Origin of the sequence: Peribacillus deserti, assembly GCF_002863585.1 — a bacterium.
Lineage (GTDB): Bacteria > Bacillota > Bacilli > Bacillales > DSM-1321 > Paraperibacillus > Paraperibacillus deserti_A.
Window position 1 is genome coordinate 57672 of sequence record NZ_PGUY01000002.1, and the last position, 57671, is coordinate 115342.

The 57671-nt window shown below is 43.4% G+C and carries 51 protein-coding genes, 3 pseudogenes and 1 riboswitch (2 of these 55 cut by a window edge); of the genes and pseudogenes, 42 read left to right on the top strand and 12 right to left on the bottom strand.

Annotated elements, in window-relative coordinates; genetic code table 11:
- The 19 genes from atpA to spoIID form a co-directional block, all read left to right on the top strand.
- Positions 1 to 654, top strand: partial view of a F0F1 ATP synthase subunit alpha gene (gene atpA, locus CUU66_RS00620; protein WP_101639750.1) — the end only. It extends 855 nt beyond the left edge of the window; only the last 654 of its 1509 coding nucleotides appear in the window; the start codon falls outside the window, past its left edge; its stop codon occupies positions 652 to 654.
- Between the two features lie 39 nt (positions 655 to 693).
- Complete coding sequence (atpG, locus tag CUU66_RS00625; RefSeq protein ID WP_101639751.1) at positions 694 to 1551, top strand: ATP synthase F1 subunit gamma; 858 nt, start codon at positions 694 to 696, stop codon at positions 1549 to 1551.
- An 89-nt stretch (positions 1552 to 1640) separates the two neighbouring features.
- Positions 1641 to 3050 carry a F0F1 ATP synthase subunit beta gene (gene atpD, locus CUU66_RS00630; RefSeq protein ID WP_101639752.1) on the top strand — a complete coding sequence of 470 codons (1410 nt, stop codon included), beginning with the start codon at positions 1641 to 1643 and terminating at the stop codon, positions 3048 to 3050.
- A gap of 24 nt (positions 3051 to 3074) precedes the next feature.
- Positions 3075 to 3479, top strand: a complete 405-nt coding sequence (locus CUU66_RS00635; protein WP_101639753.1) for a F0F1 ATP synthase subunit epsilon — start codon at positions 3075 to 3077, stop codon at positions 3477 to 3479.
- A 627-nt stretch (positions 3480 to 4106) separates the two neighbouring features.
- The gene (locus CUU66_RS00640; protein WP_101639754.1) at positions 4107 to 4481 is read left to right on the top strand and encodes an NADH-quinone oxidoreductase subunit A; all 375 of its coding nucleotides are present in this window, start codon (positions 4107 to 4109) and stop codon (positions 4479 to 4481) included.
- Complete coding sequence (locus CUU66_RS00645) at positions 4472 to 4987, top strand: NuoB/complex I 20 kDa subunit family protein (RefSeq protein WP_101639755.1); 516 nt, start codon at positions 4472 to 4474, stop codon at positions 4985 to 4987. The genes CUU66_RS00640 and CUU66_RS00645 overlap by 10 nt, the downstream gene beginning before the upstream one ends.
- A gap of 74 nt (positions 4988 to 5061) precedes the next feature.
- Complete coding sequence (locus CUU66_RS00650) at positions 5062 to 6465, top strand: NADH-quinone oxidoreductase subunit C (RefSeq protein ID WP_180955116.1); 1404 nt, start codon at positions 5062 to 5064, stop codon at positions 6463 to 6465.
- Positions 6466 to 6468: 3 nt separating this feature from the next.
- Positions 6469 to 7569, top strand: coding sequence for an NADH-quinone oxidoreductase subunit D (locus tag CUU66_RS00655; protein WP_101639757.1), 1101 nt, complete (start codon positions 6469 to 6471; stop codon positions 7567 to 7569).
- Entirely contained in the window at positions 7569 to 8576 is a 1008-nt protein-coding gene (gene nuoH / locus CUU66_RS00660) for an NADH-quinone oxidoreductase subunit NuoH (RefSeq protein ID WP_101639758.1), read from the top strand. The genes CUU66_RS00655 and nuoH overlap by 1 nt, the downstream gene beginning before the upstream one ends.
- A gap of 79 nt (positions 8577 to 8655) precedes the next feature.
- The gene (nuoI, locus tag CUU66_RS00665; protein ID WP_101639759.1) at positions 8656 to 9075 is read left to right on the top strand and encodes an NADH-quinone oxidoreductase subunit NuoI; all 420 of its coding nucleotides are present in this window, start codon (positions 8656 to 8658) and stop codon (positions 9073 to 9075) included.
- Positions 9072 to 9593 (top strand): NADH-quinone oxidoreductase subunit J, encoded by a 522-nt coding sequence (locus CUU66_RS00670; protein ID WP_101639760.1) that lies wholly within the window; start codon positions 9072 to 9074, stop codon positions 9591 to 9593. The genes nuoI and CUU66_RS00670 overlap by 4 nt, the downstream gene beginning before the upstream one ends.
- The gene (gene nuoK / locus CUU66_RS00675) at positions 9593 to 9907 is read left to right on the top strand and encodes an NADH-quinone oxidoreductase subunit NuoK (protein ID WP_101639761.1); all 315 of its coding nucleotides are present in this window, start codon (positions 9593 to 9595) and stop codon (positions 9905 to 9907) included. Before CUU66_RS00670 ends, nuoK begins: the two co-directional genes overlap by 1 nt.
- A 75-nt stretch (positions 9908 to 9982) precedes the next feature.
- Positions 9983 to 11851, top strand: coding sequence for an NADH-quinone oxidoreductase subunit L (gene nuoL / locus CUU66_RS00680; RefSeq protein WP_101639762.1), 1869 nt, complete (start codon positions 9983 to 9985; stop codon positions 11849 to 11851).
- Complete coding sequence (locus CUU66_RS00685) at positions 11848 to 13380, top strand: NADH-quinone oxidoreductase subunit M (protein WP_101639763.1); 1533 nt, start codon at positions 11848 to 11850, stop codon at positions 13378 to 13380. Before nuoL ends, CUU66_RS00685 begins: the two co-directional genes overlap by 4 nt.
- Positions 13377 to 14894: an NADH-quinone oxidoreductase subunit NuoN gene (nuoN, locus tag CUU66_RS00690; protein ID WP_101639764.1), complete on the top strand. Its 1518-nt coding sequence runs from the start codon at positions 13377 to 13379 to the stop codon at positions 14892 to 14894. The genes CUU66_RS00685 and nuoN overlap by 4 nt, the downstream gene beginning before the upstream one ends.
- Before the next feature lie 1039 nt (positions 14895 to 15933).
- Positions 15934 to 16170 carry a DUF1146 family protein gene (locus CUU66_RS00695; protein ID WP_101639765.1) on the top strand — a complete coding sequence of 79 codons (237 nt, stop codon included), beginning with the start codon at positions 15934 to 15936 and terminating at the stop codon, positions 16168 to 16170.
- A gap of 134 nt (positions 16171 to 16304) precedes the next feature.
- The gene (locus CUU66_RS00700) at positions 16305 to 17054 is read left to right on the top strand and encodes a YwmB family TATA-box binding protein (protein ID WP_180955096.1); all 750 of its coding nucleotides are present in this window, start codon (positions 16305 to 16307) and stop codon (positions 17052 to 17054) included.
- A gap of 32 nt (positions 17055 to 17086) precedes the next feature.
- On the top strand, positions 17087 to 18385 hold the full coding sequence (gene murA / locus CUU66_RS00705) for a UDP-N-acetylglucosamine 1-carboxyvinyltransferase (protein ID WP_101639767.1): 1299 nt from the start codon (positions 17087 to 17089) through the stop codon (positions 18383 to 18385).
- Positions 18386 to 18601: 216 nt separating this feature from the next.
- Positions 18602 to 19630, top strand: coding sequence for a stage II sporulation protein D (gene spoIID / locus CUU66_RS00710; RefSeq protein ID WP_101639768.1), 1029 nt, complete (start codon positions 18602 to 18604; stop codon positions 19628 to 19630).
- A 237-nt stretch (positions 19631 to 19867) separates the two neighbouring features.
- Here the strand turns inward: spoIID and CUU66_RS00715 are convergent, their stop codons facing one another.
- Complete coding sequence (locus CUU66_RS00715) at positions 19868 to 20251, bottom strand: VanZ family protein (protein ID WP_257967858.1); 384 nt, start codon at positions 20249 to 20251, stop codon at positions 19868 to 19870.
- 231 nt (positions 20252 to 20482) lie between these two features.
- Between CUU66_RS00715 and CUU66_RS00720 the strand changes: the two genes are divergently transcribed.
- Positions 20483 to 21364, top strand: a complete 882-nt coding sequence (locus CUU66_RS00720) for a M23 family metallopeptidase (RefSeq protein ID WP_101639769.1) — start codon at positions 20483 to 20485, stop codon at positions 21362 to 21364.
- Positions 21365 to 21441: 77 nt separating this feature from the next.
- Here the strand turns inward: CUU66_RS00720 and CUU66_RS00725 are convergent, their stop codons facing one another.
- Positions 21442 to 21747, bottom strand: a complete 306-nt coding sequence (locus CUU66_RS00725; protein WP_101639770.1) for a hypothetical protein — start codon at positions 21745 to 21747, stop codon at positions 21442 to 21444.
- Between the two features lie 377 nt (positions 21748 to 22124).
- Here CUU66_RS00725 and spoIIID point away from each other — a divergent pair, with 377 nt between their 5' ends.
- The 7 genes from spoIIID to fabZ all read left to right on the top strand — a co-directional run bounded on the left by spoIIID (position 22125) and on the right by fabZ (position 27364).
- Entirely contained in the window at positions 22125 to 22397 is a 273-nt protein-coding gene (gene spoIIID / locus CUU66_RS00730) for a sporulation transcriptional regulator SpoIIID (protein WP_101639771.1), read from the top strand.
- Positions 22398 to 22661: 264 nt separating this feature from the next.
- Entirely contained in the window at positions 22662 to 23666 is a 1005-nt protein-coding gene (locus tag CUU66_RS00735; protein ID WP_101639772.1) for a rod shape-determining protein, read from the top strand.
- Between the two features lie 206 nt (positions 23667 to 23872).
- Positions 23873 to 24712, top strand: coding sequence for a flagellar hook-basal body protein (locus CUU66_RS00740; protein WP_101639773.1), 840 nt, complete (start codon positions 23873 to 23875; stop codon positions 24710 to 24712).
- Between the two features lie 72 nt (positions 24713 to 24784).
- Positions 24785 to 25624 carry a flagellar hook-basal body protein gene (locus tag CUU66_RS00745; RefSeq protein WP_101639774.1) on the top strand — a complete coding sequence of 280 codons (840 nt, stop codon included), beginning with the start codon at positions 24785 to 24787 and terminating at the stop codon, positions 25622 to 25624.
- Positions 25625 to 25746: 122 nt separating this feature from the next.
- A complete protein-coding gene (locus CUU66_RS00750; RefSeq protein WP_257967859.1) occupies positions 25747 to 26001 on the top strand; it encodes a DNA-directed RNA polymerase subunit beta in 255 nt (84 codons plus the stop codon).
- 176 nt (positions 26002 to 26177) lie between these two features.
- Complete coding sequence (locus CUU66_RS00755; protein ID WP_101639776.1) at positions 26178 to 26741, top strand: hypothetical protein; 564 nt, start codon at positions 26178 to 26180, stop codon at positions 26739 to 26741.
- 188 nt (positions 26742 to 26929) lie between these two features.
- Positions 26930 to 27364: a 3-hydroxyacyl-ACP dehydratase FabZ gene (gene fabZ / locus CUU66_RS00760; protein WP_101639777.1), complete on the top strand. Its 435-nt coding sequence runs from the start codon at positions 26930 to 26932 to the stop codon at positions 27362 to 27364.
- Positions 27365 to 27583: 219 nt separating this feature from the next.
- Here fabZ and CUU66_RS00765 read toward each other — a convergent pair whose 3' ends face one another.
- On the bottom strand, positions 27584 to 31105 hold the full coding sequence (locus tag CUU66_RS00765) for a S8 family serine peptidase (RefSeq protein WP_180955097.1): 3522 nt from the start codon (positions 31103 to 31105) through the stop codon (positions 27584 to 27586).
- Positions 31106 to 31376: 271 nt separating this feature from the next.
- Between CUU66_RS00765 and CUU66_RS00770 the strand changes: the two genes are divergently transcribed.
- Positions 31377 to 31745, top strand: a complete 369-nt coding sequence (locus CUU66_RS00770) for a hypothetical protein (protein WP_101639779.1) — start codon at positions 31377 to 31379, stop codon at positions 31743 to 31745.
- Positions 31746 to 31930: 185 nt separating this feature from the next.
- A pseudogene (locus tag CUU66_RS00775) lies at positions 31931 to 33263 on the top strand (IS3 family transposase).
- Positions 33264 to 33384: 121 nt separating this feature from the next.
- On the opposite strand, the gene CUU66_RS00780 reads toward CUU66_RS00775, so the two are convergent.
- Complete coding sequence (locus tag CUU66_RS00780) at positions 33385 to 33819, bottom strand: YwpF family protein (RefSeq protein WP_180955098.1); 435 nt, start codon at positions 33817 to 33819, stop codon at positions 33385 to 33387.
- 309 nt (positions 33820 to 34128) lie between these two features.
- On the opposite strand from CUU66_RS00780, the gene ssb reads away from it, so the two are divergent.
- From ssb to CUU66_RS00795, 4 genes and pseudogenes are all read left to right on the top strand, one after another.
- Positions 34129 to 34455 (top strand): single-stranded DNA-binding protein, encoded by a 327-nt coding sequence (gene ssb / locus CUU66_RS00785; protein ID WP_101639781.1) that lies wholly within the window; start codon positions 34129 to 34131, stop codon positions 34453 to 34455.
- A gap of 97 nt (positions 34456 to 34552) precedes the next feature.
- The gene (locus CUU66_RS00790) at positions 34553 to 34864 is read left to right on the top strand and encodes a hypothetical protein (RefSeq protein ID WP_101639782.1); all 312 of its coding nucleotides are present in this window, start codon (positions 34553 to 34555) and stop codon (positions 34862 to 34864) included.
- Positions 34865 to 35176: 312 nt separating this feature from the next.
- Positions 35177 to 35287 carry a hypothetical protein gene (locus CUU66_RS24645; protein WP_257967860.1) on the top strand — a complete coding sequence of 37 codons (111 nt, stop codon included), beginning with the start codon at positions 35177 to 35179 and terminating at the stop codon, positions 35285 to 35287.
- A gap of 150 nt (positions 35288 to 35437) precedes the next feature.
- Positions 35438 to 35908, top strand: a pseudogene (locus CUU66_RS00795) (helix-turn-helix domain-containing protein); the annotation flags it as partial.
- Positions 35909 to 35966: 58 nt separating this feature from the next.
- On the opposite strand, the gene CUU66_RS00800 reads toward CUU66_RS00795, so the two are convergent.
- From CUU66_RS00800 to CUU66_RS00810, 3 genes are all read right to left on the bottom strand, one after another.
- Positions 35967 to 36299 carry a ribonuclease E inhibitor RraB gene (locus tag CUU66_RS00800; protein ID WP_101639784.1) on the bottom strand — a complete coding sequence of 111 codons (333 nt, stop codon included), beginning with the start codon at positions 36297 to 36299 and terminating at the stop codon, positions 35967 to 35969.
- 785 nt (positions 36300 to 37084) lie between these two features.
- Positions 37085 to 39994, bottom strand: a complete 2910-nt coding sequence (locus CUU66_RS00805) for a DEAD/DEAH box helicase (protein ID WP_101639785.1) — start codon at positions 39992 to 39994, stop codon at positions 37085 to 37087.
- Positions 39984 to 41600, bottom strand: a complete 1617-nt coding sequence (locus CUU66_RS00810) for an SWIM zinc finger family protein (protein WP_101639786.1) — start codon at positions 41598 to 41600, stop codon at positions 39984 to 39986. Before CUU66_RS00810 ends, CUU66_RS00805 begins: the two co-directional genes overlap by 11 nt.
- A 106-nt stretch (positions 41601 to 41706) precedes the next feature.
- Here CUU66_RS00810 and CUU66_RS00815 point away from each other — a divergent pair, with 106 nt between their 5' ends.
- The gene (locus CUU66_RS00815) at positions 41707 to 42285 is read left to right on the top strand and encodes an REP-associated tyrosine transposase (RefSeq protein WP_257967861.1); all 579 of its coding nucleotides are present in this window, start codon (positions 41707 to 41709) and stop codon (positions 42283 to 42285) included.
- A 585-nt stretch (positions 42286 to 42870) separates the two neighbouring features.
- Positions 42871 to 44084: pseudogene (locus CUU66_RS00820) on the top strand (ISL3 family transposase).
- Between the two features lie 48 nt (positions 44085 to 44132).
- Here CUU66_RS00820 and CUU66_RS00825 read toward each other — a convergent pair.
- The 3 genes from CUU66_RS00825 to CUU66_RS00835 are packed head-to-tail and all read right to left on the bottom strand — an operon-like array spanning position 44133 to position 46982.
- Positions 44133 to 45380 carry an efflux RND transporter periplasmic adaptor subunit gene (locus CUU66_RS00825; protein WP_101639787.1) on the bottom strand — a complete coding sequence of 416 codons (1248 nt, stop codon included), beginning with the start codon at positions 45378 to 45380 and terminating at the stop codon, positions 44133 to 44135.
- Between the two features lie 15 nt (positions 45381 to 45395).
- Positions 45396 to 46058, bottom strand: a complete 663-nt coding sequence (locus CUU66_RS00830) for a hypothetical protein (RefSeq protein ID WP_101639788.1) — start codon at positions 46056 to 46058, stop codon at positions 45396 to 45398.
- A 42-nt stretch (positions 46059 to 46100) separates the two neighbouring features.
- A complete protein-coding gene (locus tag CUU66_RS00835) occupies positions 46101 to 46982 on the bottom strand; it encodes a helix-turn-helix domain-containing protein (protein ID WP_180955099.1) in 882 nt (293 codons plus the stop codon).
- Between the two features lie 963 nt (positions 46983 to 47945).
- Between CUU66_RS00835 and CUU66_RS00840 the strand changes: the two genes are divergently transcribed.
- Positions 47946 to 49400 carry a hypothetical protein gene (locus CUU66_RS00840; RefSeq protein WP_101639790.1) on the top strand — a complete coding sequence of 485 codons (1455 nt, stop codon included), beginning with the start codon at positions 47946 to 47948 and terminating at the stop codon, positions 49398 to 49400.
- 359 nt (positions 49401 to 49759) lie between these two features.
- Here the strand turns inward: CUU66_RS00840 and CUU66_RS23855 are convergent, their stop codons facing one another.
- A complete protein-coding gene (locus CUU66_RS23855; protein WP_180955100.1) occupies positions 49760 to 49906 on the bottom strand; it encodes a hypothetical protein in 147 nt (48 codons plus the stop codon).
- Between the two features lie 166 nt (positions 49907 to 50072).
- On the opposite strand from CUU66_RS23855, the gene CUU66_RS23860 reads away from it, so the two are divergent.
- A complete protein-coding gene (locus CUU66_RS23860) occupies positions 50073 to 50186 on the top strand; it encodes a YuiA family protein (RefSeq protein ID WP_180955101.1) in 114 nt (37 codons plus the stop codon).
- A 258-nt stretch (positions 50187 to 50444) separates the two neighbouring features.
- On the opposite strand, the gene CUU66_RS00845 is transcribed toward CUU66_RS23860, so the two are convergent.
- Entirely contained in the window at positions 50445 to 52073 is a 1629-nt protein-coding gene (locus CUU66_RS00845) for an alkaline phosphatase (RefSeq protein ID WP_101639791.1), read from the bottom strand.
- A gap of 591 nt (positions 52074 to 52664) precedes the next feature.
- A riboswitch (cyclic di-GMP riboswitch) is annotated at positions 52665 to 52751 on the top strand.
- A gap of 17 nt (positions 52752 to 52768) precedes the next feature.
- Here CUU66_RS00845 and CUU66_RS00850 point away from each other — a divergent pair.
- From CUU66_RS00850 to CUU66_RS00870, 5 genes are all read left to right on the top strand, one after another.
- The gene (locus tag CUU66_RS00850; RefSeq protein ID WP_101639792.1) at positions 52769 to 52945 is read left to right on the top strand and encodes an anti-repressor SinI family protein; all 177 of its coding nucleotides are present in this window, start codon (positions 52769 to 52771) and stop codon (positions 52943 to 52945) included.
- Between the two features lie 320 nt (positions 52946 to 53265).
- Positions 53266 to 54279: a UDP-glucose 4-epimerase GalE gene (gene galE, locus CUU66_RS00855; protein WP_101639793.1), complete on the top strand. Its 1014-nt coding sequence runs from the start codon at positions 53266 to 53268 to the stop codon at positions 54277 to 54279.
- 303 nt (positions 54280 to 54582) lie between these two features.
- The gene (gene galE, locus CUU66_RS00860; protein WP_101639794.1) at positions 54583 to 55596 is read left to right on the top strand and encodes a UDP-glucose 4-epimerase GalE; all 1014 of its coding nucleotides are present in this window, start codon (positions 54583 to 54585) and stop codon (positions 55594 to 55596) included.
- A gap of 42 nt (positions 55597 to 55638) precedes the next feature.
- Positions 55639 to 56430, top strand: a complete 792-nt coding sequence (locus CUU66_RS00865; protein WP_101639795.1) for an ABC transporter permease — start codon at positions 55639 to 55641, stop codon at positions 56428 to 56430.
- 27 nt (positions 56431 to 56457) lie between these two features.
- Positions 56458 to 57671: the 5' portion of an ABC transporter ATP-binding protein gene (locus CUU66_RS00870; protein ID WP_101639796.1), read on the top strand. It continues 427 nt past the right edge of the window; only the first 1214 of its 1641 coding nucleotides appear in the window; it begins with the start codon at positions 56458 to 56460; the stop codon falls past the right edge of the window.

The window sequence follows — 57671 nt, forward strand, 5'->3', positions numbered from 1 at the left end:
TTCCCTGGTGACGTATTCTACTTGCACTCACGTTTACTAGAGCGTGCTGCAAAACTAAATGATACTCTTGGTGCTGGTTCCATCACAGCTCTTCCATTCGTTGAGACACAAGCTGGAGATATCTCAGCTTATATTCCAACAAACGTAATTTCGATTACAGACGGACAGATTTTCCTTCAGTCTGACCTGTTCTTCTCTGGTGTACGCCCGGCTATCAACGCTGGTCTTTCAGTATCACGTGTAGGTGGTTCTGCACAGATCAAAGCGATGAAAAAGGTTGCTGGTACACTTCGTCTTGACCTTGCTTCTTTCCGTGAGCTTGAAGCATTTGCACAATTCGGTTCTGACCTAGATAAAGCAACTCAGGCTAAGCTTAACCGCGGTGCCCGCACAGTTGAAGTTCTTAAGCAGGATCTGAACAAGCCGCTTAAAGTTGAAAAGCAGGTTGCGATTCTTTATGCATTGACACGCGGACATTTAGATGAAATCCCAGTTTCGGATATTCGCCGCTTTGAAGGGGAATTCCACAGCTGGTTAGATCAAAACCGCCAAAACTTGTTAGATCATATTCGTACAACCGGCGATCTGCCTAAGGATGAAGAAATGAACTCTGCTGTTGCTGAATTCAAGAAAACATTCGTTGTTTCTGAATAATAGATCTTAACAAACTTTTTAAATAGGTGGTGAGAACTAATGGCATCTTTACGCGATATAAAAACTCGTATTACATCAACAAAAAAGACGAGCCAGATTACAAAAGCGATGGAAATGGTTTCTGCTGCAAAGTGGAACCGCGCTGTGCAAAATGCAAAGGCGTTTCAGCCTTACATGGATAAAATCCAGGAGGTGGCAGCGAGTGTTGCAGCAGGCAGCAAAGGTGTGAACCATCCCATGCTGGTATCCCGTCCTATAAAAAAGACCGGTTACCTGGTAATCACTTCTGACCGTGGATTGGCTGGGGCATATAACAGCAGTGTGCTGCGACATGTGTTCCAAACCATTAAGCAGCGCCATAAATCTCAAGATGAGTACGCCATCATAGCCGCCGGCCGTGTGGGCCGCGATTTCTTCGTGAAGCGCGGAATCAACGTAGAGCTTGAAATTGTTGGTCTTCCTGATCAGCCTTCATTTGCTGATATCACTGATATTACTGGCCCTACAGTCGGAATGTTCTCAGATGGAACCTTTGATGAATTGTATATGTATTACAACCACTATGTCAGTGCCATCCAGCAGGATGTTACAGAAAGAAAGCTGCTTCCTTTAACGGATATAGCTCCAACCGGCAAAATGGTTTCATATGAATTTGAACCTTCTGCCGAAGACATTTTGGAAGTATTGCTGCCACAATATGCAGAAAGCTTAATTTTCGGCGCAATCCTTGACGGAAAAGCAAGTGAGCACGCTGCACGTATGAGTGCAATGAAAAGTGCTACGGATAATGCAAAAGAGCTTATCAATTCACTTTCACTGCAATTTAACCGCGCTCGTCAAGCAGCGATCACGCAGGAGATCACCGAGATCGTCGGCGGTGCAGCTGCATTAGAATAAATAAAGTAAAAGGGGAGAGAAGCGCGAACGTGAAGCTTCTTCCCTATTATATATTTGTTTCGTCTTAAGTAATGATAGGAGGGAAAACGATGAATAAAGGACGCGTTACCCAAGTCATGGGTCCGGTTGTTGACGTAAAATTCGAAAGCGGACAGCTTCCTGAACTTTACAACTCACTTAAAATCCAACAAGCGGCGTCTGATAATGCTGTGGCAATCGATTTAACTTTGGAAGTTGCCCTTCATTTAGGTGATGACACTGTACGTACAGTAGCGATGGCTTCTACTGACGGTTTAACTCGCGGAGTAGAAGTACAAGACACTGGTGCTCCGATTTCTGTACCAGTTGGTGATGTAACATTAGGGCGTGTTTTCAACGTACTAGGAGAAAACATCGACCTTGATGCCCCAATCCCTGCTGAATCACGCAGAGATCCTATTCACAGACAAGCTCCTACTTTCGAGCAGCTTTCTACAACTGTAGAAATCCTTGAAACAGGAATTAAAGTAGTAGACCTTCTTGCACCATACATTAAAGGTGGAAAAATCGGTCTATTTGGCGGTGCCGGTGTAGGTAAAACGGTACTAATCCAGGAACTTATCAATAACATCGCTCAAGAGCACGGTGGTATCTCTGTATTCGCCGGTGTTGGAGAGCGTACTCGTGAAGGAAACGACTTATTCCACGAAATGAGCGATTCCGGCGTTATCAAGAAAACAGCTATGGTGTTCGGACAAATGAACGAGCCTCCTGGCGCACGTATGCGTGTTGCCCTGACTGGTTTAACAATGGCTGAATACTTCCGTGATGAGCAAGGACAGGACGTTCTGTTCTTCATCGATAACATCTTCCGTTTCACACAGGCAGGTTCTGAGGTATCCGCGCTTCTAGGCCGTATGCCATCTGCCGTTGGTTACCAGCCGACACTTGCAACTGAAATGGGTCAGCTTCAAGAGCGTATCACATCTACAAACGTTGGATCTGTAACATCTATCCAAGCGATCTATGTACCAGCCGATGACTATACGGATCCGGCTCCTGCTACAACGTTCGCTCACTTAGATGCTACAACAAACCTTGAGCGTAAGCTTACAGAGATGGGTATCTACCCTGCGGTGGATCCTTTGGCTTCAACTTCACGTGCGTTGACACCAGAAGTTGTAGGCGAAGAGCACTACAATGTTGCCCGTCAAATCCAGCAGACATTACAGCGTTACAGAGAACTTCAGGATATCATTGCCATCCTTGGTATGGACGAATTATCCGATGAAGATAAATTAGTTGTTCACCGTGCACGCCGTGTTCAATTCTTCTTATCTCAAAACTTCCACGTAGCCGAGCAGTTTACTGGCCAAAAAGGTTCTTATGTTCCTGTTAAGGAAACCGTAAAAGGCTTCAGAGACATTCTTGACGGCAAGTACGATGACCTGCCGGAAGATGCTTTCCGTCTAGTGGGACGAATTGAAGAAGTAATTGAAAAAGCTAAACAAATGGCGTAGGTTAGGGACCTAGGAGGGTATGAAATGAAGACATTACAAGTCAGTGTTGTTACTCCCGATGGCCCAGTATATGATGCAGATGCACAAATGGTAAGCACCAAGGCCCAAAGCGGCGACCTTGGTGTCCTTCCTGGCCACATTCCGATGGTAGCACCGCTTGAGATAGGTTCTGTCCGCGTGAAAAAAGACGGAAGCACAGAATTCATCGCAGTAAGCGGAGGACTATTAGAAGTGCGTCCAGACAAAGTGACCATCCTTGCTCAATCTGCTGAAAAAGCTGATAATATTGACCTTGCTCGTGCAAAGGCTGCTGCAGCCCGCGCCGAGAAACGTCTCCAGGATAAAAGCGATCACGTCGATGCCCGCCGTGCCGAATTATCCCTAAGACGTGCCATCAACCGCATTTCATTGGCGGAAAAGAAATTTTAATACAACAAGCCAGCACCCTGTCGTTCCACTTTTTCTGAAGTGGAACGGGAGGGTGTTTTATTGTTTGGGTGGCCGTGTTGAAAATTTTTACATCATGAAATCCCCATAAAAATTGATTTACCCCTCTTAAATACGCATTTACCCCTCATATACGTTCATTTAGTCCTCATAAAATCTGAAATACCCCTCATAAAACGCTTATCGGAAGGCAGTGACCAGGTTTTTGCACGATTTAGGTATTAATCCTAAGGATATAGCAAAGAACAGGCTATATTTTTATGAAACTAAAAAAGTTTTCGGATTCCTAGTGCCGCTAACTTCTAAGAAGGCTACTTTTTCGAAAAACCACCAACCGGCCACAAAGTTAATAACTTCTACAAATGTAAAATAAAAAGTTAACCTTGTGAATAAAATGATTACTAACATGTAATCTTGTTCAGCAGTAAGTTCTCTTTTAATAAAAACTGTGCTTTTTTATCCAAACAATTAATAAACTAAATTAGAGCGGGGACAATCTTAGTTTAAGAATACGGGGGATTATCGACACTCATATATAAGAATGATATAATGAATACGCTTACAAAATAGTTTGATAGTTCAAAACTATACGATAATGGAGGGGTTGGCATGGATTTATTGAATAGCTACCAGAATAATTATCTGATAGTGTTTGTGTTTCTGTGTCTTGGCATACTGCTGCCAGTCGTGGCACTTTTTTTGGGGAAATTGCTGAGGCCTCATAAACCGGAAGAGGCGAAGTATACCACGTATGAAAGCGGTATTGAACCCTTTCATGATTCGAGAATTCAGTTTAATGTCCGCTATTATATCTTTGCCCTGATGTTTGTCATTTTTGATGTTGAAACTGTCTTTCTTTATCCGTGGGCAGTAGCTTACGATAAATTGGGCATTTTTGCTTTGATTGAAATGCTTATTTTTGTGATCATGCTGGCCATTGGCCTTATCTATGCTTGGAAAAAGAAGGTGCTGAGATGGATGTAACAAAGCTGGAAGGATTCACTGAGGAAGAAATGCAGGAGCTGAGAAGGAATGTTTTTCTGGCCACCCTTGAACAAATTAAGGCTTGGGCGAGAAGTAATTCCCTTTGGCCGATGACATTTGGACTTGCTTGCTGTGCGATTGAAATGATGGGAGTCGGATCCTCACATTATGATTTAGACCGCTTTGGATCGTTTTTCCGTACTTCACCGAGACAGTCCGATGTGATGATTGTTTCAGGGACCGTCACGAAAAAAATGGCCCCAATCCTCCGCAGGCTATATGACCAGATGCCTGAGCCAAAATGGGTAATAGCGATGGGTTCATGCGCAACAGCCGGGGGTCCATATGTGAAATCCTATTCGGTTGTAAAAGGCGTTGACCAAATTGTGCCTGTGGATGTATACATACCCGGATGCCCGCCGAATCCAGCTGCCTTGATCTATGGAATAAATAAATTGAAAGAGAAAATTCGCTACGAGGCTAAGACCGGGAAGAAGGTGATTTAATCGTGAGCGAAGAAAAAGACATAGAACTAGCAAAGAAAAAAGCCGCGGCCGCAGCAAAAGCTAAAGCAGCAGCCATGGCAAAACTGAGAGCGAAGGAAAAACAAAAGGCTGGAGCAGCTGAACAGGAAATTTCAGCAAATCAAGCTGAAACCAGCCAGCCTGAAGTCCAAATAGTTGAAACAGATTTAGAACTTGCCAAGAAAAAAGCCGCAGCCGCTGCAAAGGCAAAAGCCGCTGCCATGGCTAAGAAAAAGCAAGCCGAAGAAGCTGACCCCATACCGTCCATACAACACAAACCAGAAAACCTCACACCCAGTCCAGAAATCACCACAGCAGAAACCAATCTCGAATTAGCAAAGAAAAAAGCGGCAGCAGCCGCTAAAGCCAAAGCAGCAGCACTCGCCAAAAAGCAAAGTGAAGCTCCCACAGAAGAAGGAGACGAAAAAGCGAAAGCAATTGCGGCAGCCAAGGCGAAAGCAGCAGCTGCTGCAAAAGCAAAGGCCGCAGCCCTCGCCAAAAAGCAAGGCGATGCTCCCACAGAAGAAGGAGACGAGAAAGCGAAAGCAATTGCGGCAGCCAAGGCGAAAGCAGCAGCCGCAGCAAAAGCAAAGGCCGCAGCCCTGGCCAAAAAGGAAGGCAATGCTCCAGCAGAAGAAGGAGACGAGAAAGCGAAAGAGATTGCGGCAGCCAAAGCCAAAGCAGCAGCCGCAGCAAAAGCAAAGGCCGCAGCCCTCGCCAAAAAGGAAGGCGATGCTCCAGCAGAAGAAGGAGACGAGAAAGCGAAAGCAATTGCGGCAGCCAAGGCGAAAGCAGCAGCCGCAGCCGCAGCAAAAGCGAAGGCCGCAGCCCTGGCAAAACAGGGAGGCACAACTGATGATGCAGGCGACGAGAAAGCAAAAGCAATTGCAGCAGCCAAGGCAAAAGCGGCAGCAGCAGCTAAAGCCCGTTCTGGAGGAAAAGCAGCCGTCAGCGGCGAGGCTGGTGAAGATAAAAAGCCTTCTGTGAACCAGCCGATTCTTGAACGATACATAGAAATAATTGAACAGAGTCTTGGGCAAGGCTTGCTTGAGGATTCCTATATTAATGGTTTGTCCAAGGATGTACCCACTCTCGTGGCAAAAAGGGAATCGTATTTTAAAATAGCCGAGCTTTTAAAGTTTCACGAAGGCTTGAATTTCGATTATTTGTCTGAACTGCATGGTACAGATTACGAGACTCATATGGAAGTGTATGTTCATTTGTTTTCCTATACACACCGGCACTCGGTTGCACTTAAGGTCAAAATAGACCGCGATGAGCCGGTGATCGAGTCGCTGGCTCCTTTGTGGCAGGGAGCCAATTGGCCGGAGAGCGAAGCGTATGATTTGCTGGGAATCAGGTTCAGCGACCATCCGGATTTAAAGAGAATCATGCTTGGTGAAAGCTGGGTCGGGTATCCGCTGCGAAAAGATTATGAACCTTATGATGTGGAGGTGTAGCCGATGATTCGAACAGAGGAAATGCTATTGAATGTCGGGCCTCAGCATCCGAGTACACACGGGGTTTTCCGGCTTGTTATCAAAATAGATGGAGAAGTCATCAAAGAGGCAACACCGGTTATCGGGTATCTGCATCGGGGGACGGAGAAGCTGGCGGAGGACCTTCAGTACACTCAGATCATCCCATATACGGACCGGATGGATTATCTGTCAGCCATGACAAACAATTATGTGATCTGCCATGCAGTAGAAACGATGATGAACATTCAGGTGCCGGAGAGGGCCGAATACTTAAGGGTACTGGCCATGGAGCTTGGCCGGGTCGCCAGTCATCTGGTATGGTGGGGGACCTATCTCCTGGATATTGGAGCAGTCAGTCCGTTCCTGTATGCGTTCCGGGAAAGAGAAATGATTATTAATCTATTAACGGAGCTGTCAGGGGCAAGGCTGACTTTCAACTATATGCGTGTAGGCGGCGTGAAGTGGGATGCACCTGAAGGCTGGATTGAAAAGGTCCGTGAATTTGTGCCTTATATGAGGGAGCAGCTGAAGGGCTATCATCAGCTGGTTACCGGAAATGAAATATTTATGAAGCGTGTAAAAGGGGTAGGCGCTTATTCAAAAGAGGAAGCCGTCAATTATTCACTAAGCGGTGCGAACCTGCGCTGTACAGGCGTGAAATGGGATCTTCGGAAGGATGAACCGTATTCCATTTATGACCGTTTTGATTTTGATGTGCCTGTTCGGACCGATGGAGATGCGTGGGCCCGTTACGAATGCCGGATGGAGGAAATTGTGGAGTCGCTGAAAATTATCGAACAGGCGGCTGATCAGTTTCCGAATGAAGGAGAAATTATGGCTAAGGTTCCGAAAATCATCAAAGCCCCTAAAGGAGAAGCGTACGTTAGAATCGAGTCGCCCCGCGGGGAAATTGGCTGCTATATCGCCAGTGACGGAAAGAAAGAGCCTTATCGTTTGAAGTTCCGACGCCCATCCTTTTACAATCTTCAAATCCTTCCGAAGCTGCTAAAAGGAGAAAACATGGCCAATTTAATTACGATTCTGGGGGCCATTGATATTGTACTTGGGGAGGTGGATGGATAATGGTTGAAGATCTGCTGGCATCATCTCCTGGACTCCTGAACTTCGGAATCTTTTTCTTGCTGGCGACTGTACTGCTTCTGGTGATTCTAGGTTTTGTTACATATGCCATACTGGCCGAACGCAAGGTCATGGGCTTTATGCAGCTGCGGCAGGGCCCCAATCAGGTTGGAGGCAGATGGGGGCTCCTGCAGACGGTTGCGGATGTCTTAAAACTATTAATCAAGGAAGATACCATCCCAAAGGCTGCTGACAAGCCGCTGTTCATTCTTGCACCTGTGATCGCCTTTGCACCTGCATTTATGGTCGTAGCCGTCATTCCTTTTACAGATAAGCTCCAGTTTGCTGATATAGGGGTCGGCCTTCTGTATTACATCGCCATTTCCGGTTTGTCCACGGTAGGGATTGTAGCGGGCGGCTGGGCATCGAACAACAAGTACGCGCTTCTTGGCGGGATGCGTGCAGCAGCGCAGATGATTTCATATGAAATCCCGCTGGTCATGTCTGTGCTCGGTGTCATTCTCCTTGCTGGGAGCCTTAATCTAAACGATATTGTTGATGCCCAAAGCAACGGCTGGTTTATTCTTAAGCAGCCGATCGGATTCATTATTTTCCTCATTGCATCCATTGCGGAATTGAACCGGACACCGTTTGATCTGCCGGAAGCAGAATCAGAGCTTGTAGCCGGCTTTCACGTAGAGTATTCAGGGTTCCGCTGGGCCTTTTTCATGCTTTCCGAATATGTATACCTCTTTGCGATGGCGTCGCTGACCACTGTCCTGTTTTTGGGAGGATGGGGTCCTCTGCCATTCATGGATTTTATACCGGGTGCTGTTTGGTTTAGTTTGAAGTTCAGTTTGATTGTCTTCCTCCTTATCTGGGTCAGGGTGACGCTGCCGCGTATGAGAGCCGATCAGCTGATGGAGTTCGGCTGGAAGGTCCTGCTGCCGGTGGCACTCGCCAACATCTTTCTGACTGCATTACTGAAGGAATTAGTTGATTTCATGTAATAAAATACCCGGGGAATAAAAGGGCCGGCGTGCCGTGCCAAGCAGTGCCGGCCCAGCTTCTAATGAAGGGGTGATTTCTATGATAGGATTGGCCAAAGGTTTTTCATATACCCTGAAAAACCTGACCCGTAAAAAAGTAACGTATGATTATCCGAATGAGCCGCTGCCGCTGCCGGACCGTTTCCGGGGCATTCAAAAATTTTATCCAGAAAAATGCATTGTCTGCAATCAATGCTCTAATATTTGTCCGACTGACTGTATTCAGCTGACCGGCAAAAAGCACCCTGATCCTTCAAAAAAAGGAAAAATCATAGATACGTATGACATTAATTTTGAAATTTGCATTTTGTGCGATCTTTGTACAGAGGTATGTCCGACAGAAGCCATCATTATGACGAATAATTTTGAGCTGGCGGAATACAGCCGTGACCAGTTGTTCAAGAATCTCGAATGGCTGGATGAAAATGATGAACATAAACGGACGGTGAATAAACCATGAGCCTCTCAGGAGAAATGATTGCGTTTATCATGCTGTCTCTCGTTGCCATCATCGGCGGCATTTTACTAATCAACCTGACAAAAGTCGTCCATATGGTGATTGCCCTTGTCTTCACTTTTGTCAGTGTGGCTGGGCTCTATGTACTGCTCTCAGCGGAATTCCTGGCGGCTGTTCAGATCCTCATTTATTCCGGTGCCATTACGATCATCATGCTCTTTGGAATCATGCTGACCAGACACAATGATTCTAATGAGAAAACGGCGGGTCTTTGGAGAAAATTGATGCTGTTTGCCGGGATTGCGGGATTTGGACTTGCGGTTTATGCAGGGATTTATAATCTTGATATTCCCGTGCAGGAAACGAAGCTCCATGAAGATAACACAAGGCAGATTGGGATGGCTCTGTATTCCGATCACATCATTCCTTTCGAATTAACATCGGTGCTTTTGCTTGCTGCCCTAATCGGAGCGATTATCCTCGCTAAAAAGGACGATGAAGAGAAGGAGGGAGAAGAATAATGAACTCTGTACCTCTTTCGGCTTATTTAGTTCTTGCACTTATTCTTTTTTGCATAGGTTTATATGGGGCGTTAACTAAAAGAAATGCTGTGATCGTACTCATATCGATTGAGCTGATGCTGAATGCCGTGAATATTAATCTGGTAGCCTTCAGCAAGCTTGGGACGGCCCCTTCTATTTCCGGCCAGATTTTTACCCTCTTCACGATAACCGTTGCAGCTGTTGAAGCTGCCGTTGGACTCGCCATTTTAATGTCACTTTATAACCGGCGTAAAACGGTCAATGTTGACGAAATGGACCAATTAAAACATTAAGCTGCTAACTATAAAGATTGCAATTCATTAAGAAAGCTTAAACGCTTTCGCATAATGAAAAGGGGATTTTATGCCATGATGGAGAATGCATGGATTATACCGCTTTTCCCGCTCATATCGTTCCTGCTGCTGCTTCTGCTAGGAAAAAGGCTGAAGGAATCCAGTGCATATATAGGAATTGCTTTTACACTGTTTTCTTTGATTTTTTCTTTGCTTGTTTTAGGGGACCGATTTACATCGCCAACCTATAAAACAGGAGCAGAGTGGCTGAAGATAGGAGATGTAAGAATTAGGGCGGGCTTTGAAGTCAACCAGCTGAACGCGCTGATGCTTGTGATTGTGTCGCTGGTCAGTTTTCTTGTACATATGTATTCCAAAGGATATATGCAGGGAGAAAAGCGTTTTTCGGTCTTTTATGCATATCTGGGCTTATTCACGTTTGCTATGCTGGGGCTGGTGATTTCACCCAACCTTTTACAGCTTTATGTATTCTGGGAGCTGGTCGGCCTTGGATCCTTCTTGCTAATCGGCTTTTACTTTTATAAAGAAGAAGCCAAACAGGCAGCAAAAAAAGCGTTCATCATGACCAGGATTGGCGATGTTGGCCTGTTTATCGGCATGATTCTCCTGTTCTGGGAAACTGGAAGCTTTGAATATGATGCCATTTTTAAAGCGGCCCATGAAGGAAACCTGAGTGAAGGCATGATTACCCTGACAGCTATCCTCATTTTTATCGGAGCTATGGGAAAATCGGGACAATTTCCGCTTCACACGTGGCTTCCGGATGCAATGGAAGGGCCAACGCCTGTATCTGCGTTGATTCATGCGGCGACGATGGTAGCAGCCGGGGTATACCTGGTGGCCTCCATGTTTCCATTATTCTCGGAAAGCAGTACCGCGATGCTTATAGTAGCGGCAACCGGGGCGTTTACGGCCATATTTGCAGCAAGCATCGGCCTGGTCCAGACGGATATTAAAAGGGTACTGGCTTACTCAACCGTCAGCCAGCTGGGATATATGATGCTGGCGCTAGGTACGGCGGGATATGTGGCTGGGGTATTCCATTTAATGACGCACGCTTTTTTCAAAGCGCTCCTCTTCCTTGCAGCTGGAAGTGTGATACATGCAGTCCATACACAAAACATTGAGGAAATGGGCGGACTTTGGAAAAAGCTCCGCATTACAGGTCCGCTGTTCTTGATTGGCACACTCGCGATATCAGGAGTCCCTCTCTTTTCAGGATTCTTCAGTAAGGATGAAATTCTGGTGTCGGCTTGGAATCATGGAAATTATTTCTTATTCTTATTGGCGCTGATCGCCGCTTTCTTTACAGCTTTTTATATGTTCCGCTTGTTTTTCCTTGTATTCGCAGGTGTACCGAAAAAAGAAGCAGGGAATGTGCATGAATCACCCGCTTCGATGACGATACCGATGCTGGTTTTGGGAGTGCTTGCAATAGTCAGCGGTTACGTGAATACCCCATGGTTCGGAACCTTCCTGGGAGACTGGCTCACGAAAGGGAATACGTATCTCGAGCACGGCCATGGAGACAGCCCAGTCTGGATTATGCTTGCCGCTACCATTGTTTCACTGGCGGGAATCATCCTTGCCTATTTGATTTACAGCAAGCGTACCATTTCAAGAGACTGGCTCGGCGGGCAGGGAAGCATGCTGCACAATATTCTTTTCAACAAGTATTATGCAGATGAATTTTATAATCTTTCAATCGTAAGACTGACTGGAATACTTGGGGTATTTTTCAGCTATATTGATAGATTCATTGTTGAAGGGCTCGTCAGCCTAGTTACGGGTACAGTCCAAAAGCTTGGGAAAATGGGTTCGCGAATGCAGACCGGCCAGGTTCAGCAGTATGGAACGATCGCATTCTTCGGGCTTGCTGTCCTATTGATACTATTTGCGCTCACAGGGGGGATCTTTGAATGAACGATTTACTGCTTTCAATCTTAGTATTCTCCCCGCTCCTGGGCATTCTGGTGTTATGCATGATATCTAGAAGCAATGAACGGGCCGTCAAATGGGCGGGCATTCTGGCAACAGTACCTGCGCTGGCGCTGTCTTTGTTCCTTTACAGCTCCTACTTGGGAGGAAGTGATTTATCCGCTTTTTCTATAAAACTGGACTGGATCAGATTCGGTAATCTTGCGGATGTGGATTCAAAATTATTTGCAGTAGATTATGAACTGGCGCTGGACGGATTTGCGCTGCTGATGGTTCTTTTAACAGCCGTACTTTCGACTCTGGCGGCAATCGCCTCTGTTTCTATAAGTAAAGAATGGAAGGGATATTTTATGCTGTTCCTTCTTCTTGAAACGGGAATGCTCGGTGTTTTTATGGCCCAGAATATGGTGTTATTTTTCATATTTTTTGAGATTACCCTAATCCCGGCCTTTTTCCTTATCGGCAAATGGGGATACTTCGAAAAAGAGAAGGCGGCTTACAGCTTCTTAATTTACAACGGATTCGGTTCAGCTGTACTGCTGATTGTGATCATGGTATTGTTCGCCCGGGCAGGGACTTCGAATATCGAGGCTTTAAGCTATATCATAAATGTCGGTGGAGTGTCGCTTGTAGCTCCCATATCGGAGGGGATGAAATACGGGCTCTTGATCGCGCTGCTGATTGCTTTTGGTGTGAAACTGCCGATTTTCCCGCTGCATACCTGGATGCTGCGTGTACACGTCCAGGCACCGCCGCCTATCGTCATGCTGCATGCCGGAGTGCTTTTAAAGATTGGTGCTTTTGGGTTGATCCGTTTCGGTCTGGGAATTTTTCCGGAACAATTTAAGGACTTATCGGTCATCATAGCCGTACTGGGTGTGATTAATCTTCTGTACGGGGCGTTTCTGGCGTTCATACAGAATGAGTTCAAGATGGTGCTTGCTTATTCATCGATTTCCCATATGGGGATTGTGTTGATCGGGCTTGGAGCGCTGAATGAATCCGGCATCCAGGGGGCTATTTTCCAGGTTGTTTCACACGGGTTAATCGCAGCCCTGTTGTTCTTCCTGGTTGGCGTGATCCACGAAAGAGTTCAGACTACTGCCCTTCCTAACCTTGGCGGCCTTTCACACAATATGCCGCTCACCTCAGGCTTTCTGTTAGCAGGAGCAATGGCATCCCTCGGACTGCCAGGTATGTCAGGCTTTATCAGTGAGTTTATGGCTTTTCTCGGACTGTTTAAAACAGACCCGCTTCTGGCAGGCATAGGTGCATTAGGAATTATAATCACAGCTGTCTATCTCCTCCGGGCTGTCATGGGAATGACATTTGGCAGGCAGGGTGCATCTGTAAGAACCAGGCTTGTTTCCGACCTGAATGCTCTTGAGATGGTGCCAGTGCTTGTATTGCTTGCTTTTATAGTTACTATAGGCGTTTATCCAACAATCTTAAGTAATCCGCTGGAAGATACGATTCAATTGATCATGACAGGCATAAGGGGGCAGGCAGGATGAATGCAGACACACTTCTTTCCTATCAATGGGGTCAAATGGCCCCGGAATTCATTATCCTTGGAGTAGCAGCCCTTCTGTCACTTCTCGATTTGTTCCTGCCTAAAAGTTATAACAGAAGGTCGCTTGCATGGATTGCACTGGTTGGAATATTGATAGCAGTTCTTTCGCTGATAGGCCTCTTTGACAGTAAAACGGCCTCCATTCTACACGATACCTTCCGGCTGGACTCGTTCGGAAAAGCATTTAAGCTGATTCTATTAATCGGGGCAGCCTGCGTGATCGTACTCGCTGAAAGCTACGATCCGAGGGAAGGATTTAAGAAATATAGAGGGGAATTTTATTACTTATTCCTTACCGGCTTGCTTGGAGCCATGGTCATGACATCAAGCGGAGATCTGATTACCCTGTTCGTCGGACTGGAGCTGTTATCCGTTTCATCCTATATACTCGCGGGAATGCGCAAGAAACATGCAGGATCCAATGAAGCGGCAATAAAGTATGTAATAAATGGCGGCATTTCCACAGCCATCACCCTATTTGGGATGAGTTATCTATATGGATTAACCGGCACCACGAATTTAATGGAAATGAAGGATGTCATGACCGCACAAGCTGCAAGCGGGCAATACATGTATCTGTACGGACTGGCATTTTTCATGGTCCTGGTCGGACTTTCCTTCAAGCTTGCCTCCGCGCCTTTCCATATGTGGGCTCCGGATGTGTATCAGGGATCCCCGACACCCGTAACGGCCTTTCTGAGTGTGGTTTCTAAAACGGCTGGCTTTGTCATCTTACTTAGAATTTTACTAACCCTTTTTCTCACCATGCCGGGAGACGAATCACAAACATTCTCATTTCTGGAAACCCACAGCATCTATATCTCCTGTCTAGCTGGAATTTCCATTATTGCCGGAAACGTTATTGCTTTGAGACAGAGAAATATAAAAAGAATGTTTGCCTATTCAAGCATTGCCCATGCCGGTTATATCTTAGTTGCGATTTCAGCACTTGGATATTTCACCTTTGATGCCGTCTGGTTCTATCTGATGGCTTATCTGCTGATGAATCTGGGTGCATTCGCAGTGATCCAGCTGATCACGGACGCTTCAAACTCTGAAGATATCGCTGACTTTGCAGGACTTTACCGGCGGTCGCCGCTCCTGGCAGCGGGCTTTGCCGTCTTCATACTATCGCTTGCAGGAATACCGGGTACAGCCGGATTCATCGGCAAGCTCAACATCTTTATGAATGCTCTCATGACAGACCCAGGACATTTTGTCCTCGCTTCCATCATGATCGGCGGAACGGTCATATCCTATTTTTACTACTTTGGAATTATGACACAGATGTTCTTCAGGCCGGCTGCAACGACCGAGAAAATAAAAGTCCCAGCCGGCATCGGCACAGTCGTCGTCATAGCGCTCGCAGGGACCATACTCTTTGGAGTAGCGCCAAACACAGCCCTGGACTTCCTGCATCATAACTTTGGGAGCTTTAATGACTTTTTGAAGTGAAATTACGTGAAATGAACAAGGGCCGGCCGAGTGGTGGTCCTTGTTTTTATGTTTTTTTGGGAGGTTGATCCATTCTTTCATAAAAAATACTCGGGGGCTAAATGGGCGGATAAACTTGAAGGGCACTAGATAAGCTATATGACTTACATTGCATTTAAGCGTATATGCTACGTATATGCCGTATAAAGGAGGATAAGCGAGTATACCTTACGATTAGGAGGGACAGAAGGTAAGCTTAATGCCTTATGATAAGAAAGAGGTCACAAGATAAGAGTTAAATGCCTTACGATAAGCATAAAGTCCGAAAGATAAGCATAAATACCTTACAATGAGCATAAAGGACCTGAGATAAGCATAGGCCAGGCGCGCATAAGCATAAAACTTCGAAACATAAGCATAACCCTTCAGAACTTAAGCATAAAACTCCGAAACTGAAGCATAAATCTAAAAAACTCAAGCATATACTTCCAGCCGGTCACCACTAGCCTCTATAAAAATACTAAAATATTCAAAATTACTACATTTCCACGTTTTATAAGCACGATAGCCATCAAAGAGGTGAGCTAATCATTAAAAAAGGAGGTTGAAAGTGAATTTTTAGAAGGTATTACGTTCTGGGCAGGTCTTTTTTAGACTGATTCCATGTTAACCGATATTTACATCGGCCCCAATCATATATTAATATCCCTTTCAAACTTCATCAAACTGAAAAATTTCTACTGTAAATACACTCCAAAATGCTTTCGCCTAATGGATCCCCCCGTCAAGCCTCCTAATCCGTTTTTGCCGTACCCCCATTCTGAACCCCTATTAACAATAAAATCAATTAAATTTAAATAAATTTTAACGAATTCTGTAACCTCAAGGGGACTGTCCTCGTCTAACTAAATGGGTCCCAAAATGGGGACTTTAGAACTCATGGGAATTTTTGTAACAAATATTTAACATTTTTGAAAAATAGTAGAATCTTCATGAAGAAGATGCCCTTATCCTGTGTTAGAATGGAAAAATGGTAATCTGAATGTAAAGGAGCATGGACATGGTTTCTACTATTGGACAGCAGGCGCTATTGGGCATAACAGTACATCTTTTTTGTTTTGCACTTACATGGTGGGCTCTGCAGGCTTTGAACTTTGACAAGATGCTTAGGTCAAACAGGGTATTGCAGGCACGTGTTCTTTACATACTCCTGACTATTGCCATTGGTTCAGCAGTTGCTGGATTTCTGTTAAACTACTTATTTTGGTCCAACCAGCTTCCTTATTTGATGAACTGATTTAAGTTGTGGCATTTTTGTGAATGAAGTCACAGAGTCACACTCCGCAGGGCGCTGTCATAAAATGGCGACAAACGCCCGGTATGATTTATCCTCTTTCGGTAACACTGTTACTAATGAGGAGGAGTTGTACCATGTCAAAAAAATATATTCATATATTGATATACGCGGCCCTGGCTGGTTTTATATACCTATTTAGTGGGAATACTACGACTATAGCAAAAAATGGCACTGATTTAGAAAGAATCGTAAAAGTTTTACAGTCGCATGATGAGATGGAGATTAAGGAATGGTCGGTATTTGCCAGAGGAATAGATGAAGAGACAAACACTACTGATCAATACTATAAAAAAGTACATGACTTCAAGAAGAAATATGCTGAATTTGATTGGAAACAGGCAGAAAACGACAATTCTCTCACAGCCGCCGGGACCAGGAAAAATAAGCAGACGGGGACTCTGGAAACCATAAAAATCATGATGACCCTCACAAAATCCAATCCCACTACGTATATCCTATATGAGACAAAGGGAACTCAGTGGACTGAAGATAACCTCCTCTATATAAAGTGGGATTTTCTTTTGAGAACAAATGACATTTTTCGGGAAAATCCATCAATTTTCACTTGTATAAAAGGGGAAATCAATGATAAGATTGGGAAGGTTTTATCATTTTATGTAAACGAGATGGTAGACGAGTTTCTGGCGCATGAAATAGAGAGCATCAAAGAAGAAAACTTCGTATCTGTCTCAGCGCACTCGACAGAGTTTAACAGCTTTTTAATGAAGGACCAAATGAATCTGCAGCTTGCCATGAGAAAAGAAGGATTGGGCGGTAAGACTACCTTTGTAGTTGGCACACCCATAATCACATTTGAATATTAATATAGAGAAATTGGACGCGGAGGGGAATACTTTTGGAAAAAATCATCGTCCGCGGCGGGAAAAGGCTTAGCGGAACCGTAAAAGTTGAAGGAGCAAAAAATTCCGTTTTACCTGTAATCGCTGCAACACTATTAGCAAGTGATGGAAAAAGTATCTTAAAAGACGTGCCGACTCTCTCCGATGTATATACCATCAATGAAGTATTGAGAAAGCTGAACGCTGATGTAGCGTTTGACAATAATACAGTTACAGTGGATGCATCAAGAGAGTTATTGGAAGAAGCACCATTTGAATATGTACGCAAGATGCGGGCATCCGTATTGGTCATGGGATCATTGCTCGCTAGAAACAGCCGTGCACGCGTTGCACTTCCAGGAGGATGTGCAATCGGTTCACGCCCGATAGACCAGCACTTAAAGGGCTTTGAAGCAATGGGCGCAAAAGTGAAGGTAGGAAATGGTTTTATCGAGGCTGAAGTAGACGGTAAATTAAAGGGAGCGAAAATCTACCTGGATTTCCCTAGTGTTGGCGCTACAGAAAACATTATGATGGCTGCCGCTTTGGCTGAAGGTACAACTATCCTTGAAAATGCAGCAAAAGAGCCAGAAATAGTAGACCTTGCGAACTTCATTAACAAAATGGGCGGTAAAGTACGTGGTGCTGGAACTGCTACTATTAAAATTGAAGGCGTTGAAAAGCTTTACGGTACGGAACACTATATTATTCCTGACCGTATTGAAGCAGGTACATTCATGGCAGCTGCAGCTATTACAGGTGGAAATGTGCTCGTAAAGGGAGCAGTGCCGGAACATCTATCTTCTTTAATTGCTAAAATGGAAGAAATGGGCGTTACTATTATTGAAGAAGAAGAAGGACTGCGAGTAATTGGTCCGGATCAATTAAAAGCGGTTGATATCAAGACGATGCCACATCCAGGATTCCCTACAGATATGCAGTCACAAATGATGGCATTGCTTCTTCGTTCCACAGGAACAGGGATGATTACAGAAACGGTCTTTGAAAACCGTTTTATGCATGTTGAAGAATTCCGCCGTATGAATGCGGAAATCAAGATTGAAGGACGTTCTGTTATAACAAACGGCCCATCTAATCTTCAAGGGGCAGAGGTTATGGCAACAGACCTTCGTGCAGCTGCTTCGCTTATCCTGACTGGACTAGTTGCAGAAGGTGTAACAAGGGTCACTGAATTGAAGCACTTAGACCGCGGCTATGTGGATTTCCACGGAAAATTAGCAAGCCTGGGTGCAGATATTGAACGTGTGAATGAAGATGTACATGAAAACGAATCTATTGCAGCAGAGAATGCGTAATAACTGAATTCTGTACTTTTTATATAATAATCAAGAGCTGAATCCTATTTGGGTTCAGCTTTTTGATTACTAGGGAAGATTTAGCCCTTAAGAGAGTCTAGTAAATATATAGGGAATTGAAGTTATAATTGCTAGCAGGACACCATACATATAAGTAAGCAGCATGTGAAATCAGGCAAGCAACGCTGCCACACAATCGTATAGGGGGCGCCATTGTTGAAAGCAGTTAAACCTATGATAATTCTGATTATCGTCACAGCAGTAGTCATTCTCATGATCCCGGCCATACTCGTGCTTCCTTTTGCAAATGAATCAGCGAGCGGCAAATTGGTAGAAAACCTTGAGGACAGCAAGAAGGTGAACACAGTGAAGAAGAATGAAGGACCTGCACTTGAGGTATCTGTATACAGAGAGGCGGCACAGCATATTGAGGATGTTCCTCTTGAGGATTATGTGCGGGGAGTGGTTTCAGCAGAAATGCCGGCAGACTTCGAACCAGAAGCCTTAAAAGCACAGGCACTGACTGCAAGGACCTATATCGTGAAGCAGCTAATCTCTAAGAATGTAAAGGATGCACCCAAGGGAGCCAATGTAACCGATACAGAATCGCATCAGGTGTATAAGAATGATAAGGAATTAAAAAGAATCTGGGGATCCGATTACAGCTGGAAAATAAAAAGAATTAAAACAGCCGTCGAGGAGACAAGGGGACAGATTCTTACATATGATTCAGCTCCCATTGAAGCCACTTTTTTTTCAACGAGCAATGGGTACACCGAAAACTCTGAGGATTATTGGCCCAATAAAATCCCTTACTTAAAAAGCGTAGAAAGTCCCTGGGACAAAGATTCCCCTAAATTCTACAGCCAGCAGGTCATGTCGATAGAAGACTTTGAAAATAAATTAGGAGTCAAACTCAGCAGTAAAGCGGCCATCGGCACCATCACAGCCAAAACAGCCGGAAAGAGGGTCGCCAAGGTCGAAATCGGCGGCAAGGAACTGACCGGCAAGCAGATCCGGGAAAAACTAAACCTAAAATCATCCGACTTCTCCTGGATCCGCAAAGGAGACAGTGTCATCATCTACACAAAAGGCTTCGGCCACGGAGTAGGAATGAGCCAATACGGAGCCAACGGAATGGCCAAAGAAGGCAATACCTACAAAAACATCATCAAACACTACTACCAGGGAGTCGAAATTACAGCGGCGGCCCCCTACCTCACCAAAATAACAGCTAACAAATGATGGGGGACTGTCCCCAATTTCCCGGGGGTAGGTTCCCTTGCGGCTGTAAGGATCGGTGTGGGGCTAGTCTTTATTTCCCAAAGAAGCATCGGCGCTTATGTATCAGGCGCCCAGGCTTTTTATGTTAATAATGATGGGGGACAGTCCCCAATTTCCCGAAGGTTAGTTCCCTTGCGGCTGTAAGATCGGGTGTGGGGCCAGTCTTTATTTCCCCAAAAAAAGCCTGTGCGCTTAAATTTAACGCACAGGCTTTTTGCGTTTACTTATGATCCAATAGGCGACAGTTACCCCGATGATGTCTTTGGCTACATCTATGAGCGAGGAGCTTCTTGATGGCACAAAGGACTGGTGGATCTCATCCAGCACGCCATTCAGGCATGCAGCGGCTGCTGCGGCTATATTAAGGGCTGGTGTAAGTCTGCCGTGTACTTTCAGTGCAGCGGCAAATAATACGTATAGGATCGCAAATTCAATCAAGTGCAGGGATTCTTTAAAATAGGCATCCACTTTAGAGGAGTTTAACTGGACAACCATGTCATCCGGATTGCTGGACATAAACCAGATCAGCCCCATGTATAGAAAAGGAAGAATGGTAATCACAGTTTTAACGGTTTTATTCACTTTGTACCTCTTTTCTTATTGTCTATATTCCAGTGCAGGAAGAACAGTAAAGCCAGCGGAACTGCACCATCCAGACGATGGCAATGCTCCAATTCCTCCTCTTATTTTACCAAAGAAAAAAATAATGCATAATCTATTTGATTTAGTTAAAAACTAAGTGGAAAAATTTTTTTTGGACAAAGTGTATATATTTTCTGATTTCTGTTCACAATGGCTGATGAGGTGATAAACATGAGAGAGGAAGAAAAGAAACGGACTTCTCAAAATTCAAAAATCCAACGTATTATAAAGAAGCGTTGGGCACTTCCAGCCATCTACATCTTGGTAGCAGCAATCGTTTTATCAGCAGCTTTATGGTATCAAAATGCAGGCAGCAATTCAGCTAATCCGGATGATAAAAAATCAGCCGAGCTTGGCAAAAATGAAAAACAGCCTGCAGTCGAAGCAAACCGCAGCTTAGAGAATTTCTCCATGCCGGTTAAAGATCAAGACAATTCTGTTGTGAAAAAAGACTTCTATGATGAGAAAGCTTCTGAGGAAGAAAAGGAAGCAGCCCTTGTATTCTACAACAATACGTATCAACAAAATAAAGGTATGGATATTGCCATGAAAAATGGCAAGGATTTTAACGTAATTGCTTCATTAAGCGGTAAAGTCACTAGAGTTGATGAAGACTCAGTTCTTGGAAATGTGGTTGAAATTGAGCACAGTAAAGGAATTGTGACACGTTATTCCTCCGTACAGGATATAAAAGTTGCGGTTGGAGACGAAGTTTCTAAAGGACAGGCTATTGCCAAGGCTGGACAAAGCTTGTTAGATGAAGAAGCAGGTACACATGTTCACTTTGAAATTCGCAAAGATGACGTTGCAGTAAATCCTAAGAGCTTTTTTGAGAAATCACTTGCTGATCTTCAGGAAACAAATGTAGCTCCTGATGAGTCAGAAAAGGTTACGGAAGAAGACCAGTCAGACGCTGAAGGTACAAAAGAAGAAAACGTATCGGAAGGCGATACAACAGAAGAAAGCCAGTCTAAAAAAACTGAAGACCAAGGCACTCCTGCTGAAGAAAAATCAGAAGAAAATACAACTGACTCACAATCTAAAACAAATTAAAAACGTCAAACTTTCCCGTTTGAATAAAACAACTGAACGAAAACCCGCCCATACAGGCGGGTTTTTGTACGTTACCTTTAAACGGATCGATAAAGAAGATAAAAGGCAATGGCGGCTGCCAGATTGATCACAAAGGCAAGCAGTATGGCGGAATTCTGTTTCCGGTTTGAAATGAAAAAAACTAAAAGGGCGGTTAACCCTACTGTAAGAATAGGGTTAATTCCTAAACCTATAACCATTCCCCAAACAGTGCGGGCCGAATCAGCCTCTTGCGTTTTCTGATTAATAAACAAATTAATAATAAGAACCGTAAAGAGATTTAGCAGGGAAAAGAAATTAAACAGACCGAGTGGAATAGATGCGATGCTAACAGCAATCTTCATAAGATTATCCTTTTTACATATACTTTCTTTAATCTTTCTTTAATGGAAGAAGGAAAACCTTGTTGCTGTCCCGCTAAATTTTTCGACAAATTTCCGGGGAAATAAGCTAAGGGTAATTATCAGACTTTTAAAAAAACTTTGGGTTAGGCATGTCCCTATTGCGTAATTCGTGCATATATCTTAAACCAAGCTAATAAACTGTTACAAACCTTACAAAACTTATGAACAGAGAGTGTCTGAGGTGAGAAACCGCCCGATACACCCGTGTATTTAGCTGAGGATACATTTACTTGTTTTTAGGAAAACCACTAGTTTATATAAATAGCGACGATAACTCATTTCACACTTCTCACTTCAATTTAGGGAGGGCGAGTGGTGTGCACGATTACATCAAAGAAAGAACTATCAAGATAGGAAAGTATATCGTGGAGACAAGAAAAACGGTTCGCGTAATCGCGAAGGAGTTTGGTGTATCCAAAAGTACTGTCCACAAAGATCTTACAGAGAGACTTCCGGAAATAAGTCCGGAGCTGGCCAACGAAGTAAAGGATATCTTGGATTATCATAAATCCATCCGTCATCTAAGAGGCGGAGAAGCAACAAAAATGAAATACAAAAAGCCAGAGTTTGAAGAAGAAATAGTCAAATAACAAGAAGAAAAAGTGCCGGCATCGCTCGGCATTTTTATTTTGGGAAATAAGGACTGTCCCTGGCAGAAACCCAAGTAACTGTTAGGATTTGGGTCCTGGGAAATGGGGGACAGTCCCCACAGGTATGGTCCGAATGTTCTACTGGATGTCACATTTATTCGATACTTTTTTACTTCTTTTGTCGCCGTTGTGATAAAATAGTAAATTAGGACAGTGCTTGAAATATATAGAAGCCGAGTAAGTATTAAGGAGGATTATAGCGTAATGTTCGCAAGAGATATAGGTATCGATCTTGGGACTGCCAATGTACTCATACATGTGAAGGGCAAAGGGATCGTATTAAATGAACCGTCTGTAGTTGCCATAGATAAAAACACGAATCGTGTTCTTGCGGTAGGTGAAGAAGCAAGAAGAATGGTAGGGCGTACACCGGGAAATATTGTGGCGATCCGTCCGCTGAAAGATGGAGTAATCGCTGATTTTGACATCACTGAATCTATGCTAAAGCATTTTATAAATAAACTGAATGTAAAAGGTTTCTTATCTAAGCCCCGCATTTTAATTTGCTGCCCTACTAACATCACAAGTGTAGAGCAGAAGGCCATTAAAGAAGCTGCAGAAAAAAGCGGCGGTAAAAAGGTATACCTTGAAGAAGAACCTAAGGTTGCTGCCATTGGTGCAGGCATGGATATTTTCCAGCCAAGCGGCAATATGGTCGTTGATATTGGCGGAGGAACAACCGATGTTGCAGTTCTCTCAATGGGCGATATTGTAACTTCTTCATCCATAAAAATGGCCGGGGATAAATTTGACGCTGAAATCTTAAGCTTCATCAAACGCAAGTACAAGCTATTGATCGGTGAACGTACTTCGGAAGAAATAAAACTTAAAGTAGCGACAGTGTTCCCTGGATCGCGTCAGGAAGAAATCGATATCCGCGGCCGGGATATGGTTTCAGGTCTGCCAAGGACGATTACGGTAAGATCAGAAGAAATCAGCGGTGCTTTGAAAGAATCTGTCGCCTTAATCTTACAGGCAGCGAAAAGTGTACTTGAACGCACACCGCCTGAACTATCAGCAGATATCATTGACCGCGGGGTTATTTTAACGGGCGGGGGAGCATTGCTTCATGGAATGGATCAGCTGTTAGCGGAAGAATTAAAGGTACCCGTATTGATCGCGGAAAATCCAATGGATTGTGTGGCAATTGGTACAGGTATGATGCTCGATAACATGGATAAACTGCCAAAACGAAGATTCGTCGTATAAGAATGAGGGCCAAATAATGGCCCTTTTTATTTACCTGAATTCCTCTTCAATGAACTCCATTTGAAAAAATAAATCCTCATTTACCCAAAACATCTGAAAAAACAGTAAAATTCTTATGATGTGCAGCCGATAATTAACTTATAATTAAACTTATCTAGTCTATGGACGATTATATAAAAAATTCTCACTCTACATGAGGTGAATATATGCTAAGAGGCTTTTATACAGCTGCATCCGGCATGCTTTCCCAGCAGCGCAGGACAGAGATGCTTACAAATAATATATCCAATGCAAATACGCCGGGATACAAGGCGGACCAATCCTCCATGAGGGCATTCCCTAAGATGTTTTTAAACCGGATGGAAAGCCTGAATCTACCGGTAGAAAACAAACTCACCCTTCCAGTCAGCAAAAATATTGGCAGCCTCAGTACAGGGGTATATATGCAGGAATCCATGCCTGACTTTGGCCAGGGAGCTGTCACTGAAACCCAGAGAAGCACGGATATAGCGCTTCAGGATATCAACTCAGTGATTAATCCAGAAACAGGGCGTCCGGGAACGGCTTTGTTTACAATTTCGAATGCGGACGGTGAAATCAGATATACGCGAAGCGGCAATTTCTCACTCGATGCCGCCGGCTTTTTAACGACACCGGGCGGCCATTATATCCTGGATGATAACGGAAATCGCATTCAGCTGCAAAGCGAGAATTTTACAGTAGGCGAGGACGGTATGATTCAGGAGGGAAACCTGTCAGTCGCAAGACTCGGCATTGCTTATGCAGAAGATCCTAATGGCCTTGTAAAAGAAGGCGATGGCCTGTTCAGAGCGGAAGGCGGCCGGGAGATCCAGAGCGCATACGAAATGGAGAACCTCCCATTCAAGCTGCAGCAGGGCTTTATTGAGCAATCCAATGTAGATGCTTCTAAGACAATGACCGACATGCTGACAGCCTACCGAGCTTTTGAAGCAAACCAGAAAATCCTGCAGGCGTATGATAAAAGCATGGATAAAGCCGTCAATGAAATTGGACGGATCGGGTAAAGACGAACTTTTTGATGATGGCTTTCGGCTAAAATTTGCAGCGTGCCCTGTGGCATGAGGGGGAAAAAGCAGTTGAATAGAACAATGCTGACAGCAACAAATACATTAAGCCAGCTTCAGAAGAAGATGGATATCATAAGCAATAATATGAGCAATATAGATACAACAGGATTCAAACGGAAAGAAACCTACTTTAATGACCTGCTGGCCCAGGAATTCAAAAATCAGGGCCGGGATGATAAAGAAAAAGGCAGGCTTACACCGATTGGAATCCGTATCGGTACCGGGGCTAAGATCAGCCAGTCCCGGATGGTGCTGTCACAGGGCAGCTTGAAAACCACGGATCGGAACCTGGATCTAGCCCTGAAAAAGAGTGATCAATTCTTTAAAATACGAGGCGATCAAAATACCATTCAGTATACACGTGATGGTGCCTTTTACTTATCTCCAGCTGACGCGTCCGGCACTGCAATGGCGCTTGTAAATGGCAATGGGCAGGCGGTTCTGGATGAATCTGACCGACCTATTGTAATTAATGGCGATATCAGTAATCTCTCTTTTACAGAGAACGGCCAGCTGAGGGCTTCCACTGAAAATGGAGGAGTACAAACCTTTGAATTGGGTATAATTTCTGTAAAAAAACCCCAGTTTTTTGAACAGAAGGGTACAAATCTATACGCCCTGCCTGAGAGGCTAAATACACTTGAGGTCACAGAAGATGACGTGTTTACTAGATTAGATACCGGACTTAGAGGAAACATCTCCATGCAGCAGGGTGTGCTTGAGAATTCCAATGTCGAACTATCCAAGGAAATGACCGATCTCATGAACGTCCAAAGATCTTATCAATTCCAAGCTAGAACCATTACCATGGCTGACCAGATGGCGGGCCTTGTAAACGGCATCCGCTGATCGGCTTTAAAGAGCCGGCGATTCCCAGGAGAATAGCAATCCTTATTAACAAAAGCGTTCCAGACAGGTATAATAGACCGGAAAGCCGGATAAGAAGGAGAGGCACCAGAAGGATGGAACCAATGAGCGTTTCTAGAGAAGAATATCGCAAAGAAAAATCGAAAAAAGAAACAAAACCCAAAGCGGGCAGAAAAATTCGTGTCCGGCTCATCCCGATATGGCTCCGACTTATAATCATAACGGTGCTGATCGCGGTTTCCATCATTTCAGGAGCCATCGTGGGCTACAGTTTCCTGGGTGGCGGAAAGCCTGGGGATGTATTCAAAAAATCTACCTGGACCCATATCGGAGACCTGGTGAATAAAGGCGTGAAGTAAGGGAGAGGTTAAAAAGCCTCTCTATTTTTTATGGGTTTTGGTGTTTAGGATTAATTGGAGCCCTCAAAATAGCACCAAGACGAATTGTCCTGTAATATAGGATGCGACTATTACGTTACAAAAATAATCGTTATTGTATAATAGAGAAATGTGTACATAAAAAAGAGGGCGGTAATATGAAGAAGAAAACTTGGTTAAGCGTCGTAGGTTATGCGTTCAGCGGGATATTCGTGGCAGGAAGCTTAGCCGCTATCATTCTGATCGTCCATTTGTTTTTAGAAGATAAAGATACAAAGGAAGCAATGAATGATACAAATCAAACAAAAACGTTAGCGGAAAAAGAAGCACAGGCTCTAGATGCAATTGAAGAGAGCAAACAAGGAGAAGGCATAAAGGGATATGAAGATATAAGTGAGTTCGTTTCGGACTTCCACAGCTTCTACAATGAAACTACAGGATACGGGGCCATCGATTCCCTTGATTGGAAACTCCAAATGGAAAAAGCTAAAGAAGCTAAAACCTATCTCAATCACTATGGCGATAAAATCAGCAATGAAGCTTTAAAACGGGATTTTCGAGATATTCGTACTATGGCTGACGCGGTAATAAATGAAAAAGGAAATCAGGAAATGATTCAGAATCTTCACCGCTACTTTCACGATTTGGATATGGCCATAAACGATTATTCAAACACAACCGATATTTGGGGAGTAACTGAATTTTTCGGAACTGGCGAATAAAAAGTGAAATCCAAGAAGGGTGTAAGTGACGAGCTGTTTTAGCAGGCTCTTTTATTTTTTCAGTCTAACCATTTCTGGCTGATAAGCCCAGCCTCCACCCAATTTAGTACTAAGTCCTAAAACCAGTTTTTAGTTTCTCCTCCTTTCATGTTACTATAGAGAAAACACTAACAGTTGGAGGTTTCACTATGCTTGATGTAACGCAGATTAAAGAAATTATTCCGCACCGATATCCATTCCTTTTGGTAGATAAGATTATTGAGATGGAGGAAGGCAAAAGGGCGGTTGGGATTAAGAATGTGACGGCGAATGAGGAGTTTTTTAATGGCCATTTTCCGGATTATCCAGTAATGCCTGGTGTTTTGATTGTGGAGGCTCTTGCTCAGGTGGGTGCTACGGCTATGCTGATTAAAGAGGAAAATCGCGGGCGGCTTGCCTTTTTTGCCGGGATCGATGGCTGCCGTTTTAAAAAGCAGGTGAAGCCGGGGGATCAGCTGCACCTGGAGGTCGAAATCACACGTCTCCGCGGTCCGGTTGGCAAAGGCAAAGCTGTTGCCACCGTTGATGGGGAAGTGGCCTGTGAAGCCGAAATTACGTTCGCATTGGGAGAAAAGCAAGAATAAATTTTTATAAAAATTTTTCCAGAAATACTGTTTAGAAATGCTACTTTGGTGATATTATAGTAGTGTAGGTTAATAGCAAATTCATTTACTCAACATGAAAAAATATGGTCTGGTAAGCCATAGATTCTCCCAAAAAAAGAGCTGGTCTGCACTCGCAGATCAGCTTTTACTACTTTATAAAAGGAAAAAGGGAAGCGGCTGGTGCCTCTTCCCTTTTTCTTATTTAAGAGTTACTTTCAACTCATACGGTTTAACAGAAGAATTTCCAAAGTAGTCACGTACTTTGATATGGTAGGTCCCTTTTTTCAGCGTGCGGACAAGCGATTCATTGTCGCCTTCTGGGTAGTAATCGGCTTTATTCAGCAATTTGCCATTTTGGTAAAGGGACAGTGACATATCAGACTCAATGCCTGCAGTCAGGTCGATCTTAACAGATGTGTCCTTTTTAAGGGTAAGTACATACCAGTCCTCATCACCAAATTTAACGCCGGCATTTAAGTAGCCGCTCGCTTTAAACTCTTTGCTATTGACGGCTTTGAGTGCAATTGGTTTTGAAGGCTTGTTATTCTTCACAACAGATTTTGCATCTTCATCAGCGGTTTTGGCCGCTGCGACAGTTAAATTGTATGGCTCAAGGCTCAGTGTGCCTCCATCAATATAGTGGTCGAGCACAATAAAGTATTTCTTGCCTTTTACTGCATTGAATGAACCGTAAGTAGTTCCGGAGGCAGCACCCGCTTCAATTACAGAATAGTTTTCATAGTCCGCCTTGTCATACTTTCTGTTGCGGTTGACGTCTTCAATGATCACCGGTATTTTGTACACTTTATTGAACAATTCCTTTGGCAGTTTGGCCTGCAGCGCAGAACTTACTGTACCCTTTTCTGCCAGAACGCTGTATACGCCTGACTTGGCAGGGGAGAAGTAAAACGCATCCATATCTCCGGGCATAGCAAAATTCCCTGTCACTTTTCCGTTTGCCGGAAGATTTTTTGCCTGATTTTTCATAAGATCATTGTCTTCATACTTATCGGATTGATCCGCGTAAATGTATGATGAAGTAATGTTATATTTCTGGTAAGAGAAATCATTCTCAAACGGGTTGCTGCTGACCTGAATGAAATAGGTTTCGCCCTTTTTAAGTCCGGTTGTAATCTGGCTGTTTAATGCGCCCCATCCGGTCCAGTTAAAATTGTTTCCAACGGAATTCAGGAATGGAATTTCTCTTCCATCCTCCAGCTTCTCAGTTGTTAAACGCAGCACTTCAACTAAGAATGCCTGGCCGTTCACCTTAGGAGTATTGAACTTGTAAATACCGGATTTGTCAGCCTGGAAGGTGAAGATGTCGGAATCACCCCGGTGCTGCAGCGTGCCGGAAGCACCCTGGCCAAGCGTATACGGACGTGACATTTCTTTATACTGATTGACTCTTTGTTCGAAATACAAGATATCATCTTCCATATCATATATTCCGTCGCCATTTAAATCTCCATCTCCGCCTTCTTCACCTTCTTCGCCTTCTTCACCGCCTTCAAATGGGAAGCCGTCTTCGTCAGGTATGAACTCGGATGAAGTTAAGCTTAGAGTATAAGGAGTCAGGGATGATTCTGGACTCAGATTGCTCTCAAAAAGCGGACCAAAGAAGAAAAAGAAATTTTCCTCAGTCAATTCAGGCTTATTAGATACCTTCACTATATACTTAACGTCTTTTTCGCCTTTGAAGTATAGCGATTCTCCATCACCAGCGCCGCCGCGATTGCTTGAAAATTCGCCCGGCATCGCTTTTTCGCCATCGAGCATATTCTTCAGCAATTCTAATTTTTCCTCATCTGTCATCACCGGCTCTCCCGGCTCCTGAGGAGGGATCAGGGAATCTTCACGATATACATTAATCGAGCTGTTTACCCCGGCAACTCCCGACACTTTAAGATTAAATAACTTTTCACCATCTGCTTTGAAGGTGAAATAGTCATTATCAATCTTGTCAGATCCAATAAATGTATTCTCAGCATTACTGAATGGAACTTCTCCAATTTCAGTCATGTTTGTTAGTGTAGAGGCATCCTCAGGCAGTTCGGCTGCTTTCGTAACCTGTAGAGTGTATTGATTTTTCTTGGATGTGTCATACTGGCCGTTTACGTCTTTAACACCGATTGCCATGGTTCCAGTAAATGGTGCCTTGATCAGCTTCGCCTCACTTTTACCATTACGTACAGAATCGATCACAGAAGTCTGCGCCTGGTTTGTACCGAAAAATTTCAGTGTCAGCTTATGGTCATACTGTGCCGCTGATTTTAAGGCAGTCTGAATATACTCTCCTTCTTTTACTTCAAACTGAATCCAGTGCTGTTCGGAAGGCTGTGTGAAGGACTTTGTGATGGACAGCGGCTTTGCGGCTGAAACGGCGGCTGCCTCATTTATAATTTCTTTGTCGGTCCATTTCTTCGTAACGGCTTTCGGAACATTTTTTAGATTATATGATAGGGCGGAAACGGGATTCACAAGGCCGCTTCCGAACTTCGTATCGTAACCCTTCGCACCCAAATCCGAAGCGGTTCTCTTTAGGATGTACTCAACACTTGCAGGAGTAAGGGAAGGATTCTTTGCCAATATAAGTGAAGCGACGCCTGCCACGACAGGTGAGGCCATGGAAGTTCCGCTCATATTGCGGAAGCTTGATAATTTTTCTGGTTCATAAATGGAAGAATACACATCTTCTCCTGGAGCAACTATATCGACAGATGGTCCAAAGTTTGAATACGAAGAAAGGCTCTTCTTGCTGTTTATGGAGCCGACACTGATTACCCCTTCGTAGGAAGCCGGGTAGCTTGGCATGTCCCATGATTCATTACCTGCAGATGCTACTATTACAATTCCTTTGCTGATGGCTTTTTGAACCGTTTCCTCGAGAATTGGAGAAGGGGCATAACTACCGAGACTCATATTAATCACTTTGGCACCCTGTTCAATTGCCTTATCGATACCTTGAGCGATCGTATAGTCGTTAGTCCCCCAGCTTCTATTGAATACATCTATTGAAATGATATCCGCGTTAGGGTTAACTCCGTATCCGCCGACTCCATTATTTTTCTCACCTGCAATAATTCCCGAGACATGCGTACCATGGAATTCCGGCACACCAGGATTAGCGGGGTTTAAAATATTAAAACTGCTGATAACTTTATTTTTCAGCTCTGCATGCTTTATATCTACACCTTGATCAATAACAGCTACCTTAACCTTCCGATTTCCTGCAAGGGATTGGGCCTTGCTGATTTGCAGCATAGAATTTAAGTACTGCTTGGACGCTTTCGGATCTGGAGTGCCAAATGTTTGGAATAGAACGGATGGCTGCGCGGATATGATTGAAGAATTTTTTAGATATGCCTTCAGAGCTTTCTCCTGTGCCGCCTTATTTTTTACCTTTACCACCACATATTTAAGTGAGCTGTCCTGCCTGATAACAGTCGCACCCAGCAGGGAATGCTGTGTACGGGATATAGGTGTTTTATATTTAATGACAATCGTATCTTCACTGAATTGCGGCTTTTTCTCTTTCTGTGAGCCCATGCTATAGGAATCTGTAATCGATTTGAACTGACGGGTGTTTGGATCGTATTTTCCAGCAAGAACATTCTTAACTTGTTTTAAGTCCGACTGTAGGCTAGCATGGGCAGTTCCAGGCAGCAATAGTCCTGCGCAGACACCAAGGATAGCCATGTTCTTAACAAATTTTTTCATAATCTTCCCCCAAATTTTCATTTTGAAAACATAAAGTCTATGTAGGGTCCTAGATGTAATAGATGGACTCCTTTCTTTTTTTAAAAAATAAAAGCACACATAATAGACGAAACCTTTTGGAAAAAGTTTCATGTAATTTAAATTCTATATTCGTCTGGAAATTCCTGTATGTTTCTTTCGGCATTTTTTTACACAACGGGCTTTTTACTTCATATTTTTTTATCGAACCGGAAACGCTAAGGGAAGATTAATGGCGAAAGGAGGTACACGTATGTACAAAAAAATAATGGCAGTTCTGGGAGTGTCCGTTCTTACGGCTGTTCTTTTAGCAGGATGTAACAATAATGGAGACAGAAACCCGCCGCCTGAGGATAATAATAATGGCGTGGTCAATGACAGAGACCTTGATCGGAATAATAATAATCGGGAAGATGTGGATTTAAACGATACCGAAAATCTCAATAAAAATGATGTCAGAGACCAAGACAGGAACGATGATGACGGCCAGGTGCCGGGGGATGCGGACCCGACAGATAATAACCATAACAAAGATAATAACGGCAAAGACAATGATGATCCATTTGATACAAAATTCAACGACGAGAAGAAAAACAATGACCAAGTACCTGACAGCAGGTAAGTGAGCAGTACAGGGATTAAAAGCAATTTAGGGAATCTATATGAAAAAAACAGACCTTCTTTTCTTGAACTATAACCCGATTAATGGACACTAAATTAAAAGTGCCCCTTAATCGGGTTTTTCTATGTCGTCTGGAAGAAAACCCGTTTATAATAAAAGAATTATTGTGGACGGAGGATATCGTTATGAGTAAACAGCTATACTCGGATTATCAGATTAAAGAGCTAGAGAAGAACCCAAACATTTTGCGTGCTTCATCACAGGCTATTACTTATTCGCCTGAATTCAAAGTAAGGGCTGTAAAGGAATATCAAAGCGGAAAATTCCCTTCTCAGATTTTTATTGAGAATGGATTCAACTTAGATCTTATAGGTAAAACACAGCCGAAAAAGTGTCTACAGAGATGGAGAAAAACCTACGAAAAGCTGGGTGAATTGGGTCTTCAAACTGAACGTAGAGGAAAGGCAAGCACTGGTCGACCATTTTCTAAGGAATTATCCGTTGAGCAACAATTAAAAAAAGCTGAAGCAAGAATCAAGTTTTTAGAAGCCGAGAATGACTTATTAAAAAAGCTAGAGGAACTAGAGAGGCAGGCGTTGATGAAAAAACGTTACTAACACCATCAGAAAAATTCCAGCTTATTGAACGTACCATTCGTCAGTATCAATTAAAATATGTAGTGGATTACTTTTGTGAATTAGCAGGGGTTAGTAAAAGTGGATATTATGCTTGGATGAAGGCAGCCCCCATCCGCCAGTGTAAAGATTTAGAGGATGAAAGGGATATTGAACTCATTCAGTTTATCTTCCAACAAAAAAAGAAAAAAGTCGGGGCTCTTCAAATCAAAATGATTTTAGAAAATGATTATTTTGTTAAGATGAATCACAAGAAAATTAGAAGGTTAATGAAGAAATATCGTCTATTTACAAAGGTTAGAAAATCAAAGCCTTATAAAAAAATGGGAAAGCTACACAAGAACATCGTACATGCCCTAACCTGTTAAATCGTGAATTTAATCAAGGAGAGCCTGGAAAAGTATTATTAACGGATATTACGTACCTCTATTACGAGAACGGTCAAAAAGCCTATTTATCCTGCATTAAGGATGGAAGCACGAACGAAATACTGGCCCATTATTTATCCACGTCTTTAAAAATGAGTATTGTTTTTAAGACGCTAGAAAGACTTAAAGAAACTGTACAGAATCAGTTTCATCCGGAAGTCATCCTTCATTCAGACCAAGGTATGCATTACACGCATCCCCTCTTTCAAGAGAAAGTAAAGAAATTGGGTATCACTCAATCCATGTCCCGCAAGGGAAACTGTTGGGATAACGCTCCAATGGAATCTTTCTTTGGTCATTTTAAGGACGAGGTAGATGTTAAAGAATGTGCTACCTTAAGTGAATTAAAACAAATGGTGGATTCATATATCGAGGAGTATAATAATCATCGTTATCAATGGGGATTAAATAAAATGACCCCGGTACAATACCGGGATCATCTATTAACAGCATAGGCCCTTTTATTAAACTGTCCATTTTAGGGGTTACAGTTCATCTTAAGAAGGCCTGTTTTGCTTTATTTAATTACATGAACCTTTGTAACCGTAAAAAGACATGGCCGCTCACAGCAGCAGTTTAATCCCTTAAGGCTGCAATAACGGGCTTTGCATGAATTCTTAGTTTGAAGGCATCCAGCAGCTGGTCTCCCTGCAGGCCTTGATTGATCAGGTCCTCCAACAGGAGTTCCGCGTATTTATTCCTTCCCTTTTTGATCACTCCCTCTAGGAGAAGAATGATCGCGCCATCCACTTCGGCCGCAGAACACACGCTTGTTTCAAACAGCACAGGGTCATTTCCTTTTTTAGAAATAACGGCCATGACAAAAATCTTTCCATCAGCATTTACTTCCTTTTCAATAGACGCAAAAGATTCTTTGCTTATAAAAGCTTCAATAAGCCAACGACTCTGTTCATCTTCCTTATTGATAATCAACCCGTCTTCCAAGTTTACTGAAATTAATTTCTGCTCTTTAGTTACAAACTGAAGCGTCATTAATCTAAAGGTTTTCATCATTAGCCTCCATTTCGTGTAAAAGTCTGATGATACGGTGTAATCGAGCGAACGTAATTTTATCCATTATAGCATAAGAATTACAGGGCATGAAATGTCCTAGCGAATGTCGAAATGTTTTTGTAAAAAAAGCTCGAAACAATGAAAAAGGGATTTTTGAAGTCATCAGGTTTTGAAAAATGATTTTTCCCCTTATATAAAATCCGTATTTAAGGGCAGGATCCAGGGTTAATATGGCGTTAGTCCTATTTTACGTGAGTGGTGCCATTCTACTATGATAGACACACAACAGAGAAAGGAGGGAGGTACATGATCAATCAGGTAACCTTAGTCGGCAGGCTCACGAAGGATCCCGAGCTTCGGTATACGCCGGAAGGGAAAGCCGTATCTACAGTAGTATTAGCCGTAAACCGCAACTTTAAAAACGCACAGGGAGACTTCGAAGCAGACTTCGTCCACTGCATCCTCTGGAGAAAAACAGCCGAAAACACAACACAATTCTGCAAAAAAGGATCTGTCCTGGGAGTAACAGGCCGCATCCAGACCCGCAACTACAACAACCAAGAAGGCAAAAAAATCTACGTCACCGAAGTCATCGCCGAATCCGTCCGGTTCCTCGGCCCAAAACCAGCCTAACCTATGGGGACAGTCCCCCATTTCCCGGATTATTTCCCAAACGAGTGGGGACAGTCCCCGATTTCCCGATTATTTCCCAAGGAGGTGGAAACACATAGTGTGCCAAGATTGTAAGGAAAGTGCTGCCCGGATGAAGCGGGTGGAGGAACTGCTGACGGATTTGATTAAGTTCGTGGGCAGGACGAATATGAAAACGTTAACGGGTGCGGAACAGCTGCAAAGCTTCCATGCTCTGCTGGAGAAAGCTGAGACTGATATTGGACAGTTCAAATTTCAAAATCAGCATATAGAAGAACGGCTGGCCACACTGGAACACGCATACCTAAGAAAAAAGCTGAATCAGAGGATGTTTCTTGCGGAAGGAAGAATGAGCTATTCCGAGTTCGCAGGTTCTTTTGAAAATGCATAAGAAACAATGAGCGGCGTTAGCAAAGTATTTCGAAACCTATACAAACAGACTTGTAACCTCTGAGGAACATACTTTCAAAAGCAATTCAGAACCAGATCATGATCTCATCCAAACCTATTTTTCCCCGCAATTCCACGTAAGACAAAGCCTCGCTTTACTCCCCCAGAGAGAATGAATGATAACATCCATCCCCATTTGGACTGCTGCTATAGCAGTCCTTTCTTATGGTTATAAGGTCCTTCCTTAATTCGGCAGGTTTGTTAGTAGGTGTATCCGGGAATACGCATAATATCATCAAAGGAGGTAAGACTCATGAAAAAATTAATTTCTACGGCTATTAAATGGGCGCCTGTCGTGTACCCCATTGTAAAAAAAGTACTGGATCAGCGTAAGCAAGGTAAGATGGCTTCCTACAGAAAATAGTCAGCAGCCCATAATCAAACTCTCCTCATAAGAAGGGGAGTTTTTTTGCGTGCGGGAATGTGTCGAAAAAGAACAGCCAAAAACATTTGCTCATACACACGCATATGTGTTACATTATGTGTATGAAGGATTTGCCAATAGAGGAGGCGCACCATGTTAAGTACAAAAGAAATTAGTGAGATGTTAAATGTTTCTGAGGAAACGGTCCGCAGATGGATCCGCACTGGGGAGCTTGAAGCCACTCAAGACGGAAAAAGCTATGTAGTGGATGACAGTAAGCTGGAAGACTTTGTAGAAAAGAAATCTGCCATTCCCGGAACTTCGCTTTCCAAAATGCAGAACTTGATCGGACTGGTAGGATCTAATATCCTGGCAAACCAGAAGGCAAAGGATATGGCAGGACTTGGCGTGGAAATTCTAGCGAAGAGCCTTAGCAAAATCAAAAGCTCCGACTTTGGATACACACCGCCTGAGGAACCGACTCCTGAGGACTACGAAGAAAAAATCGAATCCCTGAAAAGACAAAAAAAGAAGCTGGAATTAGAATATCAGATGAAGCTTCTTGATATCGAGGATGAAATCGCTAAATATCAGCGATTGGCGAAATCATCTAACCAGTAATTATAACAACGCGAAGAAGCAGCCAGGACGAGGATTTCTGGCTGCTTTCTTTTGTACATTATTCAATCATAACTCCCCAGCCGTCCACGTAAACATTATAAGGGCTACTTAGGCTATCAAGCCGCTTTTGGATATTAACAATATCTTCGTTAAGAAGCAGGTTTACATAACAGAGACAAGTCCATTCTTCCGTTTCTTCATCTTGTTCCAGCTTGTAACTTACACCGTCTGCTTCTAATGCCTTTACAATAGATTCACCACTTTTCTTATCAGGAACCGCAATGAAAAAGTCTACATCCTGCGGTTTTTTAAAATCTACGCCTTGTTTATAAAGCATTTTTAATACTTGGCCAGCCTCGTAGTTAGGAAACTTCCTGCGGAATAAGTTCATTTCTGTAATGGTCACCTCTTTTAGCAAAGCTTTTTCATTACATGTTACCGTGTCCCTTCAAAAAAAGGGCCCTTTAACAAAAAAAGCCTATCCTAATCCGCCAAAGAAACGGACAATCAGACAGGCCTTATACAAATATAAATCTTCGTTATTTAAATGAAAAAATATTACTCTACGGTATTACTGAATTTTGTCCTTCATACCGGCCGATGAAGGACTTTTCGACAGGGTACTCGTTGGATTTAGTCCTTCATACCGCCGATGAAGGACTTTTCCGTAGGGTGCTCGTGGGATTAAGTCCTTCATACCGCCGATGAAGGACTTTTCCGTAGGGTGCTCGTTGGAATTAGTCCTTCATACCGCCGATGAAGGACTTTTCCCCAGGGCACACGTTGGAATTAGTCCTTCATAATGCCGGTGAAGGACTTTTCTGTAAGGTACACGTTGGATTTGGTCCTTCATACCGCCGATGAAGGACTTTTCTGTAGGGTGCACGTTGGAATTAGTCCTTCATAATGCCGATGAAGGACTTTTCTACAGGGTACACGTTGGATTTAGTCCTTCATACCGTCGATGAAGGACTTTTCTGTAGGGTACATGTTGGAATTAGTACTTCATACCGTCGATGAAGGACCTTTCTTTAGGGTACACGTTGGAATTAGTCCTTCATAACGCCGATGAGGGCGCACTCTGGATTTGGTCCTTCAACACCAATGAAGAAGTTTCTAAAAGGTACTCGCTAAGTTTTACGGTTCCTCCACCATATAAGGGACATCCCCTGATCTTTAAGATAAGGCTACCAAATCCAAAAGCTCTTTATCACTAAGCTCCGTCAGCCAGGTTTCGCCCTGCAATATTTCATCGTTCAATGCCTGCTTTTTATCAAGCATGGCATCAATTTTTTCTTCCAGCGTACCTGTGGACACAAGCTTGTGCACATGCACAAATTTCGTCTGGCCGATTCTGTAGGCACGGTCGGTTGCCTGATTCTCGACGGCAGGATTCCACCAGCGGTCATAATGGATCACGTGGTTGGCAGCCGTTAGGTTAAGGCCCGTTCCGCCGGCCTTCAAGGACAGGATAAAAATAGGGAATTTACCTTCCTGGAAATCAGCGATCAGTGTATCACGCTTGGCCTTTGACATGCTTCCGTTTAAGAAAGGCACCTCAAGCCCGAAACGCGCTTCCAGCAGGTTCTTCATCATTTCTCCCATCCCGATATACTGAGTGAAGATGAGGCAGCTTTCGCTCTGCTCCCGGACGGCATCTACCAGATCCAGCAGTTTCTCGAGCTTCCCGGAGCGCTCAGCCTCATTGTGTTCCACGCCTTCTTTTAAATAGAGGGCCGGGTGGTCACAAAGCTGCTTTAGCTTGCCGAGCAGGGACAAAATCAACCCTTTCCGCTCGAAAGCAGACAATTTCTCAATCTCTGAGAACGTATCCTTCACCAGCTGCTCATAAAGGGAAGCCTGTTCTCCAGTAAGCGGGACAAACTCCTTCTGCTCCAGCTTATCCGGCAGATTCAGCGCTACTTCTTTATCCTTTTTCGTTCGTCTCAGCAGGAATGGCTGAATTAAATTCTGAAGCTCTTTGATTTTACCCTTCTGCTGCTCGCGTTCGATGGCAGCCACATATTTTTCCTGGAACTGGCCAAGTGTGCCAAGATAGCCTTTGTTGATAAAATCAAAGATTGCCCACAGCTCGCTCAAACGGTTTTCCATCGGTGTTCCGGTTAAAGCGATATGATGGGTGCCCCGTAATCTTCTGACAGCCCTGGACTGCTTGGTGCCGGCGTTTTTAATATTCTGCGCCTCATCCAGGATGACGCTCGACCAGTGGGTCGACTCCAGTTCTTCAGAATCCTGATGGGTAATTCCGTAAGAAGTGAGCACAACATCGTATCCGGCAATAGTCTTGTAAAAATCCTCGCCTTTTGGCCGATTGCTGCCATAATGAAGATAGACCTTCAGATTCGGTGAGAACCGCTCCAGCTCTCTCTGCCAGTTGCCGAGCACGGACGTCGGACAGATGATCAGAGAGGTTTTCACAACAGACCTGCCGCCCACTTCCTCTTCACCGAGAACAACTTTTTCATTTTCTTCTTGTACTTTAAGCAAATAGGCAATAATCTGGACTGTTTTCCCAAGACCCATATCATCCGCAAGACAGGCGCCGAATCCATGCTCACGCAGGAAATACAGCCAGCTGAGACCCTGAATCTGATAGGGTCTTAAGGTACCCTGAAGCTCTTCTGAAGGATTGATCATCGGGATCGACTTAGTTTCTCTGAGAGAAGACATGAGTTTTCTTAATTCCTGGTTCAGCTCGAACTGAATTTTCAGCATTTCATTAGGATCATCGGTTTCCACGTCTTCGTCTTCTTCAGCACCAGATAGCTCCTGATGCAGCAGGTCGCTCAGCTGCAGTCCCTTTCGGTCCGCAGTTTTCATCATTTCCTGAATCTGGCGGATAAACGAAGGATCAAGCTTCACCCATTGTCCCTGAACGTAAATCAGCCGTCTTTTTTCCTCCACCATCTTCTGGAAGTCTTCTTCTGAAAAGTCCACTCCATTCATCGAAAAGCGCCAGTCAAAGTCCATCAGCGCCTGCAGTCCTACATAAGATGGACCCCTTGATGAAGGCGTGCTTTTTACGCGGGCCTTGATTCTAAAGGAAGCATCCCGGATCGCCTGCCACCAGGAAGGAAGCAGAATTTCCGCACCCAGAAAAATAAGTTTCTCACTCTCACTTGTTAAAAATTCCCATGCTTCACTTTCATCCAGTTCCCGTTTGAGGAAGTCCTCTTCTTGAAGAGAAGGGACGACGCCAGCCCAGCCTCTAACCTCTTCTTCAGCCTGCGGCAGGTAAGGCTGCCAGCTTTTTGGAGGCTTTTTACCTCTGCCTGTTCCCGGGAATGGAATAAGCACAGATTCATCTTTTTTCGATCTGAGCATCGTTTCAAGAATCCAGGGACCATCGCCATCAGGCGGCTCCGTGATTCGCAAACAGGTGGTGAATGGCTTTTCATCTACTTTTAGCTTTAGCCATTTCTGCCAGCGGTCCTCTGTAAAATATGCCTGCAGTTCGCTGGGTTCAAGGCGTGTTTCAGAGAATTCCAGAACCGTGCGTTTCCATCGGTCCTGGCTCATGGCATGCTTCGAGAGGTACTGGGAAGCGGCTGCATTATACCAGCTATCCAAAAACTCCTTGGTTTTCTGCTTCTCGGCTTTATTTGTAATCCCGATAGTGGCCTGGGGAATGTTGATATCTTCTTCCCAGAATTCAGCATCAAACTCCTCCAGCATCGTCTTCGGCAGGCTCCAGCCTTGTTCATCGCCTTGAAGGCGGGCAAAGTCGGGGACAGGCACGCCTTTTTCAAATCCATCAAGGAGAAGGTGTGCGGTTGATAAGCAGAAGCTTGCGAAATCGCTCCAATCCCACTCGACAAAGCTGTTGAACGTTTCCTTGCCGAAAACATTCAGGAGGCTCCATGCATCTACGGGAACTCCAGGCATTTTTTCAAAGCCTTTTGTATCCAGCATCGTTCCATAAAAGCTTGAAGCATCCCAGGTGAAAATGAGTTTTCTTAATGAATTCATGGAGATGTTATGATTATTTTCGTCTTTTCCTATGATGATAAAATGCCCGCTGTCATGCTGCTGGACATCTATATGAATTTTCGTTTTATTCAACATGAATCAGCTTACCCCTTTGCAATTCTTCCTGAAAGGCTCGTAAACGCTTAGTCGATACGGATAGATTTTCAATATATTCATCCCAACGGTTTTCCTGCTTTAACTTTTTATACAGTGCCTTAAGCTTTTTCAGATAACGGACAGCTGCTTTGTAGGCTTGTCTGTTTTTCTGCTCAAGGTTAGAGAGTACTGCATGATGATACAAAGGAAGAAGAAGGGAAGGCTCCTTTGCCTGTAAGATTTTTAAACTTTCATTTCCAGTCAGGGTGAGGGTTTCTCCGGAAAACATCTGAAGCTCCACCCATTTCTGATATTCCTCCCGGTCAAAAAGCACCCTAGAGTACTCATAGTAACTGTAGGGAAGAGTCTCCCGGTAAAATCTCTCGAGCAGATCACTCCGTTTGGTTTCCTGGCAGAACACCCGGATCGGCATGGAAAAGGTCCTGACAAAATCAGTTCTTTCATAATAGGAGACTAAAGCACTCAAGAAGGGATTCACCCGTTTGATCACGTGCTCAATGAAAAGAGCTGCACGTTTCTCATTGCCAGTTTCAATGGAATATTGGAGCCATGCGTATAAAAAGGGACTGGCTGAGGCCTGCAGCCCGCCAAGAAGCTCCATAGCCTGTTCGTCCTGATTTGTTAACAGTAATAAATGAATCAGCGCGATTTGGTAAGAGGCGGTCTGTGCCTCTGAATGCTTTTCATTCAGTGCTTCTTCAAGCCGCTTGATTTCCTTTGACCGCCAGGCGGATTTTTTTAATAAATATCTCCAGAGCGATCGGTAAAAGTCGACTCGTTCATATTGAAGAGATGAACCGCCTTCAAGCAGCTGCCAGGCTTCGTCTTTAATGCCTTCCAAAAATTCATCAAAAGCAAATGGCTGAGCCTGCCTCCCGATCGAGGGGATGATTTCCTGCAGCTCTTCGGCTGAATTGGAAGCCAGGTCATGGAAGAAGGACAGCGATACCTTCGGGCTTGGGTCTGATTTGATCAGCTTCAAGCAGTTAAGCAGCACCACATACAAAGATACAAAATCATACAGATGGCGCCATTCCCGTTCAATGGGGGCTTTTTCTTTCAATTTCTGGTTAAAGCTGCCCCACATCCGGTCCAGCATATATTCCGGCATTGTTTTATTTTTCAAGATGTAGCGGTCAAATGTTTTATCGATATAGCCTTTCCAGGAAGAAAAGCTTCTTTTGAACGTTTTTTTCTGTTCCAGCACATCTCTTGCGCTGGTGAGAGCAAGTGTTTCTTCTTCTATAGGAGCTTCGGCCTCCTCCTGTTTGCTTTTCCAGCGGTCAATCCACAGGCGCACGCTTGCCCTCTTGGAATAAGCAGCAAGGAACACTGCGATCTGGTGTCGGCACATCAATCCATCATCACAGGAACATGAGCTGTTTGCAGGATTATTCATATCAAAAACAACCTTGGCTGGAACCAGATCCTGAACGGTTGCCGTCACATGATCCTCATAATCTGCAAGCCGATAAACAAGCCCCTGTGTATACAGCGAAAACCCCTGCTGAACAGAGACCTGAACAACCTCATCGTGAGGATTCAAAACCTCAAGCAAAGCCTCCCCAACATGCAAAACCTCCAAACTAAAACCCCCTGACAGACAGCACCCTTTGTGGGGACTGTCCCTTATTTCCCGAGCTCAAAAACCCTATTAAACTAACATTCTTATGGGGACAGTCCCCCACGAAATGATGGCTAGAAAAAACAGAGTCTGGTATCCAGGTGCCGCGTATCATCTGATTTGCCGCGGCAACCGCCGGGCGGATCTATTCCTTGATGACAAGGACCGGAATACGTACTTAACTATGTTAGAAGAAACAAGGGAAAAACATGAGTTCTTCCTTCATTCCTACTGTTTAATGAGCAACCACGTTCATTTACTGCTGCAAACAATAAGTGAACCGACTAATTTAATCATGAGTAAACTAAATACCCGTTACGCCATTTATTTTAACAAGCGCTATCAACAGGATGGACATGTTTTTCAAGGAAGATACCATGCAGAAATGATTGATTCCATTGAATATCTGGTCAAGACCAGCCGCTATATCCATCTCAACCCCTTAAGGGCGCATCTTGTGGAGAAGCCCGAAGATTATAAATGGAGCAGCTACCGGGCATTCTTACAAGGCCAGCCAGACAGGTTTGCCACCCCTGACCTCATCTTGCTTTATTTCAACAGTCCTCAAAACTACAGGCTGTACGTAGACAGCCGAACAGAGGATCCAGCGAACAAACCAGCACAGGACAAAGCAAAAACCCGCTAAAATAAAAGAACCCATTTCTTCATTATACTACATTTTAAACGGCAGCCCCATCCCCAAGCATCCTTGGGAAATAGGGGACTGTCCCCATAAGAATTGGTTAGAAAAAGCTGATGCAGCAACGGAAAAGGGGTGTAAGTCTCCTCGGGAAATGGGGGACAGTCCCCACAAATTTTAAAGTTTTTTTATTTTTTATGTTTAGTTTTGTGAAGGGCGGGTAAATAGAGGGAAGGCAGCATTGGACGGACATGATGGCAACTGAGAAAACAGCAAAGGGGAATCGGACAGATTGAAGGCTTTTACTGGATTATGTACTTCTCGTTCTACAGAGATGAAGAAACCTGTACAAAAAAGTTACTCTTCAGGCGAGAAGAGGCTGACTAAAGAATTCTTGGATAAAATGAAACGATTAAATAAATAAAAAATTCCTGAGCTCATGTTGATGCCCAGGAATTTTTTTTGTTTATCGGCTCTATAATATTTGTTGGGGTTGAGGAAAAATTCAGAGGCAAAAAAAAACACGCAAACTTCCATTTCTTTTATACTTGAATTGTCCAGAAACAAGTAAAGGAATGAAGTTGCGTGCATATGAATTTTATCATGAATATCCCGGGTTTAAAAGGGGTGATCCCTACTAGAATCGAAGATGTAGGTGGAGTTATCCGGATTTATGTAGAGGTGGAACGGAAGGTGCACCGGTGTCCTAGTTGTCAAAATAGAACAAGCCGTGTCCACGACTACCGTATTCAAAAAATACATCACTTAAAATGGTTCGAGAGGCAGACCCAAATCTTTTACAAACGAAGACGTTATGCCTGTAGCTGCGGCAAAAGGTTTTCAGAGAAGAATTCGATTGTTCAGCGCTACCAGCGTACTTCAATAGAGTGGAACCAGGCTTCATGATTCGAGCTGTAAAAGGTAAGACATTCAAGGAAACGGGCGAAAACTATGGTGTTTCGGCCACTACGATTGTTCGCCGATTTGATCAAGTAGCTCGCAGCGAGATCCGAACTGTAGAACATTTACCTTCGGTCATTGCCATAGATGAATATAAAGGGGACACAAGGGAAGGAAAGTATCAGCTCATCATTGCGGACGCTGTTACCCGAAAACCGATTGACATTCTCCCTAATCGTTATAAAAAGACGATTAAGCACTATCTGCAAAAATATGGAAGCCAGGTACAGATGGTCGTAATGGATATGAGCCAGTCCTTCAAGGCAGCTGTCCAATCCGCGCTGGGGCGTCCGATCATCATTGCCGACCGGTTTCACTTCTGCCGATATATTCATTGGGCACTTGATGGAGTAAGGAGACGGTGCCAGCAGTCTTTTCACGATTATGATCGGAAGAAATGTAAACGGATGAAGCACGTATTCCATAAATCGAGTACCAAGCTAAATGAAGAGGAACGATGGCATTTAGAGCGTTATTTAGAGATGTCTAAAGAGCTCAGAAGAGCCTATGAATTAAAAGAAGCCTATCAGGCTTGGTTTTCACATGCCAAGGAAAAAGGGACCCACCAAATGGGAGAAGTAAAAGAGGAATTATACGAGTTTTATGAACTGGTAAGAAGATCAGAAATTCCTGAAATGAATAAGGCGATAAAAACCCTGCAAAACTGGCAGCCAGAAATCTTAAATAGCTTTATTTATCCCTATTCCAATGGGTTCTTAGAAGGAATAAATAATTCAACTAAGGTGCTGAAACGGAATGCCTTTGGTTTTAGAAGTTTCGACCGTTTTAGGGCTAAGATTTTATTGACACATCAGTATAAAGGAATTGGAGTTCACATTGGATAGGGTGACAACTCGAGTCGTCACCCCAACATTTGACGGAGAACCTGTTTATCAGCCTTCTTTAATGCCGGTAAAGAAGGGAATTATCCATTTCTTGCCCTCAAATATTTCTTTAATATCAGCTTTCCGCACTTTGCCTGCTTGCAAAGGAGTGAAGAATAGACCTTTGTCTTCTACAACTGCTTCGGGGTCTCGCACGACTACATCTCCAGCCTTCAGCCCGGATTTGACCTCTCGCTTTCCGCCAGAACTGATTCCTGCATCAACCTTTGTCTTACGCACCAATCCATCCCGGCCGAGCACATATACATAGTGCTTTTTCTTTTCTTTAAAAATAGCGCCCTTTGGTACTGTAATCGCACCATTAACCTCTTTGGTGATAATCTGCACGTCCACATGCGAGCCGATCAGCGTAAAAGGCTTTTGGTTTTCAATGGTCGCTGTGTACGTATACTGGCTTTTCTTTTTGACGTGCGGGTCTCTATCGGGAGTGTCAGCAACATCCGCCAGCTCTCCGGAAGATTTGCCGTTTCCTTTTTTGGCTTCCACTTTAACCTTCATGCCTTCTTTTAGGGACTTCCGGGTGTTTTCGGATAAAATTCCCTCTACGGATGTGGAGGAGCTGGAAACCGTAATAAGCGGGTTTTTAAGATCCTGCCGGATTTCCTGCACAGTACCCTCAATTTCACTTTCCACCGTGATTTCCGTTTCGGACGATTGTAAGGAAGAAAGCTGAGTCTCAATGCTGGAAAGCTGAGCCTCTAAGCGCGACTTATCGGATTCCAGCTGATAAAGCTCCTTTTCGATTTCGAAAGCTTTCATATCCTCGTCTGCTGCTTCGGTGTCAGTTAATGTCGTTGAAGCGGAGGTTACCGATGACGATGTGCCGCTTCCAATCGAAGACTTATAGCTTGTCAGGCTTTGGATATGTGTCTCTGTACTGTCAATGGCCCCCTGTACAGCCGTTTTTTCGGCCTCCAGCTGTGAAGCCAATTCAACACTATCCTCAGGAGTGAAAGAGTAGAGAGGGGTACCCGCCTGCACTTTTTCTCCTTCCTCAACCAGAAACTTATTAAAGCTGCCTTTTGCAGGATCATGCTGTACGAACTGCTGCTCTGAGGGAATCACGACACCCTTAGAAGGGAGCGTTTTGGCCAGATTCTCTTTTTTAGCTTCATTCCATGTCTTCACATAAGAAGTACGCTTTACTTTATTATCCTCTTTATATATCAAATACATATTAAGTCCAATAAAAAGGACAAGAACCGCTGCAATCAATGTTTTTAGCCTTTTATTCACCAAGTTCTCCTCCTCTTACAAAAACTTCCCTAGATTGATAGCCAGCAAGACAGCTTGTATGATCCAGAACAAAATGTGGAGAAGAATAAGAATCAGCAGAATGAATCCTGGTTTTTTCTCCGATAGTGAGCGGAACATGTAAAACTGAAAAGCAATAATGGCAATCTGGAAGATGGATATCTGGCCCAGGAAAAATAGCACCGGCTCAAAATCCGTTACATAATGACCGATCACTCCGAATGAAAAAGGAGAGGCAGAAGTTCCTAGTCCTGCAAAAACGGCCAAAAGCATGGAGATGAGCTTGTTCACAAGTCCAATCGACAGAACGATCAGCTGCACAGCCAGGATTTTTTTATAGTCCATATCAAAAAGGACGTGAAAAAATAACCCGAAGAAAAATAGAATAATAACTGCATAAAGTAATCCCGATAGAAGCTGGCCGCTGAGAAAGACTAGTTTGGACGTTTCAAATTCAGATGGTGAGAGTCTAGTGATCTGGCCCGAAATCGATTCGGATCCAATACCCAGAAATCCGCTTAACGTAAATAAAATAGCACTTGCGAGAATGGCAAGAATTACGCGGATCCTTAGTCCGGATAAAGCCTCGGCACTGCTTAATCCATAGCGGAAAATGCTAGGTTCGGCCATTCCTTTTAACACTCTGATACGATATACCATGATGGAAGCCTCCGTAAGATCGGGCACCTTTTGCCCTTAAAATCAATTTTCTTTTAAAGCTGCGATTTTGTTTTTTATGTAATCAATGTGCTCTAAACGATTTTGCAGTTCAAAGATAAGGATGGATCGTTCATAATAATAAATTGCCTTTTCAGCGAGTCTCATTAATTCATAATTATATCCCATATTGTAGTAAATTTCGCCAAGAAGATACATATAATCCTGCTTAATCAGCCATTCAATCGCTTCCTTGCAGCATGCGATTGATTCCTCGAAGAGTTCAGCTTTGTATAAAGCCTTTGATAGATTGAAGTGAAGTCTCGGAATGATAGTCTTGTCTTCCAGGTTCAGACGATTATTAACATATCTTTTTGCCTTTTTGAGAGTTTCAATTGCCTCATCAATTTGATTTTCATCCATATATATAACGCCGATAGACATTATAATGGCGAGCTCATTCTCGGTCCATACATTATCATTGCTATGGCTTAAGGACAGAGCTTCGTGCAGAGTTTTGAGCGCTTTCTCAGGTTTTTTCTCAAGAGTATATTCGTAAACTCCTTTATTCCACAGAAGCAGCTGGAAATTTTCTTTGCTGCTTGTGAAAATGGGATTGTTTATTTCGGATTTTACAATTTCCCTGACATCCTGATAGTTTGTGTTTCTTCGAGCCGCTGCAAGCTGTTTTTTTACCTCTTCCACATAATCCTGCCTCTGGGTTATCCCCTTTTCAAAGAAATAGTTTAAATCAAGGCCGAGCCTCTTGGTAATAAGATAGAGAGTGGGTGCGGAAGGGTAGACCTCGCCCTTTTCAATCTTGCTGATCTGGGCCTGGCTGCAGATGCCGTCACACACTTCCTTCTGGGAAAGACCCAGGTGCATACGTACCTCACGTATTTTCTGTCCGATTAAGGAAAAGTCCATTTTGTACCTCATCTCTTCCTAATATTCATATAATTATATAATAGTAGATAATACGTTAGAAACTACCAAAAAACAGCCCTTTTACTGTTAAAAAGTCTAGTATTTGGCTATTAATAGAATTTTGAGTAAATAAAAAATTATGATTAAATAACAGTACTGACTCGTTATTTCTTCCAAACATAAAGGAAAAGTGAAATTTTACTCTTTCTTCCATGTTAATCTATTCCAGTTTATATGAAAAGTGAGATGGCTGGAAGAACCAAACAGAGTCAAAATCGCCTTTATTGTAGTTAGTATTTGTTCTTCAAACCCTTAGTTTTAGTACTCGACACTTGGGAAACTGGCGAAAACCAGTATCCCGTTGCCCGCAGGCTTCCGTCTGCGGGATTTTTTTGTTTATTTTTACATACCCATCGCCATGATGGGGTTTCCTTCTGACAAAATTTGTGCTCCGAGGTCTCCCCTAGGAGCTGGAAAATAGCTCACCAATACAAAATCCATCATGGTTCCACCTAAATCAACGTATATTTTTCTGACAAACATGCCACTCCTTTAATTGTGAAAGACTACATTATTGGCCATAATAGCTAATAAAAATCCGCGATTTAAGGAAAGCCAGGTGAAAAATTGATTGCCATTGGTTTTGCAAGTTTGTTTTTTATAGTAAGCATTGGTTTTTATAAGATAAATATCCTTCCGATAACTAAGATAATACCTATGTGGCTATCCATAACGATCTTCTCAAGCATAATGAATCAATCCATATTTACAAATCTGCAGCTTATTAAAAAACCAATGTTTAATTGGGAACTGTAAATGGAAGTGCTGCAGTTATTTCTCCTCCATATTTTCACATCAAAAAAAGAGTATTTAAATCAGTTTTATCAGTATTGGTGAGCTCTGTATCCAGTTTCAACAGGCTTAACTAAGGGAACACTGATAGTGAAACGGGGGTGTGGACGGGTGTCTAATTTTACTGAGCGAGGCAATGAGATTCAAGATTTGGTGATTAATGAGTCTTTGGTTCAGCTGGTGTTTCCGTTTACGATTGAGCGGAGATTATCTGAAAATCTTGTGAATGAGCTGATTCGTAAGGAGTATCATTTCTTCAAGATCCAGGATGGAGATATGGAGACTGCATTTTACGGGGATCACCGAGTTTCGCACCGTGCTCTTGAAAAGAACTTCCTCCCAAATATAGAACCGCTGCTTTATCCTCCTTCCTGCGACGTGCGGCATTCATTCCGAAGGTTTTCGAAGGTTTTGAACCTCGATTGCGAAATGATTTCGGAGCATGTTCGGACCACATTTAAGATTCTTTCTATAGATATCGTAATTTGCCCATTCAAAATCGGGATGATCAACCTGCGAGTGGAGCTTCCGAAAGATATGCCAATTTCAGAAGCCCTGGAATTCGTAGATATCATCCGCGTCATGGAGCCGATCCTCGAGCCGGAAATTCAGACAGACATTGTGTACAAGGGAAAAACGTATAAGAAAATGAAGGATTTTATCTTTGAAGAGGTATGTCCGTTCCTAATCGATTATATGGATACGTATCAAGCGGGATCGACCTATTTCGGAAGTCTGCCCTTTTTCATAGATGAACGGATGTATGTGGTAGGCTTCTTTGCTCTTCCGGAAGAGTCCAAAATCACCCCGCAGGATCTCTACCGCTTCGGACATGTAAATGGGTTTGATACAAAAGGGGAGCCATTTATCGGCGCTTCTAATCAGGACTATATTAACCGCTATATTCAAAAGCATACGTACGACAGGTGGGCGGATGAAACCAATTACCTGGTGAGCGAATATATTTTTGCCTGCATATCGTCAGGGAACACAGGGCTGAAAAAGATGCTCGCAAGCCAGATGTATGGCGAATATTACTACGCCTTCCTGCTTTTCTATTATTACAGGATTGCCCTGATGAAACTGACGTATGACCAATCACAGATCAGCATTGAAACAAAGGAAACGGGAATAGAGGACTTGATCGTCAGCATCACGGACTTTTCCTCAAAGTTCTATTATCCGGAGGTAAACAGCCGGGTATCCGGCCGGGAAATTTTCGCAAAGGTAAAAGAAATCTATAACATCGAAGAATTATACAGGCAGGTTAAGTCCACGTTGAACGATCTGTATCAAAACCAGGACAAGCTCACAACCAAACGAAACAACTACCTGCTCCAAATCCTGACGACATACACAGTAATCAGCGGAATATATGGAATGAACCTGGTGATCCAGGACTGGGAAGGCCGCATCAAATGGAGCAAGATCCCTGAGTACACCTTCTTCGAATGGATCTCCTTCTTAGTCGCCATATCCGGGATAGCCATCGGAACCATACTTGCCATGCAGGCACTATGGAATTACCTGGGAGAAAAACGCCGGCGGAAGAGAAAAATTGTATAAATTTTGGGGACTGTCCCCCATTCATTTCCCAAGCAGCAAAAAGAACTGCTATCCCTTGTGAGATAACGGTTTTTCTTTATGGGGAATTGGGGACAGTCCCATATTTCCCGTTATTTTATGGTATTGGGCTTTTTTATTGAAATTACCACAATGGGGTAAGTAACCTTCATGGCTGAGGCTGGAAAGTGGAATTCTTGGGCGAACTCGACTAGCTCCCTGGTTTTCCTTATAGATTAGCCTATTTGTTTCTCCAGCGTTATCGCAAAAGGTTAGAGACCTTTTTACGATCCTGGTTAAAACAACAAAAATAACAGTAGACTCAGTGACACCTTCCCGTTTCAATGGAACCAGGCTTTATACTAAACCTGATTTTTTTTAATCTTTTCAGCTAACTGTTTAAGCTCATTTTCAAGTTTAGTTATTTTCATTTGTTGCTCTTTTCTTTTTTTCTCAAAGCCTTCCTGCATGGAGAAACCATTCAAGGGTGTTTTGAAATCATCAGACATAAAATTCAGCTCCTCTTTAAATTATATTTAGAAACAAACCAGAACGGAACAGATTTAATGGTAGCTGTTTGGAAAATATTTTTTTTGGCAAAAAAGATTTAGACATCCCTCATAATCAGCCTTGCAATTTTATAGAATAAATCATACTACTTTGGGGGGATGACTAATGCCTGCACGAACATGTCCAAAATGTGATGGCGATGGTTATATATCAGTCGCCGGCGGAACTTCAACGATTACTTGTCCACGATGCAAGGGAAATGGTGACGTACACGATTGAAGATTTAGTAAAAGTGAAATAAGGCAGAACTAATATACTTTAGTTATGAGATCCCTGAACAATTCTTGTTGAGGGTTTTTTCTTATTTATAAACATTGCGTAAGGAGGGAGCGGATATTCATTCAATCCTGTTGGTGAAAACTCCTGTTGTAATGTAGTGTTTAAAAAGACAATGATCGATCATTTCCCAAATTATAAAAAAGAACCGCTATCCCTTGAGAGATAACGGTTTTTTTATGGGGAATGAGGGACAGTCCCCTATTTCCCGGGGCTCACTTCACGGGGGATATAGAACTTGCCGCCGCCATAGACGGTGATGCCCGTCTGCTTGATGAGCTTTCCGTTTTGGTAATGGAAGTTTTTGTGCGCTGGATAGGCTAGTTTGACTCCGGGTTTTTCAGCCACGAGCACCGGGTTGGCGGCGTTGCTTTGATCGACCCGCACGCTGTAGCCCTTACCTCTGTAAAAGTCGGCTGCGTGAATAAATTTCTCACTGCCTAAGGAACCCAGATCTACCCCCCAATAGCTAGCAACCATCGGAGCAATGTCAGTATTGTTAATCAAGCCAGTCGGCCGTCCTGGGCCGTATGCATACAGAAACACGTCCTCACCGGTATGGCCATAGGTGGTGAACCCCAGCTTTGCCCGTTTTCCAAGCATCCTTGTCAGTTCTTTCCCAACCTGCAATTCACTGCCGGCACGCTTCAGACGCATCCACTCATCACGCCTGAGGTCATCAAGTCCATACAAGCCGGCCACTTCCCGGAGATTAGATCGATCCTTCCGCAGCAGCCACAGAGCGCCCTCCAAAGAGATTTTAGCTTTTTTCAGAGGGGTGATAAACGTTGACGGGTGGCTGACCGCATAGGTCTTGTCCGTCCGCCTGTTTCCGATTGTCAATCCGCTGTTTCCATGATCAGTGACCGCAATAACCAGTGTTTCGCCATCCTTTTTTGCAAAATCAACCGCCGTCTCCACCGCGGCATCAAAGCTTAGAATCTCGCTGACCATCCCAACTGGATCATTCGAATGGGCGGCCCAGTCGACCTTGCTGCCTTCAACGAATAGGAAGAAACCCTCTCTATCCTTCTTCAAAGAGCTTAGAGCCTTACTGGTCATATCAGCCAGACTCGGCTGCTGTGGAAAATACTCGTTACGGTCAATTTCATTGGCAATAGCGTCAGGAGCAAAGACACCCCACAGTTTTCCAGGGCTCGCCTGCTCCATCACTTTTTTCTTATCCACAAATGCATACCCGCTGTTAAAAATGGTCTTCACCAAATTCTCGCCATCACGACGGCTTTCTGGGAGAAGATACTGCAACCCGCCGCCAAGAACCACATCCAGTCCCTGATACACCTGCTGTTCAGCGATATCCTCCATCACAGACCGATTCGCCACATGTGAAGAAAAGGCCGCCGGCGTCGCATGCTGAATGGGAGAGGTCGCCACAATGCCAGTCGCCTTGCCAGCCTTTTGCGCCGCCTCCAAGATTGATGCTGCCGGTACCAGGCTCTGCTCTGGATTCACAGGTCTGCCTGATTCTCCTGACCCTAAACCAATCCCACCTCTTCTATCAGCAGGAGTCATTCCAATCGAATGAACGACCGATTTCCGCCCAGTGGCCAAAGCAGTTCCAGCCGCTGCCGAATCCGTAATGGCTGAATGATAGCTGTAAGTCCTTGCCCCGCCTGCCAGAATGTCATCCAGGGCTAGCCTGCCGCCCTTATACCAGCGGGCAAGAGTTACAGCATCCGAGTTTGTTCCGTCCATGACCATCATGATGAAGTTTTTGGGTTTCTGTACCGTATTTGTATTTGCAAAAATTGTCCCGGGAAAACAGCTGAGAAATGACAAAGATATAAGAAAAACGACGAACCGCTTCATTTAAAATCATCCTTTTACGTAAAGTCATTGATTACATTTTGTAAAAATAGGTAATTTTATTCGTCCTATCTTAAACATCCGCCCTTATTTTTTTACAAATAGTTACATTGTAAAGTTATATTGGTAAAACATCTTTCAATTACCATTAACTTAATATTATTCCAAATGCTAAACTACTCTTATGGAAAAAATAAGTAAGGTGGCGTATTATGATAAATTTTTTCGGTTGGTTTTCTTGTAAGGTGAAAGGTAAACATAAAGTAGATTACTATACAGGCTGCTGCCTGCATTGCAAGAAACAAATTAGAAGAAGAGCTGACCTATAATAATAGTAAAATAATGACGCCGTCACCTCTGCAAATGGGGGAGACGGTTTTTATATAAGGCGCGAGAATTCCCTAACTTCGTAGTAATTAGGGAAAAGGAGCGTATACTGCAGTTGAGTAACAATAAACTTATTAGTCGTTCACTTTAGAGAAAGTAAGTTTGAAAATTGTTGGGTGTTTGAGTAAAAAGTCGGAATTTGTAGATAAAGCTTTCTAACTTTTTAGTTATTTTTACCAATGGGTAGGGTAGATTACCTATAGTTATATCAGTGAAAAGCAAACCTATTGAAAAGTAGGGACGCAAAACTACAGATCTAAAGCAGATAGATGCCAGGATGGCTGGGTTGCCGCAAAAAAGGAGAAAATAGAATGAGTCAATCGAAAGATGTGGATCACGAGTGGGTCATGTTGCTGCTGGAGGCTAAAAGAATAGGGATATCTCCTGAAGAAGTGCGCAGTTTTATACAAGGCAGTCATTCTTTATTCTTATCATCACTAGAGAACGAAAATTCTATTCAGAAAGAGGCTGTTACTCCTACTTTGTAAAAAACACGATTTCCTGATTTAATGAATGAACTTCATGACTTATACATACATAACCAGAAACCCAGAATAATCGTTGCAAAATAGAGGATAGATTAAGACACCATGAATCTATCCTCTATTCTTTTTATAGGAATCAAGTACAATGTAGGCGGAGCACGCTTCTATATCGCTGTTAATGATACGGTCTGATTCCTGCTGGTAATCTTTCTATAAACGGCTGTATCTATATTTTTATCTGGGATTCAGTTATAATAAAAGGTATTATGACGACATAAAAAACACGCATTAGATATGTGTAAATGTAAAGTGAGGTTATGATCATGACAATATTAGTAACGGGCGGTGCTGGCTATATCGGAAGCCACGCAGCTGTGGAACTTTTAGAAAATGGGTATAACATTGTAGTTTTAGACAATTTATCTAATAGTAATATAGAGGCAATCAATAGAGTAAAGGAACTGACAGGCAAGGATTTTCCTTTTTATACAGATGATCTGTTAGACCGTGAAGCGCTTGATAACATCTTTGAAAAACATAATATTGACGCAGTTATGCACTTTGCGGGACTTAAAGCGGTCGGAGAATCGGTCGAGATTCCTTTGAAGTACTACCATAATAACTTAACAGGTACGATCATTCTTTGTGAGGTAATGGCCAAGCACAATGTGAAGAAGCTCGTGTTCAGTTCTTCCGCAACCGTTTACGGCCTGCCGGAAAGTAATCCTATTGATGAGTCTTTCCCATTATCAGCAACGAACCCATATGGCCGTACTAAGCTGATGATCGAAGAGATCCTGCAGGACTTATTCGTTTCGGACAACAGCTGGAGAATTGCGCTGCTTCGTTACTTCAATCCAGTAGGTGCCCATGAGAGCGGCAGAATCGGCGAACATCCGAATGGAATTCCAAATAACCTGACTCCTTACATCACACAGGTAGCGGTTGGCAAACGCGAAAAGCTATCTGTGTTCGGGAATGATTATGATACAGCGGATGGTACGGGTGTGCGTGATTATATTCATGTAACGGATTTGGTAAAAGGACACCTAAAGGCTCTGGAATATCTAGAGAAAAACGAAGGTGTAGAGACCTTTAACCTTGGAACCGGTACAGGCTACAGTGTACTTGATCTGGTTAATGCGTTCAAAGACGTAACCAACCGTGAAATTCCTTACGAAGTGGTGGGACGCCGTGCTGGTGATATCGGAACCTGCTATGCTAATCCGGAAAAGGCAGAAAAAGTACTAGGATGGCGCGCTGAGAAGACGCTGACAGATATGTGCCGGGATTCTTGGAAATGGCAGTCGGACAATCCAAATGGATATGAGTCCTAATATATAGTAGAAACCAGCCCTATTCTAAAAGGATAGGGCTTTTATAATGCTTCTTGTCCCATAACTAAGGAGAGGCTTAAATCATCAGGAAATATGCGGTAAATAGCTAGTTTTTTAGAAGCAGGCACCCGCAATTTCCCCTCCGTTCGAGGTTTTCTGCTATATCGGCTAAATCTATATTTTTCTGACTGATTCGGTTATAATTACATAAGTGTCTACACAACTGCAGCATGATCCTACAAAAACTGACACGACTTTTTCATAATAAAACTAGAAGAGTTTTTATATAAAGGGGAAGTTGTTATGACAATATTGGTTACGGGGGGCGCTGGCTACATTGGGAGCCACGCAGTTGTAGAGCTATTAGAAAATGGATATGATGTAGTCGTTTTAGATAATTTAGCAAACAGCCAAATGAAATCCATTCATCGGGTGAAAGAAATCACCGGCAAGGAGTTCCAGTTCCATTCATGCGACTTATTAGATCGCGCTGGTCTGGAAAACCTATTTAAGATGTATGATTTTGAAGCGGTCATTCACCTGGCAGGGCTTAAAGCGGTCGGAGAATCCGTAAGCATTCCGTTGAAATATTACCATTCAAACTTAACAGGGACCATCAATCTGTGTGAAGTTATGGCTAAACACAATGTGAAAAAGTTAGTTTTTAGTTCATCAGCAACGGTTTACGGTCTCCAGGAAAGGAATCCTATCGATGAGACTTTTCCACTTTCCGCGACAAACCCATACGGGCAGACTAAGCTGATGCTGGAGCAGATATTACAAGACTTGTATGTGTCAAATAACTCCTGGCATATTGCTATGCTGAGATACTTCAATCCAATCGGAGCCCATAAGAGCGGAAGAATCGGTGAAAACCCAAATGGGATCCCAAATAATCTGATGCCGTATATCACTCAGGTTGCAATTGGGAAAAGAGATAAGCTTTCTGTATTTGGGGATGATTATGAAACCCACGATGGCACGGGTGTACGGGATTATATTCATATTACCGACCTGGCAAAAGGCCACGTAAAGGCGCTTCAGTATGTGGAGAAAAATGCCGGAGTCGAAGCGTTTAATCTTGGAACCGGTACTGGTTACAGTGTACTGGATTTAGTGAAAACGTTCAGCAAGGTTAATAATCTGACAATCCCTTACGAAGTAATAGACCGTCGTCCCGGCGATATTGCAGTCAGCTATGCAAGTCCTGCCAAAGCAGAGAAGATGCTTGAGTGGAGGGCAGAGCAGGACCTGGCTGAAATGTGCAGGGATTCCTGGAGATGGCAGTCAAATAATCCGGATGGATATGCTGGATGAACAGTGATTATGCAAGTGGTTGTTAATTAAAGGAGAATACGTATGTTTGATATATATAAGGAAATGTGGGATCGCCGGAAGATGATCCATGCATTATCCTTACATGAGATAAAAAAAGAATACGCCGGCACGGTACTGGGCTCTATTTGGGGCCTGGTGACGCCTCTTTTGAGAATTGCGGTGTACTGGTTTGTATTTAGTATAGGCAATAGGGTGGCAGAACCTGTCGGAGGGGCCCCTTATACGGCATGGCTGGCAATCGGCATGGTGGCCTGGTTCTTATTGAATGACGGCTTCAAGCTTTCCCAGAAATCGTTCAGGAGCAAAAGAAGCATCATAAAGAATACGCCGTTTCCAATAGCTATTCTGCCTGCGGTGCAGATTATGTTTTCATTTTATACACATCTTATATTATTGGTCGTGATTCTGATCACGCTTGCTGTCGCCCTGCAAACCGTCTCGGTGTACTGGCTGCAGGTTATTTACTATGATTTTGCAGCGGTTATGCTGCTGCTCGCCCTTGGGTCTGTGACAGCCCCGCTTGTTGCGATCAGTAAGGACTTCGGGCGCTTTTTGGATACGGTGCTGATCTTTTTATTTTGGATGACACCGATATTATGGTCCGTGGAAAATGCAGGTCGGTTTGCAAACGTAGTTAAATTAAATCCGTTCCATTACATTGTTCAGGGCTATCGAGATTCTATTCTGTATCATTCCGGCTTTTGGGAACACCCTCTCTACACCCTATACTTTTGGGTCGTAGTGCTTGTGTTATTCATTCTGGGGAATTACTTGTTCAAACGGATGAAACCTATATTCCTGGATATCATGTAATCTTTAACTCGCGAAAGGCTGATTTAGATGGATGTAGCAGTTAGCGTAAAACATATTACGAAAAAATATAAACTATACGACGATAAATGGGGTCCTATTAAAGAGGTTGTTACAAAAAAACCGCTCCATAGGGAGTTCTTGGCGCTGAACGACGTTTCTCTTGATTTTCCAAAAGGAGAAGCGATCGGTGTCCTCGGGACAAATGGTTCGGGAAAATCCACTCTTCTCAAGATTATCACGGGTATTGCTGATCCTACTTCAGGTACTGTGGATGTGAACGGTGCCCTCGTATTCCTGGATGTGAGTTCAGGGATTGATCCAGAAATGAGCGGTTATGACAACATCTTTATGAAGGGTGTTTTATTAGGCTACTCTAAAGAGGAAATGATGGAGAAGGTGGATGACATCATCGAATTCTCGGAACTTGGCGATTTTATTAACCAGCCTGTTAAAAACTATTCTTCCGGGATGAGAGCGAAGCTGGGCTTTGCGATTTCTGTTAATGTTAATCCGGATATCCTTATTGTTGATGAAGCACTGGCTGTCGGGGACTCCATGTTCCGTGCGAAGTGTATGAATAAAATGAATGAGTTCAAGGAACAAGGAAAGACGATCATCTTTGTCAGTCACGACAAAAATGCCGTTGAATCCTTCTGTTCTAGAGCTGCCTGGATTAATAAAGGTGAGCTAATAACGTATGGTGACTCGAAGCAGGTCGCTTCTATTTACAATGAATTCATGAGCGGCAAAAAAAAGCTCGAAGAAATTCGTTCTGAATTGGAATTCAGCCACAGTATTGAAAAAGTTCAGTATGAGGTAACGGATGAGGGGCTGGCCATGACATTAGAAGGCTATCTTTATGGAAGAAATGGAGTTCAATCTTTTGAATTTATGTTAAAGGACAGCCGTACTGGTGAAACTATCTCAAAAGAAATCCGGCCAATACCGTACAGAGGACAGTCTTCACTTCCGAATGAAGTACAGGAAAAAGCAGGATTTTCTCTTACCTTTAGTGAAAAAGAGTTCCCGTCCTTCTTTAAACCGGGAAGCTATACATTCGGTGTCCGTTATACGCAGGCTGACGTTCAATCACAATTTTCGTTATGGGCTGGAAATGTCGAACTAGACGGTGAAGAAGACGCGAGAGGCCGCTTTATTTATAAGGTACGGGTTAATAAAAATCAATTGAACATGACAGTTGAAAATGCAGACAAACTGCAGCAGCAGATGAATAAAATATG

Excerpts from the sequence above, each read along its gene's own strand:
- atpG (WP_101639751.1), top strand. The coding sequence starts at position 694 with ATGGCATCTTTACGCGATATAAAAACTCGTATTACATCAACAAAAAAG.
- atpD (WP_101639752.1), top strand. The coding sequence starts at position 1,641 with ATGAATAAAGGACGCGTTACCCAAGTCATGGGTCCGGTTGTTGACGTA.
- CUU66_RS00635 (WP_101639753.1), top strand. The coding sequence starts at position 3,075 with ATGAAGACATTACAAGTCAGTGTTGTTACTCCCGATGGCCCAGTATAT.
- CUU66_RS00640 (WP_101639754.1), top strand. The coding sequence starts at position 4,107 with ATGGATTTATTGAATAGCTACCAGAATAATTATCTGATAGTGTTTGTG.
- CUU66_RS00645 (WP_101639755.1), top strand. The coding sequence starts at position 4,472 with ATGGATGTAACAAAGCTGGAAGGATTCACTGAGGAAGAAATGCAGGAG.
- CUU66_RS00650 (WP_180955116.1), top strand. The coding sequence starts at position 5,062 with ATGGCAAAACTGAGAGCGAAGGAAAAACAAAAGGCTGGAGCAGCTGAA.
- CUU66_RS00655 (WP_101639757.1), top strand. The coding sequence starts at position 6,469 with ATGATTCGAACAGAGGAAATGCTATTGAATGTCGGGCCTCAGCATCCG.
- nuoH (WP_101639758.1), top strand. The coding sequence starts at position 7,569 with ATGGTTGAAGATCTGCTGGCATCATCTCCTGGACTCCTGAACTTCGGA.
- nuoI (WP_101639759.1), top strand. The coding sequence starts at position 8,656 with ATGATAGGATTGGCCAAAGGTTTTTCATATACCCTGAAAAACCTGACC.
- CUU66_RS00670 (WP_101639760.1), top strand. The coding sequence starts at position 9,072 with ATGAGCCTCTCAGGAGAAATGATTGCGTTTATCATGCTGTCTCTCGTT.
- nuoK (WP_101639761.1), top strand. The coding sequence starts at position 9,593 with ATGAACTCTGTACCTCTTTCGGCTTATTTAGTTCTTGCACTTATTCTT.
- nuoL (WP_101639762.1), top strand. The coding sequence starts at position 9,983 with ATGATGGAGAATGCATGGATTATACCGCTTTTCCCGCTCATATCGTTC.
- CUU66_RS00685 (WP_101639763.1), top strand. The coding sequence starts at position 11,848 with ATGAACGATTTACTGCTTTCAATCTTAGTATTCTCCCCGCTCCTGGGC.
- nuoN (WP_101639764.1), top strand. The coding sequence starts at position 13,377 with ATGAATGCAGACACACTTCTTTCCTATCAATGGGGTCAAATGGCCCCG.
- CUU66_RS00695 (WP_101639765.1), top strand. The coding sequence starts at position 15,934 with ATGGTTTCTACTATTGGACAGCAGGCGCTATTGGGCATAACAGTACAT.
- CUU66_RS00700 (WP_180955096.1), top strand. The coding sequence starts at position 16,305 with ATGTCAAAAAAATATATTCATATATTGATATACGCGGCCCTGGCTGGT.
- CUU66_RS00720 (WP_101639769.1), top strand. The coding sequence starts at position 20,483 with ATGAGAGAGGAAGAAAAGAAACGGACTTCTCAAAATTCAAAAATCCAA.
- CUU66_RS00725 (WP_101639770.1), bottom strand. The coding sequence starts at position 21,747 with ATGAAGATTGCTGTTAGCATCGCATCTATTCCACTCGGTCTGTTTAAT.
- CUU66_RS00735 (WP_101639772.1), top strand. The coding sequence starts at position 22,662 with ATGTTCGCAAGAGATATAGGTATCGATCTTGGGACTGCCAATGTACTC.
- CUU66_RS00740 (WP_101639773.1), top strand. The coding sequence starts at position 23,873 with ATGCTAAGAGGCTTTTATACAGCTGCATCCGGCATGCTTTCCCAGCAG.
- CUU66_RS00750 (WP_257967859.1), top strand. The coding sequence starts at position 25,747 with ATGAGCGTTTCTAGAGAAGAATATCGCAAAGAAAAATCGAAAAAAGAA.
- CUU66_RS00755 (WP_101639776.1), top strand. The coding sequence starts at position 26,178 with ATGAAGAAGAAAACTTGGTTAAGCGTCGTAGGTTATGCGTTCAGCGGG.
- fabZ (WP_101639777.1), top strand. The coding sequence starts at position 26,930 with ATGCTTGATGTAACGCAGATTAAAGAAATTATTCCGCACCGATATCCA.
- CUU66_RS00765 (WP_180955097.1), bottom strand. The coding sequence starts at position 31,105 with ATGAAAAAATTTGTTAAGAACATGGCTATCCTTGGTGTCTGCGCAGGA.
- CUU66_RS00770 (WP_101639779.1), top strand. The coding sequence starts at position 31,377 with ATGTACAAAAAAATAATGGCAGTTCTGGGAGTGTCCGTTCTTACGGCT.
- CUU66_RS00780 (WP_180955098.1), bottom strand. The coding sequence starts at position 33,819 with ATGAAAACCTTTAGATTAATGACGCTTCAGTTTGTAACTAAAGAGCAG.
- ssb (WP_101639781.1), top strand. The coding sequence starts at position 34,129 with ATGATCAATCAGGTAACCTTAGTCGGCAGGCTCACGAAGGATCCCGAG.
- CUU66_RS24645 (WP_257967860.1), top strand. The coding sequence starts at position 35,177 with ATGAAAAAATTAATTTCTACGGCTATTAAATGGGCGCCTGTCGTGTAC.
- CUU66_RS00800 (WP_101639784.1), bottom strand. The coding sequence starts at position 36,299 with ATGAACTTATTCCGCAGGAAGTTTCCTAACTACGAGGCTGGCCAAGTA.
- CUU66_RS00805 (WP_101639785.1), bottom strand. The coding sequence starts at position 39,994 with ATGTTGAATAAAACGAAAATTCATATAGATGTCCAGCAGCATGACAGC.
- CUU66_RS00815 (WP_257967861.1), top strand. The coding sequence starts at position 41,707 with ATGATGGCTAGAAAAAACAGAGTCTGGTATCCAGGTGCCGCGTATCAT.
- CUU66_RS00830 (WP_101639788.1), bottom strand. The coding sequence starts at position 46,058 with ATGGTATATCGTATCAGAGTGTTAAAAGGAATGGCCGAACCTAGCATT.
- CUU66_RS00835 (WP_180955099.1), bottom strand. The coding sequence starts at position 46,982 with ATGGACTTTTCCTTAATCGGACAGAAAATACGTGAGGTACGTATGCAC.
- CUU66_RS23855 (WP_180955100.1), bottom strand. The coding sequence starts at position 49,906 with ATGTCTGATGATTTCAAAACACCCTTGAATGGTTTCTCCATGCAGGAA.
- CUU66_RS23860 (WP_180955101.1), top strand. The coding sequence starts at position 50,073 with ATGCCTGCACGAACATGTCCAAAATGTGATGGCGATGGTTATATATCA.
- CUU66_RS00845 (WP_101639791.1), bottom strand. The coding sequence starts at position 52,073 with ATGAAGCGGTTCGTCGTTTTTCTTATATCTTTGTCATTTCTCAGCTGT.
- CUU66_RS00850 (WP_101639792.1), top strand. The coding sequence starts at position 52,769 with ATGAGTCAATCGAAAGATGTGGATCACGAGTGGGTCATGTTGCTGCTG.
- galE (WP_101639793.1), top strand. The coding sequence starts at position 53,266 with ATGACAATATTAGTAACGGGCGGTGCTGGCTATATCGGAAGCCACGCA.
- galE (WP_101639794.1), top strand. The coding sequence starts at position 54,583 with ATGACAATATTGGTTACGGGGGGCGCTGGCTACATTGGGAGCCACGCA.
- CUU66_RS00865 (WP_101639795.1), top strand. The coding sequence starts at position 55,639 with ATGTTTGATATATATAAGGAAATGTGGGATCGCCGGAAGATGATCCAT.